We start from the raw sequence: 57,671 nt of genomic DNA on the forward strand, positions 1-57,671 counted from the left end.
AGCAACCAGTTTTTCTGCCATATAGCGTATCATATCTTCCACAGAATTTTCGTAATGATTTTTTTCAAATAATTGCGGATCCATAAAACTAATTAGTTTATCGTGGAATATTCTGCGTTTTTTTTCAGCCAGAAGTTCGTTACAGGCAGATTGTATTTTTTTAAAATCATGCTCTGTAATAATTGTATTTGTTTGTATGACTCTGAGATTGGCCTGTGGCAGAACCTGATTCGTGGCATCAATAATCAAATCATAGTAAGCAGGATTAACGTCATCCAGAGTGTTAGTAACCTCCGCAATTTTGCATTTTCCGGATAATTTTTGAGTAATGGATTCCAGAGAATGCTTATTGTAATAGTTATAATAATTATTTACTACCAGAACTGCCTTTATTTCGGGATGTTCATCCATTTTTTTCCCAAGAACAGCACCTACATGAAGAGATATAAAAGTTATCTCATCTTTATTTAACTCATAACCAAAAGTAGTTTTAATTTCTTGTGCAATAAAAACGGCGATTTCGTAAATTAACGGATTCTGAATAAAAATCTCATCTGACAAGGGAGTCCGGATGGAAACATTGTGCCTGCATCGAAATAGTGCATTGGAGAGATGGACAGTGAAAAAATTAATAAAATCCGTGTCATATAAATCAATATAGTAAATGGTTTTTACCTGTTTTATAATTTCATTGACAAACTGAATAAGTGCGCTGTCCACAATCCGGGGCAGGTCAATGACATTATTGATGTTGATTGCACTTGTTTTTGTCATGATAATGAATGCCAGCTGCTGCAGTTCATTTTCGTTAAACTGTATGGGGCATAAGCGCGAGATCTGGTCAAAGATCCGGCTGGCGGCACGATATTCGGCAGTGTGAATTGTCACGCTGTCGTAAAGTGGCTTTTCTAATAGACATTCCCTGATTTTGATACGGGTCATATTGATAATGACATGAATAATAATGCTTTTGAAAGCGTAATCGGAGGCATAAAGGTTTTCGGTCTGCAAGGCTTCATGGACAATTGCCCGCAAAGAATCTGGAGAAATATTCAAAAGCTTACAGAATGACTCTAAAGTCAGATCTATGGTAGAATCCAGATTCGAGGTAAGATAATGGGAAAAGAGAGCTCGTTTATGATGTTCTTCACCGACAATATCGATTGTTCCGTTTTGGCGGTGAATACTCAGATTGAAAAGGGCGAGTTTCTTTTTTACCCGGATCATATCTTTTTCAATGGTGGAATAGCTGATGTAAATAGAGTCAGCCAGATCGTATAAATCAAGGCCGGATTTGGCCAGTATTAGCTTTTCAATAATGTAATTAATACGCTCCTCCGGAGTGGCGAATGCAAATAAAGCCTGCGATTTGTTACCAGGGCTGTCAGGCTCATCGTTCTTTATTCCGATCCAGAGATAGCCGTTTTCATTTGCGGTAATTTGTTCACCGGCGTTTCTGAGTTCCTTGATATAGTTACGGACGGAACGGTCGGAAACAGAAAGCAAAGAGCTCAATTGCCGTGACGAAAGCGGTGTATCTGATTGTTTTAAAACTGTAAGCAGCTTTTGAAGGTTATTCATTATTATAATCTGCCTTTCTGTGAAAGGTGCCAATATATTATAAAACCAGCAGCTTTTTGTATTTTATAAATTTAATCTTATTTATTATAATATAAGAGATTATCTATATCAATCCATTCCTTTCCTAGTGGGTAGGAAGCTCGGAGGATAGATATAAGTTTGAAAATAATGGATAATGAATTCATCAAAAATATAACAGAGGAAGGGGATAATGTAATGAGGATTTTATTTATTTGTGGAAACGGCGTATCCAGCGGAATGATTGCATCGCGGACAGGAAAAGCAGGAAAAGCCCAGGGGTATGATGTAGACACGGAAGCCTACAGTTATACAGAACTGCCGGAGGTCATTGATGACTTTGATGTGGTACTGGCAGCGCCTCAGATGAAATGTAATGAGGAGATGATTCGTGAAACCTGTGAGGAACATGGGAAAAAATATGCGATCATTGACAATTATGCATTTTCCACACTGGATGGAACAAAATGTTTCGAGCTTGCGAAAAATCTGATTTGAGAAGGAGGAGTACATATGAAATTTTATATGAAATTACAGGATTGGCTGGCAGGTCCATTTTCACAGAAAATGCAGAAGTTTATGCAGAACCCGTATATGCATGCGCTTCAGGTGTGTTTTACGATAATTCTGCCTATGATTATGGTTGGTTCATTGGCAAGTCTGGTTAATACGTTTCGGAACTTTGCTCCATGGCTTCCGGATCTGAGCCTGATCAATTCTTTTTCCTTTGGGCTGATTTCCATTTTTATGGCGTTTTTGATTCCTTACACGATTATGGAAAGCAAGAAGCTCCAGAAGCAAAAAATGATAACGGGATTTGCGTCTGTATCTGCATTGATTGCACTGGCAAATCCTCAGTATGTGGATGGAAATCTCGTAATAAACTCCGGCTATGTTGGGACGGGAGGCATGACAGTAGCAATGGTCATGGGGCTGGTGATTGGCTGGCTGTTTTCTGCTTACTTTAAACATGGTCTGTTTAAGAAGGACAGTTCTCTTCCGTCGGTAGTGGTTGTATGGTTTGAGTCTATCCTGATCATTTTTGTTTTGATTTTAGTATGTATCATCATTGGACAGAACGTGGATTTATTTTCACTGTTGGAAAAAGTGTTCAGTCCGCTTGCGGCAATCGGAAATACTTATCTGGGATTCCTGCTTTTCTATATGATTATGGCATTGTGTTATTGCTGTGGACTCTCGGCGTGGACGGTTTGGCCCATCGTATGTGCGTTGTATCTGACTAATATTGCAGCAAATGCGGCTGCTGTGGCAGCAGGCCAGGCTCCGATCTATATTGCTACCGATGAATTGGTTTTCATGGGCTGGTGTTGTCTGGGAGGATTGGGATGTACACTTCCACTGAACATTTTGATGATCCGTTCCAGGTCAAAGAAAATTAGTACCATTGGAAAAGCGGCGATTGCTTCTTCTATTTTTAATATCAACGAGCCGGTTATGTATGGTCTGCCGGTTGTTTTAAATCCGGTTATGATGCTTGGATATATGACAGTATCCTTTGTTGTTCCTACGATTACCTATATTGTATTTAAACTGGGACTGGTGTCTATTCCGGCAGTTGCCATGATGATGAACTTCCTGCCACAGCCTATTTCCACCTTTATGGTAAACAGCGATTTTCGTGGTATTATTCTTTGGGCGGTTTTATTTGTACTGACTTATTTGATATATCTTCCGTTTTTCAAAGTTTATGAAAAACAGGAACTGGAGAGTGAACAGGAAGTAAATACTTTAAGAAAAGAGGAGAAAAATGGATAGCGAAAAATTAGTTCAGGTAGCGATGAATGTCATTATGCATGCGGGAGATGCCCGGGATTATATTAGGAAAGCAGGAACCAAATTATCGGCTCTGGATTTGGACGGAGTGGAGGAGCTTCTAAAGAAAGCTTCTGCGGAATTGGTAGAGGCGCATAAGGCGCAGACATCTGTCCTCCAGAATGAAGCAGAGGGAGACAGCGTTCCTATGACGGTGTTATTTTCCCATGCACAGGATACACTGATGACGGTTGAAAGCGAACAGTATATGATTTCTATTCTGTATCAGTGCCTGAAAAATATGAAAAAGGGGGAAAAGTAACATGGGAGAGAAAAGTTTCAAAAAGGGTTTCCTTTGGGGAGGAGCGACGGCAGCCAATCAGATCGAGGGCGCCTATAATGAAGGCGGCAGAGGGCTTGCAAATACCGATTTCCTGAAGTATGTAGCACCAAATGAGCGGCGGGCGGATGAGGCTACCTTTGAGCAGACCTACGCATCTCTGCAAGAGGCAAAAGCACATGAAGATACCTATATATTTCCGAAAAGATGGGGAAATGATTTTTACCATCATTATAAAGAAGATATTGCATTGATGGCGGAAATGGGATTTTCAGTGTTTCGTATGTCCATATCGTGGTCACGGATTTTCCCGACGGGATTTGAAGAAAAACCTAACGAAGAGGGACTGGCATTCTATGACAAGGTTTTTGATGAGTGTCACAAATATGGTATTGAACCGTTGGTCACTATGTTACATTATGATTTCCCGCTGGCAGTCTGTGAAAAGCTGAATGGCTTTGAGTCAAGAGAAACGATTGCTTTGTTTGAAAAATATGTCCGGACTATCGTAGAAAGATATCATAAAAAAGTAAAATACTGGTTGACGTTTAATGAAATCAATATGAGTCTTCAGAGTCTTTCTACCTGCTCGGGAGCTATGCGCGATCATTCGTTAAAAGGATTAGACGAAGAACAGCTTACGTTTGAGGTTGTACATAATATGCTTCTGGCCAGTGCGAAAGCAGTGATTCTTGTACATGAGATTGCGCCTGAAGCTCTTGCGGGAAATATGGTATGGAAGCATGTGTACTATCCGAAAACTGTGAGACCGGAAGATACTCTGCAGCAGATATTTGATATGAACCTCAACTATTATTTCTATGATATTCAATGCAAGGGTGTGGTTCCGTATTATCTGGACCGGTATTTTGAGCAGAAAAACATAAAAAGAAACTACTCGCCGGAAGATATTGAGACATTGAAGAAAGGAAAAGCGGATTTCCTGTCATTCAGTTATTATATGTCCAATATTTCTGAGTATCAGGGCGAACCTATGAAATTTACGGGGCTGCTTCCTGATCAGAGCCGGAATAATCCTTATCTGAAGATGACAGACTGGGGCTGGTCCATTGATCCGGTTGGACTGAGAATTGCATTAAATCAGCTTTATACCCGCTATGGACTTCCGATATTTATAGCTGAGTTTGGGATCGGTATGTATGAAAGTATGGACAGCAATCATCAGATTCACGATCAGGGACGTATCGAATTTGTAGAGGCGCATTTAAAGCAGATAAAAGAAGCCATAAAGGATGGTGTGGATGTATTTGGTGTTACTTATTGGGGATGGATTGATCTCGTAAGTTCCACAACTTCTGAGATGACAAAACGATATGGATTTGTATATGTAGATGCGGACGACTATGGAAAAGGTACTTATAATCGTTACAAGAAGGATAGCTTCTATTGGTATAAGCATGTGATTGAAACAAATGGAAGTGAGATTTAAAATAATTTACGAATACGAAAAAAACGCTTAGGATTCACAGCCTAAGCGTTTTTTTCGTAATAAAGATAAATATAGTAAAATGATATACAGTCCCGCTTTCGAAAGAATAAAAAAATGTAAGATCTAACAAAGATTTCCAATACCATAATTATTGATAAAATTTTTCAACAATGTTATTGACAACTAACTAACGTTAGATTATACTAACCAATGCAATAGAAGTGAAAATGATTATCAACAACAAGAACGAAGGAAGAGGATGAAATGATGCCGTTATCTATGGTAAAAGAGGGAGAGCCGAATATCATCAAAAAAGTCGGCGGTAAGGAAGAAACCAGAAAGTTTTTGGAGAATCTCGGGTTCGTGACCGGTGGTACGGTGACAGTCATTTCCCAGACAGGCGGCAACATGATCGTCAATGTCAAGGATTCCAGAGTTGCCATTGGAAAAGATATGGCGAACAAGATTATGGTATAGACATAGGCAATGCTATGATGAACTATACAGAGAAGGAGCAGAGTATGAAGACATTAAAGGAAGTTGCCTGCGGGCAGACTGTCAAGGTGAAGAAGCTGACAGGAGAGGGTCCGGTCAAGAGACGTATCATGGATATGGGTATCACCAAGGGTGTGGATATCTATGTAAGAAAGGTTGCACCGCTTGGAGATCCGGTAGAGGTCACGGTCAGAGGATATGAGTTGTCCCTGCGTAAGGCTGATGCGGAAATGATCGAAGTCGAGTAATTTTTTTTGATAATAGGTTAGCACGGACTAATCAAAATCGGAGAAAATGATAAAAGAAAGATAACGCAGACAAATCGCTGCGGGAAAAGAGGAGCAGAAAATGGCAGTTAAAATTGCATTAGCAGGTAACCCAAACTGCGGTAAGACAACACTGTTTAACGCGCTTACGGGTTCCAACCAGTTCGTAGGTAACTGGCCGGGTGTTACAGTCGAGAAGAAGGAAGGTAAGCTGAAGGGACATAAGGATGTCACCATCATGGACCTGCCGGGTATCTATTCCTTATCTCCGTATACACTGGAGGAAGTGGTAGCAAGAAATTACCTGATCGGTGAGCGCCCGGATGCGATCATCAATATCGTGGATGGCACGAACATCGAGCGTAACCTTTACCTCTCCACACAGATCATGGAGCTTGGTATTCCGGTTATCATGGCTGTCAACATGGTTGATATCTTAGAGAAGACCGGTGAGAAGGTACATATCGACAAGCTCAGCCAGAAGCTTGGATGTGAGGTTGTTGAGATCTCCGCATTGAAGGGAACCGGCATCACGAAGGCCGCAGAAAAGGCAGTGGCACTTGCACAGCAGAAGGGTGTGGTAACTCCGGTACATGAATTCTCGAAAGAAGTTGAAGATGTGATCCATGAAGTGGAAGCAAAGCTTGGATCAAGTGTAGATGAGGCGCAGAAGAGATTCTTCGCTATCAAGCTCTTAGAGCGCGATGACAAGATCGGCGAGCAGATGAAGAGCATTCCGGATGTGTCTTACGAGATCAAGAAGCTGGAGGATGCATTTGATGATGATACCGAGAGTATCATTACCAATGAGCGTTATGTATATATTTCTTCCATCATCGGCGAGTGCGTGACAAAGCCGAAGAACAGCCAGAAGCTGTCCACATCGGATAAGATCGACCGTGTAGTAACCAATCGCTGGGCTGCAATCCCGATCTTCGCCTTAGTCATGTTCTTAGTTTACTATGTATCTGTTACTACAGTCGGAGCCATCCTGACAGACTGGACCAACGATACCCTGTTCGGCGAGTGGATCATTCCGGGCGCACAGTCACTGCTTGAGAATGCAGGTTGTGCAGCATGGCTGACAGGTCTTATCGTAGACGGTATTATCTCCGGTGTCGGCGCCGTACTTGGTTTCGTACCGCAGATGCTTGTGCTTTTCTTATTCCTGGCATTCTTAGAGTCCTGTGGATATATGGCACGTGTTGCATTTATCATGGATCGTATCTTCCGCAAGTTCGGTCTCTCCGGTAAATCTTTCATCCCGATGTTAATCGGCAGCGGATGTGGTGTGCCGGGTGTCATGGCTTCCAGAACGATTGAGAATGATCGTGACCGTAAGATGACAGTTATGACAACCACCTTTATTCCGTGTGGTGCAAAGCTTCCGATCATCGCATTGATCGCAGGTGCATTCTTCGACAATGCAGGATGGGTTGCATGGAGCGCATATTTTGTAGGAGTTGCAGCAATCGTATGCTCCGGTATCATTTTAAAGAAGACAAAGATGTTCGCTGGTGATCCGGCACCGTTCGTTATGGAGCTTCCGGCATACCACTGGCCGACCGTCGGCAACGTTCTGCGCAGCATGTGGGAGCGTGGATGGTCCTTTATCAAGAAGGCAGGTACCATCATCACATTATCGACCATCATCCTGTGGTTCTTAATGAACTTCGGATGGGCAGACGGATCCTTCGGAATGCTTGATTTCGGCGATCTGGAAGGTGCAGCACTTGAGGCGGCACAGGCTGAGTGCATTCTTGCAAAGATCGGTTCCGCAATCGCATGGATTTTCACACCGCTTGGATGGACACAGGGCGGCAACGGCTGGAAGATGGCAGTTGCAGCAGTCAGCGGTCTGATCGCAAAAGAAAACGTCGTTGCAACATTCGGTATGCTGTTCGGTTTCGCGGGAGTGGCAGAAGATGGTGCAGAGTTCTGGGGTAACCTGGCAAGCGTTATGACACCAATCGCAGCATACGGCTATCTGGTATTTAACCTCTTATGCGCACCGTGCTTCGCAGCTATGGGAGCAATCAAGAGAGAGATGAACAATACAAAGTGGTTCTGGTTTGCAATCGGATATCAGTGTGGTCTGGCTTACATTGTTTCCATGTGCATCTACCAGATTGGTACACTGATCACAACCGGACATTTTGGATTCGGTACAGTCGTAGCATTCCTTTGTGTGATCGGATTCATTTATCTGCTGTTCCGTCCGTACAAGGAGAGCGAGACTTTGAACGTAAACGTAAAGAGTGCTGTAAAGGCAAAGTAATTCGGCAGAAAGCGGGGGATCGATATGGGAACATTTGTTGTAGGAGCAATTTTGGTAATCGTTGTGTGCCTGATCGTGCGCAGCATGATTCATGACAAAAAGAACGGAAAATCCCTGCAGTGCGGCGGCGATTGTAAAAACTGCGGAGGACATTGTTCTTAAGTGGAACAGGACAGAAGATATCTGAGAACCCAGATGCAGAAGGAAAATATCATACAGAAGTTAAAAGAGCGCGGCTGCCGCATCACCAAACAGCGCCTGATGCTTCTGGATATTATACTGGAGGAGGATTGCTCCTGTTGTAAGGAAATCTACTACAAGGCATCCAGATTGGATGACAGGATCGGTACGGCGACCGTCTACCGCATGGTGAATACGCTAGAGGAGATCGGAGCCATCAGCAGAAAGAATATGTACCGCATTACCTGCGATCAGGACTGCGAGATGGAAAATGCATGTACGATCGAATTTGACGACAACACGATTGTGGAGCTCTCCAGCAGCAAGTGGAATCAGATCATCCAGTCAGGACTTCTGGCATGTGGCTATCTGAATGGACATCATGTGAGAAGTATCATGGCGAAGTCATATGAATAGTACAAAATAGTAACAGGAAGTTCCGGAGCACATTAGTTAGGATGTACGCCGGGACTTTTTGTTATATGGGAAAAGACATCAATTTTGCTTTCGCATACTTTAACCGTTCGCGAAAGAAAAATGGGCATGATAGATCATAATGTGATAATATGATATAAATATAGTAGAAAACAGAATTTTATAGCAAAAGCAGAAGAAAGGATGAATCTACAAATGGAAGCAGGAATTACAGGAACACAGACCATTACAGTAACAGAAGAAAAGACAGCGCAGGCGATGGGAAGCGGTACGCTTCCGGTATTTGCGACACCGGCAATGATTGCCCTGATGGAGAATACGGCATACAAAAGTGTGGCGGATGAACTGGAAGAGGGAGCAGGAACGGTCGGTACGCTGATGAATGTAAAACATGTGGCAGCCACACCGGTCGGCATGGAGGTGACCTGCGAGACAAAGCTGGTTGAGGTGGACAGAAAGCGGCTTGTATTTGAGGTAAAGGCATACGATGCAGCCGGAGTGATCGGCGAGGGAACGCACGAGAGATTTATCATCGACAATGAGCGTTTTCTGGCGAAGGCAGAAGCTAAGAAGAATTAGCAAATGAGAATAGTTTTCAATAAGCAGTATTGCTATAGAAGACGGATTGTGCTATAGTAAATGCAGTTAGATAAAACTAACTAGCCAACCACATACAAAGCATACACATTGCTAAGGAGGCTGTCTGGCAGACGAATCGAGGTCGTTTGCCGACAGCCTTTTTTTATTTGATCTTTTTCCAGAAGTTGTAAAAATGATGCTTGACAAAGTGTATGGCAGAGCATATTATAAACATATAAACAGTTGTTCATATGTTTGAAGGAAAGAGGGTGAGAAGTTGTCTGAAGCAGAACTGGAATGTTGCGAGAGTGTGGAGATTCATCAGGATCGTCTGAAGATTGTGAGCGATCAGATGCCGGAGGAAGAGGAATTATATGATCTGGCGGAACTGTTCAAGGTTTTTGGGGATTCTACAAGAATAAGAATTCTGTTCGTGCTGTTTGAAGCGGAGGTGTGTGTGTGCGATTTGGCAGAAGCACTGCACATGACGCAGCCGGCCATCTCACATCAGCTTAAGATTTTAAAGCAGGCGAAGCTGGTGCGCAGCAGAAGAGAAGGAAAGTCCGTGTTTTATTCACTGGCGGACGGGCATGTGAGGACGATCATCGCCCAGGGCAGAGAGCATATCGAGGAGTAGCGGGCGGTATGTGATGCAAAGAACAGGATATGTACAACAGGAAAACATATTAGGAATAAGAAAGAAAAAGAAAGGAAGGATAAGACGATGAAGAAAAAATTCAAATTAGAGGATCTGGATTGTGCAAACTGCGCAGCAAAAATGGAAGAGGCAATCAAAAAGATTCCGGGCGTCAATGATGCAAATGTCAGCTTCATGACACAGAAGATGACGGTAGATGCAGAGGATGACAAGTTCGACGACATCATGAAAGAAGTCGTTTCCGTCTGCGCAAAAGTAGAGCCGGACTGCAAGATCTTAATGTAATAACACGGGCGTGTGCCTGACAGAGAACGAAAGACAATTCTATGAAAGCCTGTGTGCCGGAAGGCGCGCAGGCTTAGAAAAAGGAATACATATAAACAAATGTTTATATGTTTATGAAAATCAAAAGCGAGGTGTGTGGTATGACGAAGAAACAGAAACGGATGCTGGTTCGGATCATCATATCCTTTGTCCTGTTCGCAGCCCTGATGGTGGCGGAGCATACGGGGGCATTGGAAGGAATCAATACATGGATATTATTTGTCATCTATCTGGTGCCTTACCTGGTCATCGGATATGACATTGTATATAAAGCGGTGCGGAATATCAGCCACGGACAGGTGTTTGATGAAAACTTCCTGATGATGGTGGCGACGTTTGGCGCGTTTGGCGTGAAGGAATACTCGGAAGCGGTTGCCGTTATGCTGTTTTACCAGGTGGGTGAGCTGTTCCAGGGATATGCGGTCGGCAAGTCCAGACAGTCGATCTCAGCGATGATGGACATCTGTCCGGAGTATGCCAACATTGAGGTGGACGGAAAACTGACGCAGGTCGACCCGGATGATGTGGAGGTCGGCAGCATGATCGTGGTAAAACCGGGCGAGCGTATTCCGCTGGACGGCATTGTGCTGGAAGGGGAGTCCTTCATTGATACAGCGGCGCTGACCGGAGAATCGGTTCCGCGCAAGGCGGCAGCCGGAGATGAGATCATCAGCGGCTGTGTCAACGGAAGCGGTACGCTGAAAGTACAGACGACCAAGGAGTTCGATGACTCCACCGTTGCAAAGATTCTGGAACTTGTGGAAAACGCGAGCAGCAAAAAGGCACGCGTGGAAAACTTTATCACGCGTTTTGCAAAATACTATACACCGGTTGTCACGATCGGTGCGGTGATTCTGGCAATTCTGCCGCCGCTCATTCTCGGCGGAGGATGGAGCGACTGGATTCAGAGAGCCTGCATTTTCCTTGTTATCTCCTGCCCGTGCGCACTTGTGATCTCTGTGCCGCTGGGATTCTTTGGCGGAATCGGTGCAGCGTCGAAGGTGGGCGTACTTGTAAAGGGAAGCAATTATCTCGAAGCTGTAGCTGAAATGACAACGATTGTCTTTGACAAGACGGGTACGCTGACAAAGGGCGAATTCAAGGTTTCCGAGATTCTGCCGACCGAGGGAAGCAAAGAGGAACTTTTAGAGATTGCGGCGCTCGGCGAGGGATACTCGAATCACCCGATTGCGGCATCCATCCGGGAAGCCTATGGAAAAGAACTTGACATGAACCGTATCACAGATGCCGAGGAAGTGGCTGGACACGGAATCAGTGTCAGAATCGACGGAAGAAATGTGCTCATCGGCAATGAGAAGCTGATGAAGGAAAAAGCAATTTTCTATGAGCCGTGCAAGAACATCGGAACCGTTGTCTATGTGGCAAGAGAAGGAAAATTCCTCGGAAGCATTGTGATTGCCGATACGGTAAAGGACGGAGCAAAAGAGGCGATTGCCTCCATGAAGAAAGTGGGTGTGAAGAAATGTGTCATGCTGACCGGCGACAGAAAAGAAGCGGCAGAGGGAATCGTTGCGGAACTCGGCATCGACGAGGTGCATGCAGAACTGCTTCCGCAGGATAAAGTGTCACAGGTGGAGCGCCTGTTAAAAGAAGAGAACGAGAAAGAAAAGCTGGCATTCGTCGGTGACGGTATCAACGATGCGCCGGTGCTCACCAGAGCGGACATCGGTATTGCGATGGGAAGCATGGGATCTGACGCGGCGATTGAGGCGGCAGATGTGGTTCTGATGGACGACGATATCCGGAAGATTGCGTCGATCGTGCGGATTTCCAGAAAGACACTCGGCATTGTAAAGCAGAACATCGTCTTTGCACTGGCGGTCAAAGCGATCGTGCTGGTTCTCGGTGCATTTGGTGTGGCGAACATGTGGGAAGCAGTGTTTGCAGATGTCGGAGTATCTGTCATTGCGATCTTAAATTCCATGCGTGCATTAAAGACGGAGTAGAAATAAAAATTATAGAACCTATGAACGAAAAAGAGGGACTGTCGCTTGAAGCAGATGGTCCCTTTTGTCGTGAGAAGTAATATATCAAAAAGATCATGCCTTTCGATTTCTGATGGAAATGCAGATGGAATATTCGTTTGAGAAAAATGTGAGCATTTCTTCCAGCTGAGTGTTTGCATCGGATTCCGTGTCTCTTCCACGTTTGGACAATCCACGGAGTGTGTCCGACAAGCCACAGACAATGAGCGGATTCCCTGGTGCCGCAAGGGACACTAGGGAATCCTAAAATTGTCTGCGGGTTGCGGACACACCCGCGGAGTGCTCCAAACTTGGAAAGACACGGATCATCGAAGATGCAAACATTCGGCTGGTTAGAAATGCCACATTTTTTGAACCGAATTTCCAGATGTATTCCATCAGAAATCGGTAGGATGTGCTTCTTTTTCTATTACTTCTCACTCCAAAAGGGGCTGTCCGTTTCAAGCGACTGCCCCGCTTTTTTGGTTCATAGGAAAATGCTTCCTATACAGGAAAAAACTGATATAATAGACAAAGAATAACACAGGGTGCCTCAGGGAGCGGATTTCTGCGGAGGCACCGGAGGGAGAAACGATGATCGTATGTAATAACTGCGGTGCGTCTTATGAAGATGACGAGCCGCGTTGTCCATATTGCGGTGGCGATAATTTTGGAAGGTCCGTACAGATGCATGAGGATGCCGTCAATGAGCTGAAACGCGAGAAACGGCAGTGGGAGGAGAAGCCGCAGCGGATGGCGAAGACCGGGATGTCCCTGACCGCGAAGATTTTGATTGTTGTGATCGTGGCAGGGCTTTTGCTCAGTGCTGCGGCGTTTATTGGCATACGCATTCACGCGGCTGCTTCCGGCAGCAGGGAGCAGGCAATGCAGGAAAAACTGGAGAAGATGTATCAGCAGCAGGACTACAGTGGAATCTGCACGTATCTGGAAAAGCATAATGAACTATATGATCAGGCTTTTCGCAAATACCGGCTGGTGGAGAAGCTCGAAGACTATACCGCGAATTACGTCATAACCCCGGACGGGCAGTATCTGGAACAGCTTATCCGGGAGGGAAGAGCGGAAGAGCTGGATGATGTGAAGTATATCACGGATGCTCTTTGCATCTGTCAGGAGAGCGAAGATGCTGATTACAAGTACGAAGAGCAGGAAGCGGTCACTTATTACCGGGAATATTGTTATACTTATTTAGAGGAGCATTATGCGCTGACAAAGGAAGAGATCCGGGAAGTGATGACAGGATATGATCCTGCAGATGAAGCGAATCAGAGCAATCTGGAGCGGATGATGCAGGAGCGGGCATTTTCCCATCTTACGGAATAAAAGCGAGGGCGTGTGCGAAGATGATATGTAAAAAATGCGGATATGATTATCCGGCGAAAGAACTGAAATGTCCCTACTGCGGGGAGCCAAACCCGCTTGGAGAAAAGTGGAGAAACGAGGAAAATCTGGCGAGAAAGGAGACACTGCTCGCCAAAGCAAAGATCATCCATTCCATGCCGCTGTATGTGGCGGATAAAGTGATGAATGTAATTCTGCTGGTTGTTGTGGCAGTGACAGCGATTACGATTCTGGTGCTCGCGATTGGAGTTGGTCTGGAGAACATTCACATTACCTGCCAGCGGAATCGGGCGTCTGTACAGGAGGCGGAAGAACTGCTTGCGGCAGAGGATTATACCGGACTTTACGATTATCTGCATTCCTATGAGGTGTATGGGCAGGAGGAATTTGAAAAATATACGGAGCGCGTCCGGCTGTATGACGACGATCAGGCATTTATGAGAGATCTGTTCCGCATCCAGGAGGTGTTAGACTGGCCCACCGGGCAGCAGATGCGTCCAAACTGGGTGAAATATGTGCTTCTGGACGGGAAGGATATTCTCGAAATGGAGACAGATTTTTCCTACCGCGGGCTGGAGTATGAAGAAAACAAGGAATACTATGATGACATGAAACAGGACGTGGCAGCGGCACTGCTTGGTACTCTGGAAATGACGGAGGAGGAACTGGCGGATCTGATGGGGATGGAGCGCGACTCGGAGGAGATGGACGAACTGATACGCCGGATCTTTGAGAGAAAGGGCTGGGATTATGAGGAAGATTAAAAATATAAAAATACTCTGGAAATTTTCGGATGAGACTGGAAACTACGAGGTAAATATGTCGACGCTGGCAGTCAAGGCAGCCGGATGTGTGATTGCGCTGTTTTTCGTGTTCTCGATATTGTGGGCTTTGATTGATACCGCTGTGGATGAGGGAAAATATTCCGGCGATGCCTATCATCTGGACTGGTGTGAAAGGGAGTACATAGATCGCGGATATCATGAATTATATGATACATTGGATTTGTACCGGCTAACCAGTGACAAGTATGCTCTCTACTGGGAGATGGTGAACGGATACAGGGATCACACGCTGTATGACGCATATCGGGCACTTGGTGAGACGGGGATTGACGAAGTCTCCTACGAGACGGAGAACGGCACGGCGACACTGTCGATCCCTGTGGAGGAAAAGCGCGTTTTCTACGGGCGCAAGGTGCTTGACAATGCGAGTACCTGCGAATTTGAGGAGAATCAGCGCTACCTGACGAAGTTCGCGGATGAAGTGGAATAGCAGTTTTCTAATGAGAAAAATATTTCATTTACTGCACTTGACGAAACCCTTCTTATTTAGTATAGTATAGCTAAAGTTAGTTAAGACTAACTTACATAGCAGAATACAGAGATATAGCAGGAGGGAAAAGTGTTGGATAAGATTTATGTAGTATACTGGTCACAGTCAGGAAATACACAGGCGATGGCAGAGGCAGTCGGTGCCGGAATCACTGCAGCAGGTAAGGAAGCCGCAGTGGTGGACGTAAGCAGCGTCTCTACAGATGAATTAAAGAATGCAAAGGCATTTGCACTCGGATGCCCGGCAATGGGGGCTGAGGTTCTTGAGGAGGGCGAGATGGAGCCTTTCGTAACCGAGGTGGAAGGATTTGCGGCAGGCAAGACCATCGGTCTGTTCGGTTCCTATGGCTGGGGAGACGGGCAGTGGATGCGTGACTGGGTAGACCGCATGTCATCCGCAGGTGCGAATGTATTAAACGGCGAAGGCGTGATCTGTAAGGAGGCACCGGACGATGAGGCTGTGGCTGCCTGCACTGATCTCGGTAAGCAGCTTGCGACGGTGTAGTTATGAGCGTTGTGATTGTAGGTGGACATGACCGCATGGTCTGCCAGTACAAAAAGATCTGTAAGGAACATAACTGTAAAGCGAAGGTATTTACACAGATGCCGGCAAAGCTCGGGAACCAGATCGGATCACCGGATCTGATCATTCTCTTCACCAACACCGTATCACATAAGATGGTACGGTGTGCGGTGGCAGAGGCGGAGCGCTGCAATGCGGATGTGGTGAGAAGCCATACCAGCAGCGGAAGTGCACTTACAGAGATTCTGGAGAGGGTTTGCGGATAAATAAAAGAGACTGCCGCATGACGGCAGATTCCCAAAAGATCCTGGCTGGTCCGGTTGGACAGGCCGGGATTTTTTTGATGAGAAAAATAACACAATAAAACACTTGCAATATACCCCAAGGGGGTATATAATGAGCCTGCAAATGAGGAATAGAAACAGACTTGCGGGTAAATAGTAAGAAAGAGGGCTAAGCGTATGGCAGAGGAAAAGGAATGCTGCTGTTCCCATAAGACAAAGGAACGGTCAGAGAAAGAATATAAGGATATGATTCACCGCTTGAACCGCATCGAGGGACAGATTCGCGGAATTAAGGGAATGGTGGAGCGGGATGCCTACTGTACGGATATTCTGGTACAGGTGGCAGCTGTGAATGCAGCGCTCAACAGCTTTAACAAGGTACTTCTCGCCAATCATATCAAGACCTGCGTGACGAATGATATCCGCGAGGGCAGGGAGGAGACCGTCGACGAACTGGTGACGGTGCTCCAGAAATTGATGAAATAGACGGGAGAGTGAGGAAGATGAAGCAATATACAGTGACGGGAATGAGCTGTGCGGCGTGCAGCGCGCGCGTGGAAAAAGCAGTGTCGAAGGTGCCGGGTGTGACATCCTGCTCGGTGAGTCTTCTGACGAATTCCATGGGTGTCGAGGGAACCGCGGCGCCGCAGGAGATCATCCGGGCGGTTGAGAACGCCGGATACGGCGCTGCCGAGAAGAAGCGGGGCGGCGCGGAAACCGCGGGAGCGGCGGAGGCGATGCCGCAGGAAGATATGTTAAAGGATCGGGAGACGCCTCTTTTAAAAAAGAGACTGGTGGCTTCGGTAGGTTTTCTGGCAGTGCTGATGTATTTTTCCATGGGACACATGATGTGGGGATGGCCGCTGCCGGCGTTCTTTGAAGGAAACCATGTGGCGATGGGGCTGGTACAGCTTTTGCTGGCGGTGGTGATCATGGTCATCAACCAGAAGTTCTTTATCAGCGGATTCAAGAGTCTCTGGCACAGGGCACCGAATATGGATACACTCGTAGCGCTGGGGGCAACGGCGGCGTTCGGTTACAGTACCTACGCACTCTTTGCAATGACCGATGCGCAGGTGCGCGGCGATATGGACGGGGTCATGCGCTATATGCACGAGTTCTACTTTGAATCGGCGGCGATGATTTTGACGCTGATCACGGTCGGAAAAATGCTCGAGTCGCGGTCAAAAGGCAAGACGACCGATGCGCTCAAGAGCCTGATGAGCCTGGCACCGAAGACAGCCACCATCGTGCGTGACGGTGTGGAACAGGAGGTTCCGGTCGCGCAGGTCAAAAAGGGAGACGTCTTCGTGGTGCGCCCGGGGGAGAACATACCCGTGGACGGTATCATCCTCGAGGGCAGCAGTGCCGTGAATGAGGCGGCGCTGACCGGCGAGAGCATACCGGTGGACAAGGCGCCAGGAGATGAAGTCTCCGCGGCGACCGTGAACCAGTCCGGCTTTTTAAAATGCGAGGCGGCGCGAGTCGGCGAGGATACAACCTTATCCCAGATCATCCAGATGGTCAGCGATGCCGCGGCGACCAAGGCGCCGATTGCCAAGATTGCCGATAAGGTATCGGGCGTATTTGTACCGACGGTCATTGGAATTGCGATCGTGACACTGATTGTGTGGCTAGCTGCCGGAAAGCCGGTCGGCTTTGCGCTGGCGAGAGCGATCTCTGTTCTGGTCATCAGCTGCCCGTGTGCGCTCGGACTTGCCACTCCGGTAGCCATCATGGTCGGAAACGGCATGGGTGCTAAGAACGGTATTATGTTCAAGACGGCAGTCTCTCTGGAGGAGACCGGAAAAATGCAGATTGTAGCGCTCGATAAGACCGGAACCATCACGAGCGGAGAGCCACGGGTTACGGATGTCCTTCCGGCGGAAGGCGTTCCGGCGGAGAAGCTGCTGCATGCGGCAGGGATTCTGGAGCAGAAGAGCGAGCATCCGCTTGCAAAGGCCGTTCTTGCCTATGTGAAGGAGCAGGCCGGGGCAAAGGCGCAGTCCGGCGGGAAGAGGGCGTCTGCGGCAGGCGGAGCATCTGGCGGAGCGGACGGCCTAGAAGATATGCTGACCGATTTCATGGCGCTTCCGGGCAATGGTCTGACCGGTGTGCGGGATGGAAGACGGCTTTACGGCGGCAATCTCATCTTTATCGAGCAGCACGTGAAGGTGCCCGATGCCATGAAGCGGCAGGCAGAGCAGCTCGCCATGCAGGGCAAGACGCCGCTGTTTTTTGCAAAGGATGAGAAGCTGCTCGGCGTAATCGCCGTGGCGGATGTCATCAAGGAGGACAGCCCGCGTGCGGTGGCAGAACTGCAGAACATGGGAATCTATGTGGTGATGCTGACCGGCGACAATGAGCGGACGGCGCAGGCGATCGGAAAAGAGGCAGGCGTGGACGAGGTGATCGCCGGCGTGCTTCCGGACGGCAAGGAGCAGGTGGTAAGAGAACTGCAGAAAAAGGGCAAAGTGGTCATGGTCGGCGATGGAATCAATGACGCGCCGGCGCTTACAAGGGCGGATATCGGAATGGCGATCGGCGCCGGAACGGATATTGCCATTGATGCCGCGGATGTCGTGCTGATGAAGAGCCGCCTGTCGGATGTGCCTGCGGCAATCCGCTTGAGCCGCGCAACCCTGCGCAATATTCATGAAAATCTGTTCTGGGCATTTTTCTACAATATTATCGGCATTCCTCTTGCGGCAGGCGTGTGGATTCCGCTGTTCGGCTGGCAGTTAAACCCGATGTTCGGTGCGGCAGCCATGAGCTTATCCAGTTTCTGTGTTGTGACCAACGCGCTGCGCCTGAATCTGTTCCGGATGTATGACGTCGGAAAAGACCGCAGGATCAAAAATGCGGTGACAGGGCAGACCGCCGCAGCTGCGGCGAAGGAGCCGGATGACGCTTTGGAGAAGAAATCAGAAACAAATCAAAAAAAGGAGAATGAGACAATGAAAAAGACAATGAAGATTAACGGTATGATGTGTGGACACTGTGAGGCGAGAGTCAAGAAGGCACTCGAAGCGGTAGAAGGCGTGCAGGAGGCTGTAGTCAGCCACGAGGCAGGAAACGCGGTTGTGACGCTTAGCAGCGACGTGGCGGATGAGGTCTTAAAGAAGGCGGTTGAGGATCAGGATTACGAGGTGGTTTCTGTCGAATCCTAGAAAATAAGGTCAAAAGTTTCATTGACTTTATGAGGTCGGCTTGGTACAGTGAAAGGTAGGAGGAATGTTATGCGTTATGTACCACTCAGGGAGGCAGAACCGGGCATGGTTCTTGCAGCCGACCTTTATGATTCCGTCGGAAGAACGTTGATTGGCTGCCATTGCGAATTGACGGAGAGCTATCTGGAAAAACTGGAAGCTTACGGATTCGACGGTATATATATAGAAGATAAACTTTCAGAGGGCATCACGATTGAGAGTGTGATTACGCCGCAGTTAAGGCAGGAGGGACAGGAGCGCATCCGTGCCTGCGACATTGACGGATGTAAGTTGATTGCCAGACGCATGGTGGAGGAGATTTTATCCTGCGGAAATGTGTCTCTTGATCTTACGGACTTAAGAAGCTACGACGATTACACTTACGCACATTCTGTGAACGTGGCGGTATACTGCGGCGTCATTGGAATGGGTATGGGGATGAGTGAAGTGGAGCTGGGGCATCTTGTGACTGCGGCATTGCTTCATGACCTCGGAAAGCTGCAGATCCCGGATGAGATCTTAAACAAGCCGGGACGTCTGACACAGGAAGAATATCTGATTATGAAATCCCACGCAACACTGTCGTACCAGATTATCAGTGAGCGGTGGGATATTTCTGCGCATATCAAGGAGGCCGTGCTGCATCACCATGAAAATGTGGACGGAAGCGGATACCCGGACGGGCTGGAAGGCGCGCAGCAGACGATGTTTACCAGGATTCTGCACGTGGCGGATGTCTATGATGCACTTACGTCCAGGCGCCCGTACAAGGAGCCATACGCACCGTACGAGGCGACAGAGTATCTGATGGGCGGCTGCGGCATCATGTTTGACCGCGAGGTAGTGGAGACACTTCTAAAGTATGTGCCGCTCTATCCGAAGGGAACGATGGTTACGCTTTCCGATGGAAGAGAAGCCATCATCTATGAGAATTTTGGCGTACATAATTTAAGACCCGTAGTGCGTCTGATGGACGGGGAACTGTTGGATCTGTCCAACGAAGCGAACTACCATATTACATTGCGTATGAAGACGGAATCCGGCTTCTCCACGGAAGAGGCAGAAAAGGAGCGCAACGAGATGATACGCCCGCCGGTACGCTGCCGGATCATGGTTGTGGACGATATGAAGACGAATCTGCAGATGCTGCGTGGCATTTTAGAGCCGTTATATGATGTCATCCTGATGAAATCCGGTCACCAGGCATTGCTGTATTTGAAAAAACATCCGGCGCCGGATCTGGTGCTGATGGATATCGATATGCCGGAGATGGACGGTATCGAGACGGCCAAACGCATTATGGAGATGACGGATCACACGGTGCCGATCCTGTTCGTCACGGCGCTCTGCGACAGACAGACGGTCACGCTGTGCCGGAATCTGGACGCGGCAGGTTACATTGTAAGACCGTACAAGCCGGTCTTTGTCAAGACAGAGATCAAGAGGATTCTGATGGGGCGGAGTGAGATTGAATGATATTATTGGTTCAGATAATATGTCTTTGTTATACGCTGTATGTACTGCAGGAATATGCCACTTCCGGTGCATATTCCAGACAGCACAGGCTGCTGCCGCTGCTGGTCGGACTGATCGGTGTATATAATTTCTATCAGGTTGTCCTTACGCTCACCGGACAGACAGAATTGTTCGGGCGTTTGAAGGACATGCTCTTAATTCAGGTGCTTTATCTGATTCTTATCTATATCATGGATTTTCTGAAAATCCATATCCCCTACGGGGTGCAGTGGATTATGTTTTGTGTGCTGCTCGCGCTGAATGTGATTGTTTTTATGCGCTACCGGCAGCCGGAAATCTATCACATTTATTTCAGAATTTACTTAATCGGATGTACGGCGGCGATCGTTGCAATGGGGACCTACGCCTATCTGCGCCGTTCCCTGACCATGCATGAGCATCAGATTGCCAATCTGCTCTATATTGTGCTGCTCGTGAATGCAGCAGCGATGTGCGCGGAAAAGTTTTTTACTATTCCGGGCAATCTTCTGATGCTGGCAGCTACAACTGGTGTCTGCGGTGCGGTTCATTATCTGATCCAGACGGATCAGCTGATGGATACGGGCGAGCTTCTGCGCGAGCGGCTGTACGATGACTCGGATACGGCAGTGGTACTGCTGGATACCAATTTTTATTGCGTTGATGCGAACCGCAGCGGCAGAAGTCTGTTTGCGGGTCCGATGCAGTTGTATGAGAGAAACAGCCGCAGGCACCGCGGATACATGCAGGAGGCGGAGGAGCTGGCGAAGTCCATACAGGAGGGAAAAAAGAGCCGGGAGATCGAGAAGAACGGACAGTATTATCAGTGTCAGTGTACGCCGGTGTACTATTCAGGGAGGCTTCGTGGATATATTCTCGGTGCCTGGGATATTACCAGCCCGAAAAAAGAGACGCAGTTGATGCAGGCATTAAAGGGAAAAGCAGAGATGCAGACGGCGCGGAAAAGTGATTTCCTCGCGCAGATGAGCCATGACCTGAAAAGCCCGCTGCACGCCATCATCGGAATCACGGATATTTTAAGCAGCCGCAAGGAACTCACGGCAAGTGACCGTGCACTCCTGCTTCACATCAAGGGAGCTGGGAACAGCCTTGTGGAACAGGTGAATGCGATTCTTGACTATTCCAGAATTGAGGCAGGAAAGTTCGAGCTGATGGCGGAGTGCTACCGGCTGGATCAGGTGCTCGAGGAGGTGGCACACATGTGTGTCATCAATCTGCAGTCGAAGAGGGTGTGGTTTGAGGCCTGTATACAGGGAGAATTCCCGGAGAAAATGTATGGGGATGCCATGCGCGTCCGGGAAATTTTGCAGAATCTGCTCGCAAATGCGGTCAAGTTCACAGAGGAGGGCGAGATCCGCTGTGTGATTACCTGTGAGGCAATCCGGGATTCCTCGGATGTGATGGTCCGCTGCAGGGTGTCGGACACCGGCACCGGAATGACAAGCGAACAGCTGCGGCAGGGATTTGATTCTTATGTGAGCTATGCGGCAGAGAGCGGACAGTCGGGAAACGGACTGGGACTTAGCATTGTAAAGGAACTTGCAAACCGTATGGGAGGCAGTGTCCGCGCCGAGAGCAACGGCACCAGGGGAACCACGATTACCGTGGAAATCCGGCAGAAGGTGTGCGGAAGCACCCTGCATGATGCGGTGTGCTATACGACGGACAGTCTGCTGCGCGAGTCAGTGGTCTATACGGAGCGGATCCAGCCGACATGGATCTATCCGGGGGCACATGTTCTGCTCGCGGATGATATGCGGATCAATCAGGAGATTTTCCAGGAACTCGCAGCGCCGTGGCGGTTTACACTGGATGTTGTGCGCAACGGAAAGGAGGCTGTGGAGGCGGCAGCGCGGAAGGAGTATCAGCTGATTTTTCTGGATCAGAGGATGCCGGAAAAAAATGGCGATGAAGCGGCGAAGGAGATCCGCCAGTTTTGCGATATCCCAATGGTACTTATGACTGCTGATATTACCGCGGAGTTAAAGCATCGGAATCGCAGACCGGAATTTACGGCGTATCTGGACAAGCCGATCGATGTGTCAGAGCTAAAGAAAGTGATTGAGACTTATCTGCCTGTCGCAGAGCGCAGGGATTTCCTGCTTCACGCGCAGATGAACCATGGGGCATACCGCCGTCTCTTGCAGACGTTTTTGCAGGAGACGGGATCGCTTGCAGCAGAACTGCCGGGCTATGTGCCGGAGCAGCTGGAGCTTTTCGGAACGAAAGTGCACGGAATCAAGGGCGCCAGCCAGCAGATCGGCAGACAGGCGTTAAGCGAGAGCGCAGAAATCATGGAAATGGCGGCAAAGACAGAAAATATCCGATACATGGAAAAGCATATGACAGAGTTTTTGGAGACGATCCGGCACACGTTAGAGAGTGTCGAGGATGAATTAAAGAATCTGCCGCAGGAGATACAGGGGGAAGGCGCAGCCACGGCAGAGGACATACCGGAGGAAAAGCAGCAGATTCTGGCGCAGCTTAGGGAAGCTTTTGATGCGTGTGATTTAAACGGGATTGAGCAGGGACTTTCCCGGTTTGCGCGTGCCCATCTGACAGCGGAGGAACGGGAACTGTTGACAGAACTGCATGCGGCATATGAGAACCTGGATTACGAAGAGGGAAGCGAACTGCTTTCCGGCCGGATGCTGTGATAGAAGTGAAAGAAAAAATGATTGTTTTGTACAGGTTACGCGATTGATAGTGTGAGAAAAATTCCCCTCGCAGAGATATACTGTGCGTAGAATAGAAATCCGGAGTTCCCGGAGCAGCTGACAGGAGATCTGCAGCAAATTTGTACAGGGGGAAAACTATGAATCTGGCAGAAATTACACATCGGGCGTATTTTTTAGACTGCTATCCGCTTGATGAGAGACATTTAAAAATAAGTATTCAGACAGGAAAAGATGTGGACGAGGTGATCCTCTGGGCGGGCGACCCGTATTCCGCCGGGATTGCCGAGAACGAGCAGAACTGGCAGGGCGAGCGGGTGCCGATGGAACTGGAGCGGGAACTGGCGCACAGAAATGTATATAGTGCCGTCCTCACACCGGTGTACCGCAGAGTCAAGTACCATTTTGAGATCACCGGCGGCGGGGAGAGCGTCTGCCTGTATGAGGATGGATTTGTGAAAGCGGCAGAGCGCTTTCCAGCGGACCGGATGATCCAGCGTTTTATCTATCCGTGGATGAACCGGGCGGACATTATGAAGGTGCCGGAATGGGCGGAGAATATCGTGTGGTATCAGATTTTCCCGGATCGTTTCTGCAGAAAAAATCCAGGAGAAAAGCGTCATTCCTGCCGGGAATGGGCTTGTCAGGAGGATGCAACATGGAAGGAGTTTTACGGGGGTGATCTGGCGGGAATCCGCAGCCGCCTTGCCTATATTGCAGACCTCGGCGTCGGAGGTATTTACTTAAATCCGATTCTGTGGTCGGATTCCAACCACCGGTACGACACGATCGACTACCACAGCGTGGAGCCGGATATCGGCACGGAGGAAGAACTGAAGGCGTTGATTACGGAGGCGCATGCGCTCGGACTTCGCGTGATGATCGATGCGGTATTTAATCATTGCGGAGCGAAGTGCGCGCTCTGGCAGGACGTGCTGGAAAAGGGACCGCAGTCCGACTATTATCACTGGTTCTGCGTGAACCGCTGGCCGATCGATGAGCGGACCCATGCGACGAAGCGGGGGGATTATTTTTCGTTTGCGTTTGTCGACAATATGCCAAAATTTGATACCAGCGAGCCGGATGTGATGGAGTATCTGACCGGCATTGCGAAGCACTGGGTATGTGACTGGAAGGTTGACGGAATCCGTTTTGATGTCGGCAATGAGATTTCACATGCATTTTTAAAACATCTGCGTCTGGAATTGAAAAAGTGCAATCCAAAGCTTTTCCTGCTCGGCGAGATCTGGCACGATTCTTTCCCGTGGCTGCTCGGCGACGAGTATGATTCGACGATGAACTATCCGTTTCTGGCGTGTGTGAATAACTTCTGGGCAGATGCGGTACAGAGCGGAATGGATTTTATGCATGGCATTAACCAGTGTTACAGCATGTACTACGAGCAGGTGAACCGGGTGCTGTTTAATCTGTTAGATTCCCATGATACGGATCGTCTGATGGAGAGATGTCACGGTAATGCGGATACGTTTCTGGCACAGCTTGCGATTCTGTTCACCATGCAGGGCGCGCCGGGTATCTACTACGGCACCGAGATCGGCATGGACGGAGGCGGAACAAAGGCGAACCGGAAGTGCATGCCGTGGGAGGAGATCGATGCGGGTAGCTTTGCGGAGCTGACCGGACAGGTAAAGCGGCTGATTGCGATGCGCAGGCAGTATCCGCAGACAAGGAGCGGGAACGTGATGTGGGATGTCAGAGAGGATTCCAGATTGTTACATTATTATAAGAAAAAAGAAGGACAAAAAACGCTGGAGGTCTGCATTAACGCCGGGGAGGAACCGGTGCGGACAGGGGAGCGGGGACTGCCGGAGCCGGAGGACTGCCTGTTCGCGAACGGATTGGAGCACGGAAGCTTAAGACCGCAGGGCGTTTTCATAAGATTAGTGTGAACATGACACTGCCGTATCGGATCCCGTCTGATGCGGCGGTGTCAGCAGCTCCACTGCAATCCGGAGGCAGAGTGTCTGCATGGATTCCATATCAAACTGACTGCAGAGGGAAGTCTCCAGCTGGGTGTGCGCAAAGCTTTCCAGAAGCTGGATACCTAAATAGATGCGTTCCCTGAGCGCCGGAAGTCCTGCGTATGCGGGGGGACATTTCTGCACGAGGGTATCGACTGCATCGAGCAGAATCCGGTGATAGGCATCCCGGACAGCCAAAATCTTCTGTGTTTTTTGTTCGCAGGTGTGATAAAATGAATTTACAATGGTTTTTACAGGAAAATGTATTGAGGGGAATTTCATATGTTAAAGGTTTTTTTAGCGGAAGATGAGATCGTTATGCGGGAGGGCATAAAGAACAACATCGACTGGCAGGGTGAAGGCTTTGAATTTGTCGGTGACGCGGGCGACGGGGAGCTCGCCTATCCGATCATCCAGAAGACGAGACCGGATATTCTGATCACGGACATTAAGATGCCGTTCATGGATGGACTGGAGCTGAGCCGTCTCGTGAAGCACGAGCTGCCGGAGACCAAGATCATACTCCTGAGCGGGTATGACGAGTTCCAGTATGCAAAAGAGGCAATCGACATCGGAATCACGGATTATCTGGTGAAGCCGGTCACGGGTGCACAGCTGATCGGGACACTCAAGAAGATCGGTCAGAAGATCGAGGAGGAGCGCGGGAAGCAGAAGCAGCAGACGCCGGAGGAGGTGAGATCTGCCGGCAGGCAGCGGCTGTTCCGGCACATGGTCTCCGGAAAGCATACCTATGCGTCGGTGTTCCAGGAGGCGAAGGAACTGGGACTTGAGCTGATTGCGGAGCAGTACAATATCATGATGCTCCAGCTGTTCTCCGAGGAGAAGGAGGATGTCCTGCCGGAGAAGATAAAAGCCTTCGAGCAGGAGCTGGAGAAGTACATGGAGCAGTCCGGCAATCTGATTGTCGCAAAGCAGGGCCGGGCGGAGTACGATTTTGTGCTGAAGGGCACAGGGCAGCAGTCTCTCGCGGAGACGACAGAGCAGGTAAAAAGCCTGCTGGCAGAGTATTTCCGGAGAGAGACGGCGGTGGAGTATGTCGCGGCGCTCGGGACACCGGTGGAGCGTTTCAGCGAGCTGCAGCAGTGCTACCGGCAGACCAACCTGTGCTTTTCCAGACGCTATTCGGTAGAGCGCAACCAGATCCTTGAGGAGGAGACGCCGGGGGAGACTGCGGCGGAGGTTCTGGAGGATGTAAAGCTCGGGGAGCTGAATATCTCCAGCCTGAGTCAGCGGCAGGCAGAGGCTTTTCTGTACACGGGCACTAGGGAGGAGGTGTCCGGCTTCGTGGAGGATTACTTTGCACAGCTCGGGGACGGCAATGTAAAGTCTATCTTCCTGCGCCAGTACGTGGTGATGGATCTGTATGTGACGGCGGTTTCCGTTCTGGAGAAGAGCGGTTACAAGAGCAGGGATCTCGTGGAGCGGTGCGGCGATGCGAAGGAGATGGCAGCCTACCTGACCACGGTTGAGCAGACCAGGGAATATATTAAGAAGCTTTTTTCGGCGGTGCTGGATTTGCGCAGTGAGGCGGTGGACGGAAAATACGACGGCATCATGCAGAAGGCAAAGACCTACATCAACGATCATTTTGAGAAGGACGGGATTTCCCTGAATATGGTCGCAGCGGAGGTAAATCTGAGTCCGAGCCATTTCAGCACGGTATTCGGTCAGGAAATGGGAGAGACGTTCGTAGAATATCTTACAAGAATCCGCATGGAAAAAGCGAAGGAGCTGCTCAGGACGACGGGAAAGAAGGTAACGGAGATTGCCTTTGAGGTGGGCTACCGGGATGCGCATTATTTCAGCAACCTGTTCAAGAAGACGCAGGGCTGCACACCGGGTGAGTACCGCAGCAGAGGGTAAAAGGGGAGATGGATATTGAAGAGAGGGTTTTCACTAAAGAGCAGGCTCTATATGCTGCTGCTGATCTGTGTGGTGCCGCTGACCATACTTCTGGCGTATCTTCTGATTATGACGAACAAGATTTCCTCCGAGTATGACGGGATTGTCAGGAGAATCACAAAGGCAAACGCGTACAACATCAATTTCAAGGAGGACATGGACTACGTGATGTATATTATCGTAGTCAATTCGGAGCGTGCCGAGGAGCTGGTGGACACGGAGCAGCCGCACCGGATGATACAGGCCGCGCGGGAGGTGTTCGGCGAGCTCTATGAGGAGGCAGATTCCGAGTACGCCGCGAACCGGCTGTCAAGCATACTAAAGAGTCTTGACACGCTGGAGGATCGTGTGGAGGAGATCGAGAAGGATGCGCTTGTGACCGGGCTTTATGAGACGAACATGGAGCGTCTGGATCTGAATATCCGCGTCCTGACGGAGCTGATACAGGAGCAGATCCAGTATTATATCTACTATGAGACAACGAACATGGAGGAGCTGCGGATGGGAATCCGCGCGGATGTGGAGAGTGCCATCACGGCGATCACAGTGATTCTCGTCCTGATACTGCTCGGGGCATGGATGGTCAGCAGGAGGATTGTGCGGGGCATCACGGAGCCCATCCAGCGGCTGTGTGAGGCTGCGCAGGCAGCGGGAAGCGGGGATTTTGCGATCCGGGCGCAGGACGAGGAGCTGGATGAGCTCTCGGTTCTGAACAGCAGCTTTAACCAGATGGTGGAGGAGATCGGGCATCTCGTGGAGGATATACGCGTGGAGGAGCTGAATCTGCGCGCGGCGGAGCTGCGCGTGCTGCAGGAGCAGATCAACCCGCATTTTCTGTACAATACACTGGACAACATCATCTGGCTCGCGGAGTCGAAGGACACGGAGCAGGTCGTGAGGATGGTGTCGTCCCTGTCAAGCTTTTTTCGGACAACCTTAAGCAAGGGGCGGGAGTTCATCACGGTAAAGGAGGAGGAGCAGCACATCCGCAGCTACTTAGAGATCCAGCAGTTCCGCTACAGGGATATACTGGAATATGAGATTGCGATTCCGGAGGAGCTCTATGAATATGAGATCATCAAGCTGACGCTCCAGCCGCTTGTGGAGAATGCGCTCTACCACGGCATCAAGAACAAGCGCGGCGGCGGACATATCCGGGTGTCCGGTGTACTCTGCCAGGATGTCATGATTTTCAAGGTGCAGGATGACGGAATCGGAATGGACGGTGCGCGGCTTGCGCAGGTGTGCGCCATGCTCCGCGACGGGGAGCAGGAGCCGGAGCAGGAGGAGACGGGCGGCTTCGGACTGTTCAATGTCAACCAGCGTATCCAGCTCAATTATGGCAGGGAGTACGGACTGAAGATACAGAGCACCTACGGGCAGGGCACCGAGATCTGGGTGCGGATTCCGTGCCGGGCAGAGAAAATCAAAAGAAAACGCAACATTTCCAAAAAAATTACACCTTTTGAGGAAAATACGGCAAAATTGTGAATGAGCTGTTCATAATTTAGTAAAAAATTTTACTTATTTCAAAAGCCAGTCGGTATTTTTTAAACCGTCCGAAAGCTATAATAGGTACATGGTTAAGGACTTAACCAAATCTAATAAAAACTTTGGGAGGTTTTTAAAATGAAAAAAAAGTTAGTGAGTGTACTGATGTGCATGGCAATGGGCGCAACCTTACTGGCAGGCTGCGGAAGCGAGGAGGCTGCTGACAGCAGCAACACAACGGCAGCAGATGCAGCAGACGCAGATACGGCAGCGGACAGCGAAGCAGCGGATGCTTCTGACGCAGCAGATGCGGCAGACGCAGCTGACGGGGATGTAATCAAAATCGGCTTTGCACAGGTTGGCCATGAGTCTGACTGGCGTACCGCATCCACGAATTCCGCACAGTCCATCTTCTCGGCAGAGAACGGATATGATCTCCAGTTCGTTGACTGCGACCAGGATTCGGCAGTCCAGCTGGAGGCAGTACGTGGCTTCATCGAGCAGGATGTGGATTACATCATCATCGACCCGATCGTATCGACAGGCTGGGACACGGTACTGACAGAGTGCGAGGAGGCAGGTATTCCGGTTATCGTCATTGACCGTACGATTGATGATTCGGACAAATATATTTCATGGGTAGGCTCCAACTTCAAGAATGAGGGTCTTGCAGCAGGTGAGTGGTTAAAGGCTTACACGGATGCAAAGGGCATCAGCGACGTGAACGTGCTCGTTATCGAGGGAACAACCGGTGCTTCCGCACAGATCGGACGTACGGACGGCTTCAAGGAGATCGCAGATGCAAACGGCTGGAACATTCTGGATTCCCAGACCGGTGATTTCACACAGGCTGGTGGACAGGAGGTTATGGAGTCTTACATCAAGAGCTACGAGGGACAGTTCAATGTAGTGGTATGCCAGAACGATAACGAGGCATTTGGTGCGATGGATGCCATGAAGGCAGCAGGTATCTCCTATGGTGTGGACGGAGACGTGATCCTGATTTCCTTCGATGCCTGCACCGCAGGTCTTGAGTATGTAATGTCCGGCGACATCAATGCAGACTTCGAGTGCAACCCGCTTGCAGCTCCGTTTGTAGAGGATGTTATCCAGCAGTTAGAGTCCGGCAGCACACCTGACAAGGAAGTATACATGGTTGAGCACTGGTATGTAAATGAGGACATCCTTTCATCCATCACGGTAAACGGCGAGGAGCAGGAGCTTACCGTGGTTACACAGGAGATCGTTGACGCACAGTATTAAGACGGTCTGGCAACAGGACAAACATTATAGCAGGGACAGAGAAGAAGCTGCTTCACAGACAGGGAATTTGTAATGGGGGAGGCCCGTTGGTCTCTCCCAATTTTAAGGAAAGGGTGGAGTAAAATGGAGCATAATGTGGTACTGACCATGCGGGGGATTACCATGACATTTCCGGGCGTAAAGGCACTGGACAATGTGGATCTTACACTGCGGAAGGGCGAGATCATGGCACTGATGGGAGAAAATGGTGCCGGGAAATCTACACTGATCAAGTGTCTGACCGGAATCAACGCGTTCGATGCGGGAGAAATACGCGTTGACGGGATCGATGAACCGGTGGTCAATCATTCGACCCTGGATGCACAGAAAAAGGGCATATCCACGGTGTATCAGGAAGTCAATCTTTGCCCGAATTTGAGTGTGGCAGAAAATTTATTTATCGGCAGGGAGCCGAAGACAAAGCTTGGAACCATCGACTGGAAGACGATGACAGCAAAATCCAACAGGATTATTAAGAGCCTGGATCTTGATATTGACGTAACCAAAAATCTGGAAGAGTATTCACTGGCGCTCCAGCAGATGATTGCGATTGCAAGAGCGGTGGATATGGATTGTAAGGTACTGATTTTAGACGAGCCGACATCCTCCCTGGATGACCATGAGGTTGAAAAGCTGTTCGTTCTTATGCGGCAGCTGAAGGAAAAGGGTGTGGCGATTGTGTTTGTGACACACTTTCTGGAGCAGGTATACGCAGTCTGTGACCGGATCACAGTGCTCCGGAACGGCATACTGGTCGGAGAATATCCGATTGAGGAGCTGCCAAGGGTAAAGCTGGTTGCAGCGATGATGGGCAAGGATTTTGATGACCTTGCAGCTGTAAAATCAGAAGAGAAGAAGGATTTCACCAATGTGCCGGTGGTTATCGATGCGCAGGGCATGAGCCACAAGGGAAAGATCAAGCCGTTTGATTTACAGATACATAAGGGTGAGGTCGTGGGACTGACAGGTCTGCTTGGCTCGGGACGCAGTGAGCTGGCGCGTGTCATCTATGGAGCGGATAAAAACCAGACAGGTAAGCTGTTTGTCAACGGAAAAGAGGCAAAGATCAATGCGCCGATTGATGCGATGAATCTTGGAATGGGACTTCTTCCGGACGACAGAAAGGCAGAGGGCATTATCGCAGACTTATCTGTACGAGAAAATATAATTCTGGCAATGCAGGCAAAGCGCGGAATGTTTAAGCTGCTTCCAATGAGCAGACAGAACGAGATCGCAGACAAGTATATCGAGCTGCTGCAGATCAAGACGGCGAGCAGGGAGACCCTGATCGGGCAGCTCTCCGGCGGAAACCAGCAGAAGGTGATTCTGGCACGCTGGCTTGCCACAGATCCGGAATTCCTTATTCTGGATGAGCCGACCAGAGGTATCGATGTCGGGACAAAGACTGAGATCCAGAAGCTTGTGATCGAGCTTGCGGATCAGGGAAAGAGTCTGATCTTCATCTCTTCCGAGATTGAGGAGATGCTCAGAACATGCTCCAAGCTGGTGGTATTAAGGGATGGTCAGGAAGTGGGAGAGATCACTGAGGAACTGACCCAGGGGCATGTAATGCAGTCCATAGCAGGAGGTGGCAGGAATGAGTAAGTTTAAGAAGCTGGTCAGCCAGCCGTTGTTTTTACCGATTTTCTGTATGATACTGGTGATGGCGGTAAATATCATCTATGATGTGATGGCAGGAAATTTTGCATTTAACTTTTTTACCATCTCCATCCGCAACGGGGTATTGTACGGACGCATCATTGATATTTTAAACCGCGGCAGTGAGATTGCCATTCTTGCCATCGGCATGACGCTGGTTGTGTCCTGCTCGGCAGGAACGGATATTTCCGTCGGCTCGGTCATGTCACTGGCGGCATCGTTCTGCTGCATGCTTCTGGCAGGCTACGGCGTGTCCTCCACCAACAGCCTTGCAGCGCCGCTGATCGTCGGTGTGCTTGGCGGCATCCTGATGGGATGTGCCAGCGGTGCGTTTAACGGTTTTCTGGTATCGTATCTGAATGTGCAGCCGATGGTGGCAACGCTGATCCTGTTTTCGGCGGCGAGGGCAATCGGACTTCTGCTCTGCAACAACATGATCGTATACGTCCGGGATGATTCCTTTAAAATCTTCGGCGGCTATCTCGGATTTATGCCGACACCGATCGTGGTTGCCATCGTGTGCATCCTGATCACATCGCTGGTGCTCCGCAAGACCGCACTGGGCTTATATATCCAGAGCGTCGGCATCAATAAGAAGGCTTCCCGCATCGCGGGCATCAATTCCGAGCGCATCATTTTCCTGTGCTATGTTGTCTGCGGATTGTGTGCAGGAATTGCCGGCATTGTTGCTTCCTCCCGGATCAGCTCTGCGGATTCCAACAACATCGGACTGAACTTCGAGCTGGATGCGATTCTGGCAGTTGCACTCGGCGGCAACAGCCTCGGCGGCGGAAAGTTCCGGCTGGCAGGCTCTATTATCGGTGCGTACACCATCCAGGCGATCACCACCACCCTGTATGCGCTCGGCATCTCGACCGAGCAGGCACCGGTGTACAAGGCGGTCATTGTTATCATTATTGTGGCAATCCAGGCACCTCCGTTTAAGGCATTTATGAAAAAAATGTCTGTAAGGAGACAGCTTGCCAAAGGAGGTGCTGCATAATGAAAGCGAAAAAATTAAATGGAAATACGGTTCTTCTGATAATTACCATCGCGTTATTTTTTGTGATGTATGCCGTGGGCTGTGTGATTTATTCCAATAAGGGCTTCACACATCTGCAGACGTTTTTGAACATCCTTATCAATAATGCGGGCCTGCTCTGCATCACCTGTGGAATGACCTGCGTGATGCTGACCGGCGGCATCGATATTTCCGTTGGCTCGCTGGTTGCCATGGACTGCATGATTCTTGCCGTCGGCATGGAGCGCTGGAACATGAATGCGGTTCTGCTCTGCATACTTGTGCTTGCCATCGGGATTGTGTTCGGCGTGGTGCAGGGCTTCTGTGTCGGCTATCTGAATATCCAGCCGTTCATTGTGACAATGGCGGGAATGTTCTTCGCCAGAGGCATGACAGCCGTGATCAGCACGGAACAGATCTCCATCAGCAGCAATGCATTTTTTGTAAAGCTTGCCAATACGAAGATCAGCCTTCCGTTTGGCTCCTATACCAACAACAAGGGCGTGGTGCAGGTTCCGTTTATCCGTGTATCGGTAATCGTGGCGCTGCTCGTGCTGATAGCCGTATTTTTCATGCTCCGCTATACCAAGTTCGGCAGAAGCCTTTACGCAGTCGGAGGAAGTGAGCAGTCGGCGACCATGATGGGACTGGACGTGAAGAAGACGAAGCTGAAGGCGTATGTGCTTTCCTCATTCCTCTGCTCGATCGGTGGCATCTGCTACTGCCTGAACACGATGTCGGGAAATGTGCAGCAGGCACTCGGACTTGAGATGGATGCCATTGCTTCCTCCGTTATCGGCGGTACATTATTGACAGGCGGTGTGGGAAATGTCATCGGCTCCTTCTTTGGTGTACTTATCAACGGAACGATTTCCACACTGGTGAAGACGAACGGCAAGCTGCTCAGCTCGTGGTCCAACATTGCGGTGGCTGCGCTGCTCTGCTTCTTCATCGTATTACAGAGTATCTTTGCAAAGATCAAAGAGAAGAGCAAATAAAAACAAGGCTGTCCAGGGGCTGTCCACTTCATGCGGCAGCCTTTTGGCTCCTCTATGGGAAAATACCGTGCTGCGTTAAAAAAGCACCCCGGGCAGGAGGTGCAGCCGGCAGGAGAAAAGGCGGGAGGAATATGAACATATTTCAGAAGAGGACTGTGGGAAAAAAAGGAATCGCGGCGGCGCTGCTTGCCAGCCAGCTGCTCTTTACAGCCGGCTGTGGGAGTGGGGAGCAGAGAGAGACTGCGGGACAGCTGGATACGGAGCAGACGATGCAGCAGGACGGCTATATTGTGGTCGGATATGTGCAGGTCGGCTCGGAATCCGACTGGAGAACCACCAACACACAGTCCTTTAAGGATGTGTTCACGCAGGAAAACGGCTACTATCTGATCTTCGAGGACGGACAGCAGAAGCAGGAGAACCAGGTGAAGGCAATCCGCAATCTGATCCTGCAGGAGGTGGATTATATCGTGCTCGACCCGATCGTGGAGACAGGCTGGGAATCCGTTCTGGAGGAGGCGAAGGAAGCCGGAATCCCGGTGATTCTGTCTGACCGCAGGGCGGAGATGGAGGACGACAGCCTGTATACATGCTGGGTGGGCAGTGACTTCGCGGAGGAGGGCAGGAACGCCGGGCACTGGCTGGAGAATTATCTGGAAAAGCAGGGGCGGAGCGGGGAGACAGTTCATATCGTATCTCTCCAGGGGACGCTGGGCTCCTCTGCACAGATCGGGCGGACAGACGGATTCGCAGAGGTTCTCCAGCAGAATGAAAACTGGGTGATGCTGGAGCGCCAGTCGGGGGATTTCACGCAGGCAAAGGGGCAGGAGGTTATGAAGGAATTTCTCGAAAAATACGAGGATATTGATGTTGTAATCAGCGAGAATGACAATATGACCTTTGGCGCTATCGAGGCGATCCGGGAGGCGGGCAGGACGATTGGCAGTGACGGGGACATTATTATCCTGTCCTTTGATGCGGTAAGGGATGCCCTCAAGGCAATCCAGACCGGGGACATCGCGGCTGATTTTGAATGCAATCCGCTGACAGCCCCGCTTGTGGAGGAGACGATCCGCCGCCTGGAGGCGGGGGAAAGCGTGGAGAAGATCCAGTATGTGGAGGAGACATATTTTGACTGTGAGATGGATCTCTCGGAGCTGTTGGAGAGCAGACCATATTAGGCAGGAAGTCCCTGCTTCTGCTGGCGGTAAAATTATCTGAAAAAATTAGCACTCACCTCTTGACAGTGCTAACAACTGGTGCTATAACATAATTGTAACAGGGAGAACAAAGCAGGCGGCGCATAGATATGTGCCGCCTGTATATCATAGGAAGAGAAAGAGAGGTACGCTTATGAACATTCAGAAATTTACACAAAAGTCAGTGGAAGCCATTAACGATTGCGAGAAGCTTGCCTATGAATATGGAAATCAGGAGATCGAGCAGGAGCATCTTCTGGTTGCACTCATGCGGCAGGAGGATGGACTGATTCCGAAGCTGATTGAGAAGATGGAGATTCAGAAGGAGCACTTCATGGATAACGCCGAGCGGCATCTGGCAGCGCGTGTCAAGGTGTCTGGCGGTCAGGTCTATGTCGGACAGGATTTAAATAAGGTGCTCATTCATGCCGAGGATGAGGCGAAGCAGATGGGGGACGAGTATGTTTCTGTCGAGCATCTGTTCCTGGCGCTGATCAAGTATCCGAATAAGGCATTGAAGGAGATCTTTAAGGAGTACGGCATTACCAGAGAACGGTTTTTGCAGGCGCTCTCGACAGTCCGCGGCAATCAGCGCGTGACATCGGACAATCCGGAAGCAACCTACGACACGCTGGAGAAGTACGGGTATGATATGGTAGCCCGTGCGAGAGACCAGAAGCTGGATCCGGTCATCGGACGTGATGATGAGATCCGGAATGTCGTGCGGATTCTGTCCCGTAAGACGAAAAACAACCCGGTGCTGATCGGTGAGCCGGGTGTCGGCAAGACGGCTGTTGTCGAGGGGCTTGCCCAGCGAATTGTAAAAGGCGATGTGCCGGAGGGCTTAAAGGACAAGAAATTGTTTGCACTGGATATGGGTGCGTTAATCGCAGGTGCAAAATACCGCGGTGAATTCGAGGAGCGGTTAAAGGCAGTGCTTGATGAGGTGAAAAGTTCCGAGGGACAGATTATCCTGTTCATTGATGAGCTTCACACGATCGTGGGTGCGGGCAAGACGGATGGTGCGATGGATGCCGGACAGCTGTTAAAGCCGATGCTTGCGCGTGGTGAACTGCATTGTATCGGTGCGACGACCCTGGATGAGTACCGCGAATACATTGAAAAAGATGCGGCGCTCGAGCGTCGTTTCCAGCCGGTAATGGTGGATGAGCCGACGGTCGAGGATACCATCTCCATTTTGCGTGGATTGAAGGAGCGCTACGAGGTTTTCCATGGAGTTAAGATTACAGATTCTGCGCTGGTATCGGCAGCAGTGCTCTCCAACCGTTATATTTCGGATCGTTTTCTTCCAGATAAAGCGATCGATCTGGTCGATGAGGCGTGCGCGCTGATCAAGACCGAGCTGGATTCCATGCCGACGGAACTGGACGAGTTGAACCGCCGTGTCATGCAGATGGAGATTGAGGAGACAGCGCTGAAAAAGGAGACCGACCGTCTGAGCCAGGAGCGTCTGGCAAATCTGCAGAAAGAACTGGCAGAGCTGCGCGATGAATTCAACACGAAGAAAGCGCAGTGGGAGAATGAGAAAAAGTCGGTAGAAAAAGTACAGAAGCTGCGTGAGGAGATCGAAGCGGTCAAGAATGAGATCAAGATGGCACAGCAGAAGTACGATCTGGAGAAGGCAGCCGAATTGCAGTACGGCAAGCTGCCACAGCTACAGAAGCAGTTGGAGATCGAGGAGGAAGCCGTGAAGAAACGCGACCTTTCCCTGGTGCATGAAAACGTCAGTGAGGAAGAGATTGCGCGGATCATCTCCAGATGGACAGGAATTCCGGTGGCAAAGCTGACGGAGAGCGAGCGTAACAAGACGCTGCATCTCGACGAGGAACTGCACAAACGTGTCATCGGCCAGGATGAGGGCGTCACGAAAGTGACGGAAGCAATCATCCGTTCCAAAGCAGGTATCAAAGACCCGAGTAAGCCGATCGGATCATTCCTGTTCTTAGGACCGACCGGTGTTGGTAAGACAGAGCTTGCAAAGGCGCTTGCAGCAAGTCTCTTCGATGATGAGTCGAATATGGTGCGTCTTGATATGAGTGAGTATATGGAGAAATATTCCGTCTCCCGTCTGATCGGAGCGCCTCCAGGATATGTCGGATACGATGAGGGTGGACAGCTGACCGAGGCAGTGCGCAGAAAGCCGTATTCGGTGGTATTGTTTGATGAGGTGGAGAAGGCACATCCGGATGTGTTCAACGTTCTGTTGCAGGTACTGGACGATGGACGAATCACAGATTCACAGGGACGTACCGTCGATTTTAAGAATACAATCATCATCATGACATCGAACCTTGGATCAGCACATCTGCTTGAGGGCATCGATGCAAACGGGGATATCAATCCGGAGTGCGAAGCGGCAGTTATGGACGAACTGCGCGGACATTTCCGTCCGGAGTTTTTGAACCGTCTGGATGAGATTATTATGTTTAAGCCGCTGACGAAGGACAACATCGGTAACATCATCAACCTTCTGGTTGCAGATCTCAACAAACGTCTGGCAGACCGTGAGATCACGGTGGAACTGACCGATGCGGCAAAGCAGTATATCGTGGAAAACGGATATGATCCGATCTACGGTGCAAGACCGTTAAAGCGGTTCTTACAGAAGCATGTGGAGACACTTTCCGCAAAGCTGATTCTTGCGGATAAAGTCAGGGAGGGAGATACGATTCTGATTGATGTCTCCGGAAATGAACTGACGGCAGCAGTGAAAGCGTGAGGGTTGATCTAAAACAGGAACAGAGAAGAGGGACGGAGGCAGAAAGCCTCCGCCCCTTTTTTTGTGTAATAGGGAACTTCGTTCCTATTACACAAAAACGCTCCGCGAGGATGCGCAAGTGTGCGGCAAGCGCACACGTTGTTCTTGAGTGAAACGAAAGATTGAAAAATGCCTGTGAAGTCATTAAAATAAAACAGATACTACATATTTTAAAAGGATAGATACCGATGTATTTTTCAAAAGTGGGACAGGAGCGATGAAAAACAGGAAGATCATGATAGCAGGAATGCTTATCTGTGCGATAACTGCCGGGTGCGGGACGGCTTTACCGCACGCAGACGGGATGGGAGAGACGGAGCGAGAGACGAAGGAAGCTCAGTTAAATTCCTCAGATGAGACAGAGAAGATACAAAGTATTGCACAGGCGGAAGAGCAGACAGAAAATTCCGATGTGGAGGATGCGGACGATCAGCTTGCCGTCATTGCGCGGACAAGGAATCAGTGGGTGAATGATCCAGATTACGCAGATGAGATGTATCAGTTTGCGATAGCAGATCTTGATCACGATGGCAGACTGGAGCTGATTGTATCGAACTGTGGGGGAACCGGAATCTATACGTACAGCAGGTTTTACAGGGTGGAGGAGAATGGCACGTTAAAGGAACTGAAGACGTCTTTTGTAGAGGGGGATTCCCAACCGGATTTGATTGCGGATGAGCTTACCGTGTATCGGAAAGAAACGAAAGAAACTTTGCAGGAATATTATATTGTGTATGATGATTTGAGGGTTTCGCCAGCGGAGCATCTCTATGCGACAGACGCCATGTCTGTTTTGGAGGATGAGATTAAGGTGGAGACTCTGGCAACCATGTCATGGCTGTATGTGGCGGGGAACAGCGGTGATGAAGGGGAGGCGCAGATTGTCTGTAAGGATGCGGACGGAAACCCGCTGACAGAGGAGGCGTATCAACAGTATGCCCAAACTTATTTTAAGAAGCAGGGCTATACGGAAGATACACTTCTGCTCCGCTGGACGGATATAGGGGAATTCATGGAAAAAACACAGGAGGGGGCAGAGGCATTTTTAAAGAAAACCTATGAGTGACCCTGCGCCTTTAAAAACTCCTGCAGGGCAGCGCGTTTTGCCTCATAATCGGATACGCCCAGGTCGTAAAGCTGCTGTTCCAAGGCTGCATTTTTGGAAAAAGTGCCTAGCGGCAGATGGCGGCTCGGCGCAAAGATTAAGGCACGGCCCTCTTTTTCTAACCGGTTGGAAAGATTAATCGAAGCCTGATAATTGATATGGCGGTGGTCGATCCCTTCGATGGTCTTGGGATATCTGCGCAGCATGCGCTTGTAGATCGGCCGGTGTGCCTCCGGCTGCTTCACGAAATCGCGCGGATTTGACAGGATGATGACAACCTTGTCGCAGCCGTGTTCTAAGGCATGGTGTACCGGGATAGAATCGGCAACACCGCCGTCGTAGTAGAAATGTCCGTTCACATTGACCGGGCGGCAGAACGCAGGAAGCGCGCAGGTCGCCATGATGGTGCGGTAGTCGTCGCGCACGATGTCGAACTTGGAAAAATAGGCTGCCTTTCCTGTGAGGGCATCCGTTGCCGGCATATAAAATTCAGCCGGATTTTTCATGATGGCATCGTAGTCAATCGGGTCGGCACCGTCCGAGTTGGTCAGCGTTCCGTAGATATACTGGAGACCGAACAGATTCCCGGTCCGAAGCAGGCTGCGGACGGAAAGATAGCGCGGATCGTCAAGGTGTACAGTATAGAAGCGCAGATTTCTGCCGCGCTGGCCGGCAAGGTAGGAGAGGGTGTTGGCAGCTCCGGCAGAGACGCCGATACAATAGTCGAATGCGATAGAATCATCTAAAAACTTGTCCAGAATACCGGCGCTGTAAGCGCATTTCATACCGCCACCCTCGACAATCAGTCCTGTTTTTCCCATGTAGATCAAGATCCCTTCTGTTACATTTGTGCAACGCATTATAACACAAAAAAGAAAGAAATGCATCCTGAGATAGTCGATATCCAGAAACCTGATCTGGAAATTCGTGATTTCGACCAATAGACATTTGACGTAAGAATGATTTATAATATTTTACAGGCAGGCACTTCCCACAGAGGAGGTACTTGTATATGGGAGAAAGTTTTCAGAAACTGAATCTGACCAATGCATATTTGTTTGCAGCAGCCCTGCAGGACGAGGAGATCTGCAGAAATCTGCTGGAGATTGTCCTGAATAAGGAGATTCCACGCGTGAAGGCGCATGCGGAGCACACACTGTTTCTTGACAGCGATTTTAAGAGTGTGCGTTTCGATGTGTATGCATCCGGATGAAAAAATCCGTAATATTCATGAGAGAGTCAAATATCTAAAACGTGATCGAAAATTGGAGGCAGGCTATATGACGATGGAAGAGTATATCCGTGAGGAAGCGGAGCGAAGGGCAAAGCTGATGGCACCTTCGATAGCGGAATCAATGGCAGAGACGCTCGCGAAGCCAATGGCAGAGTCAATGGCGGAGACGCTTGCGGAGTCGATGGCGGAGACGCTTGCGGAGTCGATGGCGGAGCCGCTTGCGGAGTCGCTTGCGAAGCCGCTTGCGGAGTCACTTGCAGCGTCAAAAGTAGCACAGAGTATATTGTCATTAGCAGCCGAACTTGGAACTATTCCGGCAGAAGAGCAGCAGCGCATCGCAGGAGAACAGGATGATGAGACACTGGAAAAGTGGCTGAAACTTGCTGCGCGCTCAACAACTGTGGAAGAGTTCCTGTCTGGAATGTAGAGACGAGTCTGTCTCATTCTTAAGCGGCGGGTCTGCCGCTATTATCAACCAAACAATTTCGGGACGTGTCTATCTATTTCTGATATGGGAAAGCACGGGAATGATCCGTGAAAAGATTTGAATAATTCCGTTGTTCATAATATAATGAAAAAACGGAGGATTTATTATGTCATTTGCACATTTACACGTCCATACAGAGTACAGTCTGCTGGACGGTTCCAATAAAATCAAAGAATATGTAAAACGAATCAAGGAACTTGGCATGACAGCGGGAGCCATCACGGATCACGGTGTCATGTTCGGCGTGATTGATTTTTATAAGGAAGCGAAGAAGGCAGGGATCAATCCGGTTTTGGGATGCGAGGTCTACGTGGCACCGAACTCCAGATTTGACCGGGAGATGTCCCATGGGGAGGATCGCTATTATCACCTAGTGCTGTTGGCGGAGAATAACCAGGGGTATCAGAATCTCATGAAGATTGTATCGAAGGGATTTGTGGAGGGATACTACTATAAACCGCGTGTCGATATGGAACTTTTAGAACAGTATCATGAGGGGCTGATTGCGTTGAGTGCCTGTCTGGCAGGTGAGGTGCAGCGTTATCTTGTCAGAGGTCTTTATGATGAGGCGAAGAAGACGGCGCAGCGCTATGAGGCATGCTTCGGTAAGGGCAATTATTTCCTGGAACTGCAGGATCACGGAATTCCGGATCAGAAGACAGTGAATGCCGGTCTGATGCGGCTTAGCCAGGAACTTGGTATTGAACTTGTCGCCACCAACGACGTGCACTATACCTATGCGGAGGACTGGGAGGCACATGATATCCTGCTGTGCCTGCAGACAGGGAAAAAGTTGTCCGATGAGAACCGGATGCGCTATGAGGGCGGACAGTATTATGTCAAATCCGAGGAGGAGATGCGCGCACTTTTTCCCTATGCCGCGCAGGCAATCGAGAATACCCAGAAGATTGCAGACCGGTGTCATGTGGAGATTGAATTCGGCGTGACGAAGCTGCCGCACTTTACAGTGCCGGACGGGTATGATTCCTGGACGTATCTGAACAAATTGTGTCATGAGGGACTGATCCAGCGTTATCCGGACCGCCATGACGAGCTGCTGCCGCAGCTTGATTATGAGCTTTCCGTTATTCAGAAGATGGGATATGTCGATTACTTCCTGATCGTGTGGGATTTTATCAATTATGCCAGAACGCATGGCATCCCGGTCGGACCGGGGCGTGGAAGCGCGGCGGGAAGTCTTGTCTCCTACACGACCGGTATCACCAATATTGATCCGATCCGGTATAATCTTCTGTTTGAGCGTTTTTTAAATCCGGAGCGTGTCACGATGCCGGATATTGATATTGATTTCTGCTATGAGAGACGAAGTGAGGTCATTGACTATGTAATCGGGAAATACGGCAAGGACTGCGTGACGCAGATCGTCACATTCGGTACGCTGGCTGCGCGCGGAGTCATCCGCGATGTGGGGCGTGTGATGGATCTGCCGTACAATTTCTGTGATACGATTGCGAAGAACATTCCAAACGAACTGAACATCACCATCGATAAGGCGCTTACCATGAATCCGGAGCTGCGCACCATGTACGAGACGGATGACACGGTGCATACACTCATCGATATGGCAAAACGTCTGGAAGGACTGCCGCGCCATACGTCCATGCATGCGGCGGGTGTCGTGATTTCACAGAAGGCGATGGATGAGTATGTACCGCTTTCCAGAGCTTCAGACGGCACGATTACCACGCAGTTCGTCATGACAACGATCGAGGAACTCGGTCTGTTAAAAATGGACTTCCTCGGACTTCGGACGCTTACCGTAATCAAAGATGCCGTTGCCCTTGTGGAGAAGAATCACGGTGTGCGGATCGACGTCGATCACATCGATTATAATGACAACAGCGATCCGGATGCGATCCAGATTGATTATGGCGACAAGAAGGTGCTGGATGCGATTGGAACCGGAAAATGCGAGGGCGTCTTCCAGCTTGAAAGTGCCGGGATGAAGAACTTCATGAAGGAGTTAAAACCGCAGAGTCTGGAGGATGTTATCGCCGGAATCTCTCTGTACCGTCCGGGACCGATGGATTTCATTCCAAAGTACATTAAGGGAAAAAACGAGCCGGAGAGCATCACATACACCTGCAAGGAACTGGAACCGATCCTGGAGCCGACATATGGCTGTATTGTCTACCAGGAGCAGGTCATGCAGATCGTGCAGAATCTTGCCGGCTATTCCATGGGACAGGCGGATAACATCCGCCGTGCGATGAGTAAGAAAAAGCAGTATGTCATTGATGCGGAGCGCCACAATTTCGTTTACGGAAATGAGGAGCAGGGGATCAAAGGCTGTATTGTAAACGGTATCAGTGAGAAGGCGGCGAATGAGATCTACGATTCCATGGTGGATTTTGCGAAGTACGCATTCAACAAATCCCATGCGGCGGCATACGCGGTGGTCGCATATCAGACGGCGTATCTGAAATATTATTATCCGGTGGAATTTATGGCGGCGCTGATGACCTCCGTGATTGATAACCCGCGGAAGGTGGCGGAGTATATCTATACCTGCAGACAGATGGGCATCAAAGTGCTGGCCCCGGATATCAATGAGGGCGAGGGACGTTTTTCGGCGACGAAAGACGGCATCCGCTACGGACTGTATGCGATCAAGAGTATCGGGCGTTCGGTGGTGGATGCGATCATAGCGGAGCGGAATCAGAACGGTCCCTACCGTACCCTGCAGAATTTTATTGAGCGGGTGGCGGACTCTGAGGTAAACAAGCGCACCGTCGAAAATCTCATCAAATCCGGTGCCTGCGATACCTTAGACGGTAACAGACAGCAGATGATGATGGTGTACAACGCTCTGATGGATCAGCAGGTGCAGACGAAAAAGAAGTCGCTGGCGGGACAGATGAGCCTGTTTGATCTGGTGTCGGAGGAGGAGAAAAAAGCCTATGAGATTCAGTATCCCAACGTTGGAGAGTACAGCAAGGAGATCAAGCTTGGCTTTGAAAAGGAAGTCATCGGTATCTATCTGACCGGCCATCCGCTGGAGGAATACGAGGAAAAATGGCGCAGAATCATATCGGCAGTGACGTCGGATTTCCTGCTGGACGAGGAGAGCGGCGAGGTCAAGCTACGGGATAACCAGAAGGTTATCATCGGCGGAATGATTACGGAGAAGACCATCAAATATACGAAGAATAATAAGACGATGGCATTTCTCACGCTCGAGGATCTGTTCGGCACGGTGGAGGTAATCGTATTCCCTGGCGAGTATGAGCGCTATCATACGCTGCTGAATGAGGATGAGAAGGTATTTATCCGCGGACATGCCAACGTGGAGGAGGATAAAAACGCCAAGATCGTCTGCGAGCAGATCTGTACGTTTGAACAGGCAGAGAACGGAATGCCACAGGAACAGCGCACTTACCGGCAGGGCGGAGGATACCGGCGCGGTGCAGGCGGGAATGCGGGCAGCAGTCCGGCATCCGCGGGAGACGGCGGATCAAGCCGTGGCGGTGCAGCCGCGCAGGTTCCCGCGCGGCGCGGCGATGAATTATGGCTTCAGTTTGAGACCAAGGAAGCGTTTGCGGAAAAGGAAAAAGAACTCTATGCCATGCTCCATGATTCGGATGGGAAAGACACGGTGGTGATCTATATTTCATCGGTCAAGGCGATGAAGCGGCTGCCCGAAAACTACAGTATCTGCATCGAACCGGAGATTGTGAACAATTTAACTAAGTTTTTGGGGGAAAATAACGTAAAAGTTGTCAAAAAGAGCATTGAAAAGAAGCCATAAAGAGATTAAAATAAGGTAGATTAAATGGGTATATTATATGAGGAGGGAACGATAAATGGCGAAAGAGATAAACACCATTGGTGTACTCACGAGCGGCGGCGATGCCCCGGGTATGAACGCAGCAATCCGTGCAGTGGTTAGGGAAGCCATTGCCAAGGGTAAGAAAGTCAAGGGAATCAAGAGAGGTTATGCAGGACTTCTTCAGGAAGAGATTGTGGATATGGAAGCAAAAGACGTTTCCGATATCATCCAGCGCGGTGGTACTATTTTACAGACAGCACGCTGCATGGAGTTCAAGACACCGGAAGGTCAGCAGAGAGCAGCAGAGATCTGCAAGAAGCATGGAATCGACGGAATTATCGTTATCGGCGGTGACGGATCTTTCAGAGGTGCGCAGAAGCTGGCGGCACTCGGTATCAACACGATCGGTCTTCCGGGAACGATTGACCTTGATATTGCATGTACAGAGTATACCATCGGTTTTGATACAGCGGTGAACACCGCAATGGAAGCGATCGACAAGGTACGTGATACCTCTACTTCTCATGAGCGCTGCAGCATCATCGAGGTTATGGGTCGCGGTGCAGGTTATATTGCATTATGGTGCGGTATTGCGAACGGCGCAGAGGATATTCTGCTTCCGGAGAAGTATGATTACGATGAGCAGAAGATTGTAAACCATATCATCGAGAACCGTAAACGCGGCAAACAGCATCACATTATTGTCAATGCTGAGGGTATCGGACATTCTGCAAGTATGGCGAAGCGTATCGAGGCTGCAACCGGCGTTGAGACGCGTGCGACGATTCTGGGTCACATGCAGCGTGGAGGAAGCCCGACCTGTAAGGATCGTGTCTATGCATCCACGATGGGTGCGCTGGCAGTGGATCTGCTCTGCGAGGGCAAGAGCAACCGTGTCGTTGGTTATCGTCACGGCGATTTCGTGGATGACGACATCGATGCGGCACTTGCAATGCAGAAATGCATTCCGGAGTATCAGTATCAGATCAGCAAGAATCTTTCAATGTAAGATACATAACAGTATTTGGAACGATCATAAGACTCCATGGGCGGGAACTCATGGAGTTTTTTCCGCTTAGGGAACAAAAAGGAGCAGTCATGATTACGAGCAGCAGCAATCAGCAGATGAAAAATATTACGGCATTGATGAAAAAGGCAAAAGAGCGCAAAAGCCAGAACCTGTTTGTTGTGGAAGGCAGAAAGATGTTTGAGGAGGTTCCGCCGGAGTGGCTCTCTAAGGTTTATGTCTCCGAGCGCTTTCTGGAGGAACCGGAGGCGGAGCAGCTGCTTGCCGGAAAGATCTATGAAGTCGTTGCAGATGCGGTATTTAAGAGCATTTCCGACACACAGACGCCGCAGGGGATCTTATGTCTGGTGCGTATGCCGCAGTATCCGCTTTCTGATCTGTTGCGCGGGGACAGGACACATCTGCTGATTGTTGAGAGCATCCAGGATCCGGGGAATCTGGGAACCATGCTGCGGACCGGCGAGGGTGCGGGAATTACCGGCATCATTATGAACCGGACGACGGTGGATCTGTTTAATCCAAAGACCATCCGCTCTACGATGGGAAGCATTTACCGGGTACCCTACTATATTGCGGACGATCTGGCAGAGACGATCGGTGAATTAAAACGGCAGAAGGTTGGCATATACGCGGCGCATCTGAAGGGACAGATGCACTATGACGAACCGTCCTACTGCAAAGGGACGGCGTTTCTGATTGGGAACGAGGGGAACGGATTGTCCGATGAGATCGCGGGGCTGGCAGATACCTACGTGCGGATACCGATGGAGGGAAGTGTGGAATCCCTGAATGCGGCAGTATCCGCAGCATTGCTTATGTATGAGACCAACAGGCAGAGGAGAAGGAACGGAAAATGAGAATCTGGTTTAAGATGATGAAGAACAACCACTTGCTGCGGGATACGACGATCACGGATGAATCCGATGAGACAAGAACACACAAGGTTTTCCATGCGCTTGAGGAAGTGTGCTATGAATTTGATCTCGGAAAACCGATCTGGCTGGAGGCGAATGTGAATGAATTCAAGTGCCATGCCAAGACGCGCTTTACGCAGGATTCCTTTATCGAGCAGATTGATTTTGATTTTCTGGAAATGCAGGTTATCGAGGAGGATTAAGCTGCATAAGTTATGGAAGGAAATAAAGAACCGGTTTCAGCAGGCTGTGTTTCGATTTGCCTAATCCCCCCGGAATATGGTATAATGTACATAAGCAATGAGCAGTGCCAAAATCGTAACAGCAAAAATTGCCTGCTTGCAGAGCACATTTTCGCTGGCACGATTTTGATAGGGCGACTGCCCGGTAGTCCAAGAAATCTGTGATTTCTTGGACGTGTACTGCGAAATACGCGCCCGCGAGTCCGGGAAGCCGGAGGTTTTCCGGACTTTTGCCGGAGCGTATTGCAATAAATGATAAGGGGAGACATCTGGAGGGGAACACATGGACAAGCCGGTTGCGTTAGGGGAAGTAACCCTGGGTGAAGGCGTAGATAGCTGGAACACCATTATTTTTCTGTATAACTCGGCACTCAAGGAAGTGAGAACGAAGGTCGAGATTTTAAATGACGAATTTCAACAGGTACATCAGTACAATCCGATTGAATATATCAAGTCGCGCATCAAAGCGCCGGAGAGCATTGTCAAAAAGCTGAAGCGGTATGGCTATGACTCCTCGATCGACAATATGGTGAATTACATCAATGACATTGCGGGAATCCGGATTGTCTGTTCTTTTACGTCGGATATTTACCGCCTTGCCGAGATGATCGGCAAGCAGAATGATCTCACGGTAATCTCCGTGAAGGACTATATCAGACATCCCAAGGAGAGCGGATATAAAAGCTATCACATGCTGGTGACGGTACCGATCTTTTTGTCGGACTGTATTATCGACACGAAGGTGGAGATTCAGATCCGGACGATGGCGATGGATTTCTGGGCGAGCCTCGAGCACAAGATCTACTATAAGTTTGAGGGAAATGCGCCGGATTACATCAGCAGGGATCTGCGCGAGTGTTCGGGAATCGTGTCCATGCTGGACGCAAAGATGCTCCAGCTCAATGAGGCAATTCTGGAGGCAAAGGCGGCACAGGAAGAGCAGGAGGGAGATACAGGTGCAGTATAATTATGATTTTGAGATCGCATCACTCTTAATTATGACAATTATATTACTGCACTTTGTATTCGTGCGCCAGTTTCCCGGGGAGAAGACACGGGTATTCGGCTGGCTTCTGTTTGTGTGTGAAGCAGAGTGTCTGATGAACATTTTATCATGTGTGGGATTAGCAAATGCAGCCCTCGTTCCGCAGCGTCTGAACGAGGTACTGGCGTTTGCTTTTTTTGTGCTGGAGGGGGCTTCGTCATATCTGGTTTACCGGTATTTTATGGCGGCATGTGCGATCCGCGGCAGGGAGAGAACGGTATTTGCGGCTGCGGGCATAATCCCGTTTGCCGCATTTCTTGTGCTGGTGGCAGTGACGCCGGTGACCGGATTTTTTTACTACTTTAGTGACGGCAGTTATTATCAGGGCGTCGGCGCGGATTACGGATACGCGTATATTGTGATCTTCTTTTTGCTGGATCTTCTGATTGTCGTGCGGCAGCATAAATATACCACGCTTCGCACGAAGGTCATCGTGTGCGCCTACACGGCTGTGGCAGCCGCCATGATCGGGCTGCAATACCGGTACAGAGAGATCCTTTGCACCAGCGTCAGCAATACGGTCGTGCTCATAATGCTCTATCTGCAGATTCAGAATCCGGTGGTGTTTCTGGATACGACGACGGGAATCGGAAACGGGACGGCATTTGAATCGCAGCTTGAGGACCGGCTCCGCAGAAAGGGCGAGGGCTATGTGCTCACGATTCATTTGAGCAAGTTTTACCATATCCACACGATTCTGGGTACCGAGAACAGCAATGAACTGCTGCGCGAGATCGGGGAGTATCTGTATGATCTGTGTGGAAAATTTCATGTGTTTCACACGGCAGGAGATGCATTTACGGTGTTTGCAGACACCAAAGAGCAGTGTGAAAGGTTAAAATGTGAGATACAAAAGCGGTTTGAAAGTGACTGGGTGGTGCAGGAGAACCGCATTGCGCTGGATATGGAGACGGTGGTGCAGCACTACCCGATGGACTTTAAGGCGATGGCGGAATATTACGGAATGCGGGAGTTCCTGCTTGAAAATGCCGGAAAGTCCGGCGCGCAGGTCATCGTGGAGGCGGACGCGGACATGATCGCACAGTACCGCCGCCGCAGAAAAGTGGAGATTGCCGTGGCGCGGGCGATCCGGGAGAAGGGATTTCTGGTCTACTATCAGCCGGTATATTCCCTGAAAGAACGACAGATTGTGTCCTTAGAAGCGCTGGTGCGGCTTAAGGATCCGGAGCTGGGCTTCATCCCGCCAGAGGAATTCATTCCGCTTGCGGAGCGCGACGGCAATATCATCCATATCGGGGAACAGGTGCTAGAGCAGTGTTGCCGTTTTCTCTCAAAACATGTGCTCTCGAACGGCTCGCTTGGAATCCGCACCATCCATGTGAACATTTCGATGGTGCAGTGTCTGCGCCAGAATCTGACCGAGACCATCCGGCCGGTGCTTGAGAGTTACCATATTCCGCCGTCCATGCTGACGCTGGAGGTGACGGAGCGCACGGCGATTGGCGCCCCGGAGCGGATGCTGTGGCATATGCATGAGCTGGGAAAAATGGGAGTGTCGTTTGCGCTCGACGATTACGGAAGCGGAAATGCGAACTGTTCCTATCTGATCCATTTTCCATTCCAGGAGATCAAGATTGACAAGGAAATCGTGTGGGCGTCGTTCCACGACAAGGCGGCGCGCATCGTGCTTGAAAATGAGATTCATACCATCAAACAGCTGGGGATTCCGCTGATTATCGAGGGAATTGAAGAGCGGGAGCAGAGCGAAGCGATGGAACAGCTTGGGGTGGAATGTATTCAGGGATACTATTATGGCAGACCTCTGCCGGAACAGGAGTGCCTGCGGTATATCCGCACGTTTCAGGAGAAAGCGCAAAACGATAGGTAGCAGGCGGCTGTTTCAGGAGAAACGCAGAAGGAAGCCGGCCGGTGAGAGCCATTTGAGTCATACAGAAACAGGAAAGAAAGAGAAGAGACATGAATATTATTAACGCGGAGAATTTAACGAAATCATACACAGAGAGGAAGCTTTTGGACAAAGCTTCCTTTTATCTGCAGGAGGGAGAAAAAGTCGGGGTAATCGGTATCAACGGGACGGGAAAGTCCACCCTGTTAAAAATCATTGCGGGGCTGGAGGAACCGGATGAAGGCCAGGTGACCTGCGCCAACCATATCGTGGTAAGATACCTGCCGCAGAATCCGGTGTTCGATCCGGAGATGACGGTACTTGACAGTGTGCTGACACAGTGTGTCTTAAATTTTGTCGGCAGCGGGAGGACAGAGCGCACCGATGCAGACGCGCATGCACAGGAACAGAAATGGAGCCTTGAGAGCGATGCAAAAAGCATGATGACGCGCCTCGGCATTACCGATTTTACACAGAAAACCGGAGAACTTTCCGGTGGACAGAGAAAACGTCTGGCACTTGTGGCAGCACTTTTAGTGCCGTGTGATGTGCTGATTTTAGACGAGCCGACGAACCATCTGGATTCGGCAATGGCGGACTGGCTGGAAAATTATCTGAAAAAATGGCGCGGTGCGCTGGTGATGATCACGCATGACCGCTATTTTCTGGACAGCGTATGCAACCGTATTGTCGAGGTGGACAAGGGGGCAATCTACAGCTATGAGACGAATTATTCCGGCTATCTGGAGCGGAAAGCGGAGCGGGAGGAGAGCGCCGAGGCGAGTGAGCGCAAGCGTCAGTCTGTACTGCGGAAGGAACTGGAATGGGTCAGACGGGGGGCAAAAGCGCGCACAACCAAGCAGAAGGGGCGCTTGCAGCGCTATGAAGAATTGAAGAATCAGAAGGCGCCGGAGCGCGACAGCCAGGTGGAGATGAGTTCCGTCTATTCCAGAATGGGAAAAACCACGATCGAGCTGGATCACATCACCAAGGGATATGACGGGCGGACGCTGCTGCGGGATTTTTCCTATATTTTTCTGAAAGGGGACAGGATCGGATTCATCGGTGCAAACGGAAGCGGCAAGACGACCCTGATGAAGATGATTGCGGGGCGCATCAAACCGGATGCAGGCACGATCACAGTCGGGGCAACGATCAAGATCGGCTACTATACGCAGGAGATTGAGACGAGCCGCGAAGCGGGAATTGCCTACATGGACCCGGAGGAAAAAGTGATTGATTATATCCGGAACACGGCGGAGTATGTGCGGACGACCGACGGTCTGGTCTCGGCATCGAACATGCTTGAGCGTTTTTTGTTCCCGGCAGCGCAGCAGTACAGTCCGATCGGAAAGCTTTCCGGCGGTGAGCGGCGCAGATTAAATCTGCTGCGCGTGCTGATGGAGGCGCCGAATGTACTGATTTTAGACGAGCCGACGAACGATCTGGATACGCAGACCCTTGCGATTCTGGAAGACTACCTGGACAGCTATGAGGGAATCGTGATTGTGGTATCGCATGACCGGTATTTCCTCGACCGCGTGGTGCGGCGTATTTTTGCTTTCGAGGGAAACGGAGAGATCCGGCAGTATGAAGGCGGTTATACAGATTATGTCAACCGACTGGCGGAGGAAGGCAGAAAGCCGGGCGAAACGGCGGAAGTTCAGGGAATGACAGCACGCGGAGTCTCGGAGGCGGAAAGCGCACAGGAGGCCGGCGGTGTGACCGGGACATCCGGGCAGGATGCAGCAGAGCAGGCGGATTCCAGAAACACCTGGAAACGTGAGAAGAAGCTGAAATTCAGTTATAAGGAACAGAGGGAATACGAGACGATCGAGGATGACATTGCGAACTTGGAAGCAAAAGTGGAGCAGCTGGATGCCGACATGGCGGAAAACGCCACGAACTCGGTGAAGCTTGGGGAACTTCTGGCGGAAAAGGAAGCGGCAGAACAGGCACTCGAGGAAAAGATGGAGCGCTGGGAGTACCTGGAGGAGCTGGCGGCGAAGATTGCAGAGCAGTAGATGTAAGGGAGCATATCAGTCTGTGTAAGTAAGGATTTTACAAAGCCGTCTTTTTTCTTTCTATTCGCTGCAGCGCGTTAAACCAGCTCTGCGGCAGACCGAAGCCAAAGACAATTCCCAGCACGATGGCACCTGCCACCTTGATGGTTTCCATGCCATAGTTGGAGAATTGCGTCATATCGTTCATGATGAAATAGTAGGACGTATAGTAAATACCTGCTCCGGGAACCAGCGGAAAAATACCGGCGATGAGGTAAACGGTTACCGGATTTCTGCGGATCGCGGACAGAATACGCGAAAATACGGTGAGTGCGAAGGTGGCGGTCAGATTCGCAAGCACCGTGCCCATATTGCTGTTTAAGCCGATCACATAGACGACCCAGCCGATGGCACCGGTCAGACCGCAGAAAAACAGTTCCTTTTTCGGCGCGCCAAACAGTTCCGCAAAAGAGAGTGTGGCAAACAAACTCACAATAAACTGGATAATCATAACAGCGCTGCACCTCCCCTTGCAAAATGATAGATCGTAATGACGGTGCCGACGCCGACAGCGATACAAAATGCGGTCAGGATGGCGTCAATCATGTGAATGGCACCGGACAGATAATCTCCGTTAAAAAAGTCGCGGATCGACGTAGTGAGCGCGATTCCGGGGACGAGCGGCATGATGTCTCCGATGATGACCTTATCGTAGAGGATGGGGGTACCAAAGGAGAGTACAATCAGCGACAGCAGCGTTACGAATGCACTTCCCAGGATATTCGTGATAAACTTGGAATTCTTATGGCGCTTTAAGGCAAACAGAAATACCTGCAGCAGCATGCCGATAAAAAAGCCGACGATGCTGTCCAGGGCTGTACCTCCGAAAAGGTAGGAAAAACAGCCACAACCTAGTCCGCAGAAGAAGATGTGGACGACAGGTTTACCGAACGAAATATTTTTACATCTTTCCAGACGGTTCCAGGCGTCGATCAGCGAACATTCGTGGGAACAGATCTCGCGGGAAAGCTGGTTTAATGCAGCGATGCGCCCGAGATGCGTGGTGCCGAGCGGAATGTGGCGGATCATGCTGCAGGCATCTTCACGATCCTCGTTTGCACTTGCAAAGATTCCGTTGGAAAGCACATAAACATCATAATTTTCAATTTCGTATGCCTCAAGAATATGCATGACCGTGTCCTCGACGCGGTAGACTTCGGCACCATTCCGAAGCAGTGCATCGCCGATTTCCACGGCGAGAGCCAGAATTTCCTTGGTTACAGCCATTTGGATGTCCGCCTTTCTGATAATAAAATGTCCATATGAAAAAGTAACACGTTTTTATAAAAAAAGCAATCTGGTACTTTTGTCAGTTGTCCTGTACATAATATCTGTGAGGACAGGCATAATAATGCATAAATCATGCAAGTGATGTAAAAACGGACAGGAGGACAGGAATATGAATTGCAGAAAATACAGAGCATGCCTTGTGGGAGTGCTGGCCATCGCGCTGATCTGCGGGGCACTTTTATATCTGAAATACGGGAGAGAGGGGGAGACCCCGGTGGACGGCGTGCTGGTGGAACGGAATTCTACATGGGAAGCGGGAACTGCGGCATGAGTGCAAAGAGTGAGACACTGTATCTTAAGATTGACCAGAATACAATCGTGACAGACCGGCATGTGACGCTTGGGGACATTGCGAAAATGGAGTGCCCGGATGCTTCGATTGTGCGCCAGCTGAAGCAGAAAAAAATCTATACGTTTGCGGAGGTGATGAATCCGCGCAAACAGAAGAACCAGATGAAGGTTTTTTCCATATTAAAGATCGTCGAACTGATTCATGAGGAATATCCGAATGTGGACATCAGCAATGAGGGAGAGAAGGATTTTATCATTGAATACATTCCCAATCCCGAGAAACCGAAGTGGATCAATGCGTTAAAGACCGTCGCGCTCTGCGTGGTCATTTTTTTCGGGGCGGCGTTCACGATTATGGCGTTCAACAACGATGTATCCGTGGGAGATGTCTTTTCCAAATTCTATCGGCAGGTGATGGGAAAGGAGTCAAGCGGCGTGACAGAACTTGAAATCTGTTACAGCATCGGACTTGCCATTGGCATTACGCTGTTTTTCAATCATGTGGGCAGTAAGAAGATCACGCCGGATCCGACGCCGATGCAGGTGGAGATGCGCAAATATGAGAAGGACATAGATACTACGTTCATAGAGAACGCGGAGAGAAAGGGACACAGCATCGATGTTAATTGAGCATATATTTTTGGGCTTCTGCGGGCTTGCCGCGGGACTTGCCGTCTCTGCGGGAACATTTGCGTTTTTGATCGTCATCGGTGTCATTCCGCGTATGATTGGAAAGTGCAACCGCGCGGCAGAGACACTGCATTCTGAAAATGCCGTGATTCTGGGCGGAATCTGTGGAAATCTGGCGTCTGTTTTTTTGCAGATCCGGATTCCGTTCGGACCGGCGCTTCTGTGCGTGTACGGTATTTCTGCCGGGATATTTGTGGGAAGCATCGCGGTGGCGCTCGCGGAGATCCTGAATACATTTCCGATTACATTCCGGCGCATGGGCTTAAAGGTCGGACTCTTCTGGGTCATGCTTGCGATGGCGGCAGGAAAAGTGGCAGGATCGCTGTACTATTTCCTTGGAAATTTTAAGGCACAGTAGTACAATGATGGGAGATTGTTTTTTTACGGAGGAAAATTATGGTGCCATCCATCGCACGCCAGAGCGTGATTATCAAGTGCAATATGCAGAAGTCAATTCTGACAGGAAATTATGAATTTTATTATGCTGCGGGAATTATCGCCAACCTTTCCGGAGTTGAGATCCCGGAGGACATCAAGCCGGAGGAACTGCTCGCGCTTCTGTCGGAGAAGATACCGACGCTGACACCAGCGGATGAGAAGGAAAAGTATCTGTTCGGGATGGTGGCGGACTACCGTCCCGAAGATGTATATGATGAGCAGATGCGGGAACTTTTAGACTGGGGACGCACTGAAAAATATCTCTGGACGGTCACATTGCCGGATGACTGGCAGAACGCATAAAGCCCGGGGCATCATAGCAAGCTTGTGCATCATAGCAAGCCTGGGCATCACAGCATTACAGAGGGAAAATGGCGGGAGAAGCGGTCGGAGGAATAGAAATAAATAAAATGCGCATACTGACAAAAAAGACGGAGGTCGCGCAGTGGATAAGGAAAAAGAACGTTTACAAAAAAAATACAATGATTATGTGAAGCAGGTGACTCCCACCCATAATCTCTGGTGGAATATGGCGAAGGCGTTTGTGACAGGCGGGATCATCTGTTGCATCGGGCAGTTTATTCTGAACGTGTGTGAGAATTACGGACTGGATCAGAAAACATCTGGAAGCTGGTGCTCTATGCTGCTCATTCTGCTGTCTGTACTGCTCACCGGTCTGAATCTGTACCCTTCGATTGCAAACTGGGGAGGCGCGGGCGCGCTGGTGCCAATTACCGGATTTGCAAACGGTGTGGCCGCGCCCGCCATAGAGTTCCAGAAAGAAGGACAGGTTTTCGGAATTGGCTGCAAGATCTTTACGATTGCCGGGCCGGTCATTTTATACGGAATATTTTCAAGCTGGGTGCTTGGACTCATCTATTGGGGATTAAAATGGTGGGGAATGGTGTAGTGCCTTTTCCGTGCGGGTCTGGAAGAGGAAAAACATTCTCACAGATCCGAAATATTGTGATTTTCGGGTCTGAGAGAGGAAAAACGCTGTTCCAGACCCGAGAAGTGGACGAAAAGAAGGAAAAAGAAGAGAAAAAAGAAGCCACCCAGGTCTGGAAGAAGAAAAATGTTCTCCCAGACCCGAAATATTGTGATTTTCGGGTCTGAGAGAGGAAAAACGCTGTTCCAGACCCGCGCTGGACGAAAAGCAGGAAGTGACAGTGGAAGAGGGATGTACGGATTCAGACCGCGGAATCCAGAAAATAGTAGGAAATCAGATGCTCAATCATGCCGGCGCTTAAGGGATATGCTTTGGTCTCGTACGTGGTGATTAGATGAACGGATGGAATGATGCCGTTTGCGGCATAGAGAGAAAGTTTCGAGCCGGCGTTTTTGGCGTAGGTGGGATCATCCATCAAGCCAAAATGCTCCCAGTAGTAGAGAGCGCCGGTTCCGGGATGGCGTATGGTGAAATCCGGAAACAGAGTGACGCCGCCAAGGGAGAGCGCACATTCGTAGCGGTAAGGAATGGCGTTTAGGTGGAGCAGCATGGCAATCATGGCTTCCGATTTGGAACGAACTCTCTCTCCGGAGACGGTTTTGTGAAGCAGCTGCTCGGGATGGAGCGGATTGCGTTCGTAGGAAGCGGCAGACCATTCGACAGCGGAATTAGTCGAAATATTCGGGATATCTGAAATATTCGAGACGGCTGGAATATTTTTGGCGGTGGAAAAATAAGAACGAAGCAGATCTTCACAGGCGGGATCAGAGAGAAGATGCGGATCATCAGAAGAGAGGCTGTCCGCCGGGTAATATTTTAAATATGCGGTGATCGCTGCCTGTTTCTGCAAGAGTATTTGCTCCTGTTGCTGCAGATACTTTTTCAGCGCCAGCTGTTCGGCGAGAGCGCGGTTTGCTTTCGGAATATAGGTCTTGGAGTGACCGTCGCCTTGATACCATTTGACAGTGGTTCCGTTGCGGGAGCAGATGAGTTTTCCGGGAGGAAGCTTCTGAAGCTGGTTCTGGATGGTACGAAGTTCCTGCCCGTTGCGGTCGCGGGCAGTGAGGATTTGTGTGTGTAAAGGTGTCATGGTATTCTCCTGTTCTATAGATGGTGTGTGTTAAGAGGATCCGGTATACTTTTATGTGCTAAAAATGCCCGCTGCTGTTTTAAGTACAGGTGGAAAAGGAGCGTTGGCATATAATGAGAAAAGATTATGAATTTGGTATCGCTGGGGTGCTCTGGGTGAAAAGTGTCTGCAATCGAATGAACAAATTCATGGAAGAACATAGAGAAAAATGGTTATGATATAATGAATCCTAACGGATTCATATTAGAAGTTCCTGCGGAACTTCGGATGCGCAGAAAACAACGCAAAAAGATATTATAATGGTTTCTATTAAATCATACTACAAAAGAAAAGTAAAGCGAACAACCGAAAAAGATACCATCTCATATCAAGCCGGGAAGCACCGCATTCTGCCGCCTCCACAGCTTGACATGCGGTTCACTCCGGTTGTAAGATAAGAAACAATGAGTATGAAAAAGAACTGCGGGGAAAAGTAAATGTCAGTCACAAAACAATTTGCCAGGTATGTCACACAGAATATATTCGGAATGTTAGGTATCTCCTGTTATATCATCGCTGATACCTTTTTTATTGCGAAGGCGGCGGGAACGGACGGAATCACGGTCTTAAATCTGGTGCTGCCGATCTACAATCTGATTTTTGCCATCGGCTCGATGATCGGTGTCGGCTCTGCGACGCGCTTTACGATTTTAAGAGCGCAGGGCGAGGAGCGGGCGCACGACTATTTTTCCAACGCCATCTGTTTTGTGTGGATCATTGGAATCCTGTTTACACTTGCGGGCATTTTTATCCCGGATAAAATCATCGCGCTGATGGGCGGCGATCCGGGAATTGTGGCGCTTGGAACCGGGTATACGAGAATCTTTCTGCTGTTTACGCCGTTTTTCATGATGAACTACGTCATCATGGCATTTGTGCGCAACGATAACCAGCCGTCCTTAGCGATGGCGGGAACCCTCGCGGGAAGTTTTTCCAACATTCTGTTTGACTATATTTTTATGTTTCCGCTTGGCATGGGGTTAGAGGGAGCGGCGCTTGCCACGGCGGCATCGCCGATCATCAGCATTCTGATCTGCAGCGCGCATTTCCTTGGAAAAAAGAATACTGTGCGGTTCCGGCTGCACGCGCCGTCCATCGCCCAGTTATTCGGGGCGTGTCAGCTTGGCGTCCCGGCATTTGTGGGGGAGATTTCTTCCGGAGTCATCACGACCGTGTTCAATTTCCTGATTCTCGGCCTTGTGGGAAATATCGGTGTGGCGGCTTACGGAGTGATCGCGAACTTTGCGCTTGTGGCAATGGCAATCTTCAACGGAGTGTCGCAGGGAGCGCAGCCGATCGTGAGCGACTGCTATGGAAGAGGAGATGTGAAATCCGTCCGGAAAATACGAAACCTCGGACTTGCCACGGCTTTTGGCATCGCGGTAGTGCTCATCGGAGCCGTCTACGGATTTACGGATTCGCTGGTGGGTCTGTTTAACAGTGAATATTCTGCGGAACTGGCAGCGTATGCCCACACGGGAATGCGTCTTTA

At 49.8% G+C, this 57,671-nt stretch carries 54 protein-coding genes (2 of these 54 running past the window's edge); 48 read left to right on the top strand and 6 right to left on the bottom strand.

The annotated features are described in order from the left end of the window. Window positions 1–1,581, bottom strand: the 5' portion of a protein-coding gene (locus RHOM_RS03370) for a BglG family transcription antiterminator (RefSeq protein ID WP_014078851.1). Its footprint begins 330 nt before the window's first position; the window shows 1,581 of its 1,911 coding nt (coding positions 1–1,581); it begins with the start codon at window positions 1,579–1,581; the stop codon falls past the left edge of the window. Between the two features lie 216 nt (window positions 1,582–1,797). Between RHOM_RS03370 and RHOM_RS03375 the strand changes: the two genes are divergently transcribed. From RHOM_RS03375 to RHOM_RS03485, 23 genes are all read left to right on the top strand, one after another. Beyond that, the gene (locus RHOM_RS03375) at window positions 1,798–2,097 is read left to right on the top strand and encodes a PTS sugar transporter subunit IIB (protein WP_044024807.1); all 300 of its coding nucleotides are present in this window, start codon (window positions 1,798–1,800) and stop codon (window positions 2,095–2,097) included. A 15-nt stretch (window positions 2,098–2,112) separates the two neighbouring features. Next, window positions 2,113–3,375 (top strand): PTS sugar transporter subunit IIC, encoded by a 1,263-nt coding sequence (locus RHOM_RS03380; RefSeq protein ID WP_014078853.1) that lies wholly within the window; start codon window positions 2,113–2,115, stop codon window positions 3,373–3,375. Next, window positions 3,368–3,694, top strand: coding sequence for a PTS lactose/cellobiose transporter subunit IIA (locus RHOM_RS03385; protein ID WP_014078854.1), 327 nt, complete (start codon window positions 3,368–3,370; stop codon window positions 3,692–3,694). Before RHOM_RS03380 ends, RHOM_RS03385 begins: the two co-directional genes overlap by 8 nt. 1 nt (window position 3,695) lies before the next feature. Then, window positions 3,696–5,162, top strand: a complete 1,467-nt coding sequence (locus RHOM_RS03390; protein ID WP_014078855.1) for a glycoside hydrolase family 1 protein — start codon at window positions 3,696–3,698, stop codon at window positions 5,160–5,162. A 264-nt stretch (window positions 5,163–5,426) separates the two neighbouring features. Continuing rightward, entirely contained in the window at window positions 5,427–5,639 is a 213-nt protein-coding gene (locus tag RHOM_RS03395) for a FeoA family protein (RefSeq protein ID WP_044024598.1), read from the top strand. A gap of 44 nt (window positions 5,640–5,683) precedes the next feature. Beyond that, window positions 5,684–5,905, top strand: a complete 222-nt coding sequence (locus tag RHOM_RS03400) for a FeoA family protein (RefSeq protein WP_014078857.1) — start codon at window positions 5,684–5,686, stop codon at window positions 5,903–5,905. A gap of 100 nt (window positions 5,906–6,005) precedes the next feature. After that, window positions 6,006–8,201, top strand: coding sequence for a ferrous iron transport protein B (gene feoB / locus RHOM_RS03405; protein ID WP_014078858.1), 2,196 nt, complete (start codon window positions 6,006–6,008; stop codon window positions 8,199–8,201). 24 nt (window positions 8,202–8,225) lie between these two features. Continuing rightward, complete coding sequence (locus RHOM_RS03410; protein ID WP_014078859.1) at window positions 8,226–8,363, top strand: FeoB-associated Cys-rich membrane protein; 138 nt, start codon at window positions 8,226–8,228, stop codon at window positions 8,361–8,363. Between the two features lie 33 nt (window positions 8,364–8,396). Continuing rightward, window positions 8,397–8,798 carry a transcriptional repressor gene (locus tag RHOM_RS03415; RefSeq protein ID WP_081468029.1) on the top strand — a complete coding sequence of 134 codons (402 nt, stop codon included), beginning with the start codon at window positions 8,397–8,399 and terminating at the stop codon, window positions 8,796–8,798. Between the two features lie 213 nt (window positions 8,799–9,011). Next, window positions 9,012–9,395 carry a thioesterase family protein gene (locus RHOM_RS03420; protein WP_014078861.1) on the top strand — a complete coding sequence of 128 codons (384 nt, stop codon included), beginning with the start codon at window positions 9,012–9,014 and terminating at the stop codon, window positions 9,393–9,395. A gap of 277 nt (window positions 9,396–9,672) precedes the next feature. Beyond that, the gene (locus RHOM_RS03425) at window positions 9,673–10,032 is read left to right on the top strand and encodes an ArsR/SmtB family transcription factor (RefSeq protein ID WP_014078862.1); all 360 of its coding nucleotides are present in this window, start codon (window positions 9,673–9,675) and stop codon (window positions 10,030–10,032) included. An 87-nt stretch (window positions 10,033–10,119) separates the two neighbouring features. After that, entirely contained in the window at window positions 10,120–10,338 is a 219-nt protein-coding gene (locus RHOM_RS03430; RefSeq protein WP_014078863.1) for a cation transporter, read from the top strand. A gap of 140 nt (window positions 10,339–10,478) precedes the next feature. Next, the gene (locus RHOM_RS03435) at window positions 10,479–12,344 is read left to right on the top strand and encodes a heavy metal translocating P-type ATPase (RefSeq protein ID WP_044024808.1); all 1,866 of its coding nucleotides are present in this window, start codon (window positions 10,479–10,481) and stop codon (window positions 12,342–12,344) included. Between the two features lie 612 nt (window positions 12,345–12,956). Continuing rightward, a complete protein-coding gene (locus RHOM_RS03440; RefSeq protein WP_014078865.1) occupies window positions 12,957–13,706 on the top strand; it encodes a zinc ribbon domain-containing protein in 750 nt (249 codons plus the stop codon). A 20-nt stretch (window positions 13,707–13,726) separates the two neighbouring features. After that, window positions 13,727–14,488 carry a zinc ribbon domain-containing protein gene (locus RHOM_RS03445; protein WP_014078866.1) on the top strand — a complete coding sequence of 254 codons (762 nt, stop codon included), beginning with the start codon at window positions 13,727–13,729 and terminating at the stop codon, window positions 14,486–14,488. Then, window positions 14,475–14,999: a hypothetical protein gene (locus tag RHOM_RS03450; RefSeq protein ID WP_014078867.1), complete on the top strand. Its 525-nt coding sequence runs from the start codon at window positions 14,475–14,477 to the stop codon at window positions 14,997–14,999. Before RHOM_RS03445 ends, RHOM_RS03450 begins: the two co-directional genes overlap by 14 nt. Before the next feature lie 132 nt (window positions 15,000–15,131). Continuing rightward, a complete protein-coding gene (locus RHOM_RS03455) occupies window positions 15,132–15,563 on the top strand; it encodes a flavodoxin (protein ID WP_014078868.1) in 432 nt (143 codons plus the stop codon). Window positions 15,564–15,565: 2 nt separating this feature from the next. Beyond that, window positions 15,566–15,847 carry a DUF2325 domain-containing protein gene (locus RHOM_RS03460; RefSeq protein ID WP_044024600.1) on the top strand — a complete coding sequence of 94 codons (282 nt, stop codon included), beginning with the start codon at window positions 15,566–15,568 and terminating at the stop codon, window positions 15,845–15,847. Between the two features lie 195 nt (window positions 15,848–16,042). Next, a complete protein-coding gene (locus RHOM_RS03465) occupies window positions 16,043–16,351 on the top strand; it encodes a metal-sensing transcriptional repressor (RefSeq protein WP_014078870.1) in 309 nt (102 codons plus the stop codon). A gap of 17 nt (window positions 16,352–16,368) precedes the next feature. Next, on the top strand, window positions 16,369–19,035 hold the full coding sequence (locus tag RHOM_RS03470; protein ID WP_014078871.1) for a heavy metal translocating P-type ATPase: 2,667 nt from the start codon (window positions 16,369–16,371) through the stop codon (window positions 19,033–19,035). 69 nt (window positions 19,036–19,104) lie between these two features. Then, the gene (locus tag RHOM_RS03475; RefSeq protein WP_014078872.1) at window positions 19,105–20,550 is read left to right on the top strand and encodes an HD domain-containing phosphohydrolase; all 1,446 of its coding nucleotides are present in this window, start codon (window positions 19,105–19,107) and stop codon (window positions 20,548–20,550) included. Beyond that, window positions 20,547–23,246 carry a hybrid sensor histidine kinase/response regulator gene (locus tag RHOM_RS03480; RefSeq protein WP_014078873.1) on the top strand — a complete coding sequence of 900 codons (2,700 nt, stop codon included), beginning with the start codon at window positions 20,547–20,549 and terminating at the stop codon, window positions 23,244–23,246. Before RHOM_RS03475 ends, RHOM_RS03480 begins: the two co-directional genes overlap by 4 nt. Before the next feature lie 158 nt (window positions 23,247–23,404). Beyond that, window positions 23,405–25,174: a glycoside hydrolase family 13 protein gene (locus tag RHOM_RS03485; protein ID WP_014078874.1), complete on the top strand. Its 1,770-nt coding sequence runs from the start codon at window positions 23,405–23,407 to the stop codon at window positions 25,172–25,174. Here RHOM_RS03485 and RHOM_RS03490 read toward each other — a convergent pair. Then, window positions 25,166–25,444, bottom strand: a complete 279-nt coding sequence (locus tag RHOM_RS03490) for a hypothetical protein (protein WP_044024601.1) — start codon at window positions 25,442–25,444, stop codon at window positions 25,166–25,168. The genes RHOM_RS03485 and RHOM_RS03490 overlap by 9 nt on opposite strands. An 84-nt stretch (window positions 25,445–25,528) precedes the next feature. On the opposite strand from RHOM_RS03490, the gene RHOM_RS03495 reads away from it, so the two are divergent. The 9 genes from RHOM_RS03495 (at window position 25,529) to RHOM_RS03535 (ending at window position 38,684) form a co-directional block, all read left to right on the top strand. Continuing rightward, window positions 25,529–27,130: a response regulator transcription factor gene (locus RHOM_RS03495; protein WP_014078876.1), complete on the top strand. Its 1,602-nt coding sequence runs from the start codon at window positions 25,529–25,531 to the stop codon at window positions 27,128–27,130. Between the two features lie 15 nt (window positions 27,131–27,145). Continuing rightward, a complete protein-coding gene (locus tag RHOM_RS03500; protein ID WP_242823158.1) occupies window positions 27,146–28,660 on the top strand; it encodes a sensor histidine kinase in 1,515 nt (504 codons plus the stop codon). 138 nt (window positions 28,661–28,798) lie between these two features. Beyond that, window positions 28,799–29,923, top strand: a complete 1,125-nt coding sequence (locus RHOM_RS03505) for an ABC transporter substrate-binding protein (protein WP_014078878.1) — start codon at window positions 28,799–28,801, stop codon at window positions 29,921–29,923. A gap of 123 nt (window positions 29,924–30,046) precedes the next feature. Continuing rightward, window positions 30,047–31,567, top strand: coding sequence for a sugar ABC transporter ATP-binding protein (locus RHOM_RS03510; protein WP_014078879.1), 1,521 nt, complete (start codon window positions 30,047–30,049; stop codon window positions 31,565–31,567). Further along, on the top strand, window positions 31,560–32,624 hold the full coding sequence (locus tag RHOM_RS03515; RefSeq protein WP_014078880.1) for an ABC transporter permease: 1,065 nt from the start codon (window positions 31,560–31,562) through the stop codon (window positions 32,622–32,624). The genes RHOM_RS03510 and RHOM_RS03515 overlap by 8 nt, the downstream gene beginning before the upstream one ends. Beyond that, window positions 32,624–33,640 (top strand): ABC transporter permease subunit, encoded by a 1,017-nt coding sequence (locus RHOM_RS03520; RefSeq protein WP_014078881.1) that lies wholly within the window; start codon window positions 32,624–32,626, stop codon window positions 33,638–33,640. Before RHOM_RS03515 ends, RHOM_RS03520 begins: the two co-directional genes overlap by 1 nt. A 155-nt stretch (window positions 33,641–33,795) precedes the next feature. Continuing rightward, entirely contained in the window at window positions 33,796–34,821 is a 1,026-nt protein-coding gene (locus tag RHOM_RS03525) for an ABC transporter substrate-binding protein (RefSeq protein ID WP_044024809.1), read from the top strand. Window positions 34,822–34,993: 172 nt separating this feature from the next. Beyond that, window positions 34,994–37,579, top strand: a complete 2,586-nt coding sequence (gene clpB, locus RHOM_RS03530) for an ATP-dependent chaperone ClpB (protein WP_014078884.1) — start codon at window positions 34,994–34,996, stop codon at window positions 37,577–37,579. A 274-nt stretch (window positions 37,580–37,853) separates the two neighbouring features. Beyond that, window positions 37,854–38,684 (top strand): hypothetical protein, encoded by an 831-nt coding sequence (locus RHOM_RS03535; protein ID WP_147628976.1) that lies wholly within the window; start codon window positions 37,854–37,856, stop codon window positions 38,682–38,684. Here RHOM_RS03535 and RHOM_RS03540 read toward each other — a convergent pair. Further along, complete coding sequence (locus tag RHOM_RS03540; protein WP_014078886.1) at window positions 38,675–39,544, bottom strand: patatin-like phospholipase family protein; 870 nt, start codon at window positions 39,542–39,544, stop codon at window positions 38,675–38,677. The genes RHOM_RS03535 and RHOM_RS03540 overlap by 10 nt on opposite strands. A gap of 191 nt (window positions 39,545–39,735) precedes the next feature. On the opposite strand from RHOM_RS03540, the gene RHOM_RS03545 reads away from it, so the two are divergent. From RHOM_RS03545 to RHOM_RS03585, 9 genes are all read left to right on the top strand, one after another. Then, window positions 39,736–39,936, top strand: coding sequence for a hypothetical protein (locus RHOM_RS03545; RefSeq protein WP_014078887.1), 201 nt, complete (start codon window positions 39,736–39,738; stop codon window positions 39,934–39,936). Between the two features lie 67 nt (window positions 39,937–40,003). Further along, complete coding sequence (locus RHOM_RS03550) at window positions 40,004–40,384, top strand: hypothetical protein (RefSeq protein WP_014078888.1); 381 nt, start codon at window positions 40,004–40,006, stop codon at window positions 40,382–40,384. Window positions 40,385–40,550: 166 nt separating this feature from the next. Then, a complete protein-coding gene (locus tag RHOM_RS03555; RefSeq protein ID WP_014078889.1) occupies window positions 40,551–44,213 on the top strand; it encodes a DNA polymerase III subunit alpha in 3,663 nt (1,220 codons plus the stop codon). 55 nt (window positions 44,214–44,268) lie between these two features. Continuing rightward, on the top strand, window positions 44,269–45,243 hold the full coding sequence (gene pfkA, locus RHOM_RS03560) for a 6-phosphofructokinase (protein ID WP_014078890.1): 975 nt from the start codon (window positions 44,269–44,271) through the stop codon (window positions 45,241–45,243). A gap of 89 nt (window positions 45,244–45,332) precedes the next feature. Then, window positions 45,333–46,118 carry a TrmH family RNA methyltransferase gene (locus RHOM_RS03565; protein WP_014078891.1) on the top strand — a complete coding sequence of 262 codons (786 nt, stop codon included), beginning with the start codon at window positions 45,333–45,335 and terminating at the stop codon, window positions 46,116–46,118. Next, entirely contained in the window at window positions 46,115–46,378 is a 264-nt protein-coding gene (locus RHOM_RS03570) for a hypothetical protein (protein ID WP_014078892.1), read from the top strand. Before RHOM_RS03565 ends, RHOM_RS03570 begins: the two co-directional genes overlap by 4 nt. Window positions 46,379–46,700: 322 nt before the next feature. Then, window positions 46,701–47,384 (top strand): GTP pyrophosphokinase, encoded by a 684-nt coding sequence (locus tag RHOM_RS03575; RefSeq protein WP_014078893.1) that lies wholly within the window; start codon window positions 46,701–46,703, stop codon window positions 47,382–47,384. Then, on the top strand, window positions 47,374–49,311 hold the full coding sequence (locus tag RHOM_RS03580; protein WP_014078894.1) for a GGDEF domain-containing phosphodiesterase: 1,938 nt from the start codon (window positions 47,374–47,376) through the stop codon (window positions 49,309–49,311). The genes RHOM_RS03575 and RHOM_RS03580 overlap by 11 nt, the downstream gene beginning before the upstream one ends. A gap of 89 nt (window positions 49,312–49,400) precedes the next feature. Continuing rightward, complete coding sequence (locus tag RHOM_RS03585) at window positions 49,401–51,353, top strand: ABC-F family ATP-binding cassette domain-containing protein (protein WP_014078895.1); 1,953 nt, start codon at window positions 49,401–49,403, stop codon at window positions 51,351–51,353. Window positions 51,354–51,390: 37 nt separating this feature from the next. Here RHOM_RS03585 and RHOM_RS03590 read toward each other — a convergent pair whose 3' ends face one another. Beyond that, window positions 51,391–51,843: a threonine/serine exporter family protein gene (locus RHOM_RS03590; RefSeq protein WP_014078896.1), complete on the bottom strand. Its 453-nt coding sequence runs from the start codon at window positions 51,841–51,843 to the stop codon at window positions 51,391–51,393. After that, entirely contained in the window at window positions 51,840–52,619 is a 780-nt protein-coding gene (locus RHOM_RS03595; protein ID WP_014078897.1) for a threonine/serine exporter family protein, read from the bottom strand. Before RHOM_RS03595 ends, RHOM_RS03590 begins: the two co-directional genes overlap by 4 nt. Before the next feature lie 172 nt (window positions 52,620–52,791). Here RHOM_RS03595 and RHOM_RS03600 point away from each other — a divergent pair, with 172 nt between their 5' ends. The 6 genes from RHOM_RS03600 to RHOM_RS03625 all read left to right on the top strand — a co-directional run bounded on the left by RHOM_RS03600 (window position 52,792) and on the right by RHOM_RS03625 (window position 55,217). Then, window positions 52,792–52,953, top strand: a complete 162-nt coding sequence (locus RHOM_RS03600; RefSeq protein ID WP_014078898.1) for a hypothetical protein — start codon at window positions 52,792–52,794, stop codon at window positions 52,951–52,953. Next, a complete protein-coding gene (locus RHOM_RS03605) occupies window positions 52,950–53,603 on the top strand; it encodes a stage V sporulation protein AA (protein WP_014078899.1) in 654 nt (217 codons plus the stop codon). The genes RHOM_RS03600 and RHOM_RS03605 overlap by 4 nt, the downstream gene beginning before the upstream one ends. After that, window positions 53,593–54,021 (top strand): stage V sporulation protein AB, encoded by a 429-nt coding sequence (locus RHOM_RS03610; protein WP_014078900.1) that lies wholly within the window; start codon window positions 53,593–53,595, stop codon window positions 54,019–54,021. Before RHOM_RS03605 ends, RHOM_RS03610 begins: the two co-directional genes overlap by 11 nt. Window positions 54,022–54,059: 38 nt before the next feature. Next, window positions 54,060–54,404 (top strand): DUF3837 domain-containing protein, encoded by a 345-nt coding sequence (locus RHOM_RS03615; protein ID WP_014078901.1) that lies wholly within the window; start codon window positions 54,060–54,062, stop codon window positions 54,402–54,404. Window positions 54,405–54,546: 142 nt separating this feature from the next. Further along, window positions 54,547–55,011, top strand: a complete 465-nt coding sequence (locus RHOM_RS03620; RefSeq protein WP_014078902.1) for a SpoVA/SpoVAEb family sporulation membrane protein — start codon at window positions 54,547–54,549, stop codon at window positions 55,009–55,011. Then, a complete protein-coding gene (locus RHOM_RS03625; protein WP_044024602.1) occupies window positions 54,993–55,217 on the top strand; it encodes a hypothetical protein in 225 nt (74 codons plus the stop codon). Before RHOM_RS03620 ends, RHOM_RS03625 begins: the two co-directional genes overlap by 19 nt. Before the next feature lie 74 nt (window positions 55,218–55,291). On the opposite strand, the gene RHOM_RS03630 is transcribed toward RHOM_RS03625, so the two are convergent. After that, on the bottom strand, window positions 55,292–56,140 hold the full coding sequence (locus RHOM_RS03630; RefSeq protein ID WP_052298515.1) for a hypothetical protein: 849 nt from the start codon (window positions 56,138–56,140) through the stop codon (window positions 55,292–55,294). 476 nt (window positions 56,141–56,616) lie between these two features. On the opposite strand from RHOM_RS03630, the gene RHOM_RS03635 reads away from it, so the two are divergent. Beyond that, on the top strand, window positions 56,617–57,671 hold the 5' portion of the coding sequence (locus tag RHOM_RS03635) for an MATE family efflux transporter (RefSeq protein WP_014078906.1). 244 nt of this gene lie beyond the right edge of the window; 1,055 of the gene's 1,299 nt are visible here — the first part of the coding sequence; the start codon lies at window positions 56,617–56,619; its stop codon lies off the right edge, out of view.

Source organism: Roseburia hominis A2-183, from assembly GCF_000225345.1.
Lineage (GTDB): Bacteria > Bacillota > Clostridia > Lachnospirales > Lachnospiraceae > Roseburia > Roseburia hominis.

What these genes read in the sequence shown, in the direction of transcription:
- RHOM_RS03375 (WP_044024807.1), top strand. Translation starts at nt 1,798, where the DNA reads ATGAGGATTTTATTTATTTGTGGAAACGGCGTATCCAGCGGAATGATT.
- RHOM_RS03380 (WP_014078853.1), top strand. Translation starts at nt 2,113, where the DNA reads ATGAAATTTTATATGAAATTACAGGATTGGCTGGCAGGTCCATTTTCA.
- RHOM_RS03385 (WP_014078854.1), top strand. Translation starts at nt 3,368, where the DNA reads ATGGATAGCGAAAAATTAGTTCAGGTAGCGATGAATGTCATTATGCAT.
- RHOM_RS03390 (WP_014078855.1), top strand. Translation starts at nt 3,696, where the DNA reads ATGGGAGAGAAAAGTTTCAAAAAGGGTTTCCTTTGGGGAGGAGCGACG.
- RHOM_RS03395 (WP_044024598.1), top strand. Translation starts at nt 5,427, where the DNA reads ATGATGCCGTTATCTATGGTAAAAGAGGGAGAGCCGAATATCATCAAA.
- RHOM_RS03400 (WP_014078857.1), top strand. Translation starts at nt 5,684, where the DNA reads ATGAAGACATTAAAGGAAGTTGCCTGCGGGCAGACTGTCAAGGTGAAG.
- feoB (WP_014078858.1), top strand. Translation starts at nt 6,006, where the DNA reads ATGGCAGTTAAAATTGCATTAGCAGGTAACCCAAACTGCGGTAAGACA.
- RHOM_RS03410 (WP_014078859.1), top strand. Translation starts at nt 8,226, where the DNA reads ATGGGAACATTTGTTGTAGGAGCAATTTTGGTAATCGTTGTGTGCCTG.
- RHOM_RS03415 (WP_081468029.1), top strand. Translation starts at nt 8,397, where the DNA reads ATGCAGAAGGAAAATATCATACAGAAGTTAAAAGAGCGCGGCTGCCGC.
- RHOM_RS03420 (WP_014078861.1), top strand. Translation starts at nt 9,012, where the DNA reads ATGGAAGCAGGAATTACAGGAACACAGACCATTACAGTAACAGAAGAA.
- RHOM_RS03430 (WP_014078863.1), top strand. Translation starts at nt 10,120, where the DNA reads ATGAAGAAAAAATTCAAATTAGAGGATCTGGATTGTGCAAACTGCGCA.
- RHOM_RS03435 (WP_044024808.1), top strand. Translation starts at nt 10,479, where the DNA reads ATGACGAAGAAACAGAAACGGATGCTGGTTCGGATCATCATATCCTTT.
- RHOM_RS03440 (WP_014078865.1), top strand. Translation starts at nt 12,957, where the DNA reads ATGATCGTATGTAATAACTGCGGTGCGTCTTATGAAGATGACGAGCCG.
- RHOM_RS03445 (WP_014078866.1), top strand. Translation starts at nt 13,727, where the DNA reads ATGATATGTAAAAAATGCGGATATGATTATCCGGCGAAAGAACTGAAA.
- RHOM_RS03450 (WP_014078867.1), top strand. Translation starts at nt 14,475, where the DNA reads ATGAGGAAGATTAAAAATATAAAAATACTCTGGAAATTTTCGGATGAG.
- RHOM_RS03460 (WP_044024600.1), top strand. Translation starts at nt 15,566, where the DNA reads ATGAGCGTTGTGATTGTAGGTGGACATGACCGCATGGTCTGCCAGTAC.
- RHOM_RS03465 (WP_014078870.1), top strand. Translation starts at nt 16,043, where the DNA reads ATGGCAGAGGAAAAGGAATGCTGCTGTTCCCATAAGACAAAGGAACGG.
- RHOM_RS03470 (WP_014078871.1), top strand. Translation starts at nt 16,369, where the DNA reads ATGAAGCAATATACAGTGACGGGAATGAGCTGTGCGGCGTGCAGCGCG.
- RHOM_RS03475 (WP_014078872.1), top strand. Translation starts at nt 19,105, where the DNA reads ATGCGTTATGTACCACTCAGGGAGGCAGAACCGGGCATGGTTCTTGCA.
- RHOM_RS03480 (WP_014078873.1), top strand. Translation starts at nt 20,547, where the DNA reads ATGATATTATTGGTTCAGATAATATGTCTTTGTTATACGCTGTATGTA.
- RHOM_RS03485 (WP_014078874.1), top strand. Translation starts at nt 23,405, where the DNA reads ATGAATCTGGCAGAAATTACACATCGGGCGTATTTTTTAGACTGCTAT.
- RHOM_RS03495 (WP_014078876.1), top strand. Translation starts at nt 25,529, where the DNA reads ATGTTAAAGGTTTTTTTAGCGGAAGATGAGATCGTTATGCGGGAGGGC.
- RHOM_RS03505 (WP_014078878.1), top strand. Translation starts at nt 28,799, where the DNA reads ATGAAAAAAAAGTTAGTGAGTGTACTGATGTGCATGGCAATGGGCGCA.
- RHOM_RS03510 (WP_014078879.1), top strand. Translation starts at nt 30,047, where the DNA reads ATGGAGCATAATGTGGTACTGACCATGCGGGGGATTACCATGACATTT.
- RHOM_RS03515 (WP_014078880.1), top strand. Translation starts at nt 31,560, where the DNA reads ATGAGTAAGTTTAAGAAGCTGGTCAGCCAGCCGTTGTTTTTACCGATT.
- RHOM_RS03520 (WP_014078881.1), top strand. Translation starts at nt 32,624, where the DNA reads ATGAAAGCGAAAAAATTAAATGGAAATACGGTTCTTCTGATAATTACC.
- clpB (WP_014078884.1), top strand. Translation starts at nt 34,994, where the DNA reads ATGAACATTCAGAAATTTACACAAAAGTCAGTGGAAGCCATTAACGAT.
- RHOM_RS03535 (WP_147628976.1), top strand. Translation starts at nt 37,854, where the DNA reads ATGATAGCAGGAATGCTTATCTGTGCGATAACTGCCGGGTGCGGGACG.
- RHOM_RS03540 (WP_014078886.1), bottom strand. Translation starts at nt 39,544, where the DNA reads ATGGGAAAAACAGGACTGATTGTCGAGGGTGGCGGTATGAAATGCGCT.
- RHOM_RS03545 (WP_014078887.1), top strand. Translation starts at nt 39,736, where the DNA reads ATGGGAGAAAGTTTTCAGAAACTGAATCTGACCAATGCATATTTGTTT.
- RHOM_RS03550 (WP_014078888.1), top strand. Translation starts at nt 40,004, where the DNA reads ATGACGATGGAAGAGTATATCCGTGAGGAAGCGGAGCGAAGGGCAAAG.
- RHOM_RS03555 (WP_014078889.1), top strand. Translation starts at nt 40,551, where the DNA reads ATGTCATTTGCACATTTACACGTCCATACAGAGTACAGTCTGCTGGAC.
- pfkA (WP_014078890.1), top strand. Translation starts at nt 44,269, where the DNA reads ATGGCGAAAGAGATAAACACCATTGGTGTACTCACGAGCGGCGGCGAT.
- RHOM_RS03565 (WP_014078891.1), top strand. Translation starts at nt 45,333, where the DNA reads ATGATTACGAGCAGCAGCAATCAGCAGATGAAAAATATTACGGCATTG.
- RHOM_RS03570 (WP_014078892.1), top strand. Translation starts at nt 46,115, where the DNA reads ATGAGAATCTGGTTTAAGATGATGAAGAACAACCACTTGCTGCGGGAT.
- RHOM_RS03575 (WP_014078893.1), top strand. Translation starts at nt 46,701, where the DNA reads ATGGACAAGCCGGTTGCGTTAGGGGAAGTAACCCTGGGTGAAGGCGTA.
- RHOM_RS03585 (WP_014078895.1), top strand. Translation starts at nt 49,401, where the DNA reads ATGAATATTATTAACGCGGAGAATTTAACGAAATCATACACAGAGAGG.
- RHOM_RS03590 (WP_014078896.1), bottom strand. Translation starts at nt 51,843, where the DNA reads ATGATTATCCAGTTTATTGTGAGTTTGTTTGCCACACTCTCTTTTGCG.
- RHOM_RS03595 (WP_014078897.1), bottom strand. Translation starts at nt 52,619, where the DNA reads ATGGCTGTAACCAAGGAAATTCTGGCTCTCGCCGTGGAAATCGGCGAT.
- RHOM_RS03600 (WP_014078898.1), top strand. Translation starts at nt 52,792, where the DNA reads ATGAATTGCAGAAAATACAGAGCATGCCTTGTGGGAGTGCTGGCCATC.
- RHOM_RS03605 (WP_014078899.1), top strand. Translation starts at nt 52,950, where the DNA reads ATGAGTGCAAAGAGTGAGACACTGTATCTTAAGATTGACCAGAATACA.
- RHOM_RS03610 (WP_014078900.1), top strand. Translation starts at nt 53,593, where the DNA reads ATGTTAATTGAGCATATATTTTTGGGCTTCTGCGGGCTTGCCGCGGGA.
- RHOM_RS03615 (WP_014078901.1), top strand. Translation starts at nt 54,060, where the DNA reads ATGGTGCCATCCATCGCACGCCAGAGCGTGATTATCAAGTGCAATATG.
- RHOM_RS03625 (WP_044024602.1), top strand. Translation starts at nt 54,993, where the DNA reads ATGGTGGGGAATGGTGTAGTGCCTTTTCCGTGCGGGTCTGGAAGAGGA.
- RHOM_RS03630 (WP_052298515.1), bottom strand. Translation starts at nt 56,140, where the DNA reads ATGACACCTTTACACACACAAATCCTCACTGCCCGCGACCGCAACGGG.